Source organism: Sporosarcina ureae DSM 2281 (genome assembly GCF_000425545.1).
Taxonomy (GTDB): Bacteria; Bacillota; Bacilli; order Bacillales_A; family Planococcaceae; genus Sporosarcina; species Sporosarcina ureae.
The window spans coordinates 1-57,671 of the sequence record NZ_AUDQ01000016.1 but is presented as its reverse complement, the minus strand read 5'-3'; the positions used below and the strand labels follow the sequence as shown (position 1 = coordinate 57,671).

The 57,671-nt window shown below is 40.6% G+C and carries 53 protein-coding genes and 1 pseudogene (1 of these 54 running past the window's edge); 45 read left to right on the top strand and 9 right to left on the bottom strand.

Annotated elements, in window-relative coordinates; all coding sequences use genetic code 11:
- The 5 genes from H605_RS17990 to H605_RS0114145 form a co-directional block, all read left to right on the top strand.
- Positions 1 to 406, top strand: the end of a protein-coding gene (locus H605_RS17990) for an S-layer homology domain-containing protein (RefSeq protein ID WP_051210604.1). It extends 1,073 nt beyond the left edge of the window; 406 of the gene's 1,479 nt are visible here — the last part of the coding sequence; its start codon lies beyond the left edge, outside the window; its stop codon occupies positions 404 to 406.
- 137 nt (positions 407 to 543) lie between these two features.
- Complete coding sequence (locus H605_RS0114160) at positions 544 to 1,443, top strand: ABC transporter ATP-binding protein (RefSeq protein WP_029054826.1); 900 nt, start codon at positions 544 to 546, stop codon at positions 1,441 to 1,443.
- On the top strand, positions 1,443 to 3,023 hold the full coding sequence (locus tag H605_RS0114155; protein ID WP_029054825.1) for an ABC transporter permease: 1,581 nt from the start codon (positions 1,443 to 1,445) through the stop codon (positions 3,021 to 3,023). The genes H605_RS0114160 and H605_RS0114155 overlap by 1 nt, the downstream gene beginning before the upstream one ends.
- Positions 3,024 to 3,185: 162 nt before the next feature.
- Positions 3,186 to 3,872, top strand: coding sequence for an acetate uptake transporter (locus H605_RS17985; protein WP_081657955.1), 687 nt, complete (start codon positions 3,186 to 3,188; stop codon positions 3,870 to 3,872).
- 332 nt (positions 3,873 to 4,204) lie between these two features.
- Positions 4,205 to 5,440 carry an S-layer homology domain-containing protein gene (locus H605_RS0114145; RefSeq protein ID WP_029054824.1) on the top strand — a complete coding sequence of 412 codons (1,236 nt, stop codon included), beginning with the start codon at positions 4,205 to 4,207 and terminating at the stop codon, positions 5,438 to 5,440.
- A gap of 249 nt (positions 5,441 to 5,689) precedes the next feature.
- On the opposite strand, the gene H605_RS0114140 is transcribed toward H605_RS0114145, so the two are convergent.
- The 5 genes from H605_RS0114140 to tatA form a co-directional block, all read right to left on the bottom strand.
- Positions 5,690 to 6,940 (bottom strand): Nramp family divalent metal transporter, encoded by a 1,251-nt coding sequence (locus tag H605_RS0114140; RefSeq protein WP_029054823.1) that lies wholly within the window; start codon positions 6,938 to 6,940, stop codon positions 5,690 to 5,692.
- A gap of 51 nt (positions 6,941 to 6,991) precedes the next feature.
- Positions 6,992 to 7,627, bottom strand: a complete 636-nt coding sequence (locus H605_RS0114135; protein WP_029054822.1) for a helix-turn-helix transcriptional regulator — start codon at positions 7,625 to 7,627, stop codon at positions 6,992 to 6,994.
- A 107-nt stretch (positions 7,628 to 7,734) separates the two neighbouring features.
- The gene (locus H605_RS0114130) at positions 7,735 to 8,688 is read right to left on the bottom strand and encodes an agmatinase family protein (protein WP_029054821.1); all 954 of its coding nucleotides are present in this window, start codon (positions 8,686 to 8,688) and stop codon (positions 7,735 to 7,737) included.
- Positions 8,689 to 9,069: 381 nt separating this feature from the next.
- Positions 9,070 to 9,981, bottom strand: a complete 912-nt coding sequence (gene tatC / locus H605_RS0114125; protein WP_029054820.1) for a twin-arginine translocase subunit TatC — start codon at positions 9,979 to 9,981, stop codon at positions 9,070 to 9,072.
- A 12-nt stretch (positions 9,982 to 9,993) separates the two neighbouring features.
- Positions 9,994 to 10,221: a twin-arginine translocase TatA/TatE family subunit gene (gene tatA / locus H605_RS0114120; protein ID WP_029054819.1), complete on the bottom strand. Its 228-nt coding sequence runs from the start codon at positions 10,219 to 10,221 to the stop codon at positions 9,994 to 9,996.
- Between the two features lie 570 nt (positions 10,222 to 10,791).
- Between tatA and H605_RS18465 the strand changes: the two genes are divergently transcribed.
- The 7 genes from H605_RS18465 (at position 10,792) to H605_RS0114080 (ending at position 18,397) form a co-directional block, all read left to right on the top strand.
- Positions 10,792 to 12,036: an S-layer homology domain-containing protein gene (locus H605_RS18465; protein ID WP_051210603.1), complete on the top strand. Its 1,245-nt coding sequence runs from the start codon at positions 10,792 to 10,794 to the stop codon at positions 12,034 to 12,036.
- Between the two features lie 297 nt (positions 12,037 to 12,333).
- Entirely contained in the window at positions 12,334 to 13,494 is a 1,161-nt protein-coding gene (locus tag H605_RS0114105; RefSeq protein WP_029054818.1) for a M20 family metallopeptidase, read from the top strand.
- A 69-nt stretch (positions 13,495 to 13,563) separates the two neighbouring features.
- On the top strand, positions 13,564 to 15,063 hold the full coding sequence (locus H605_RS17975; RefSeq protein WP_051210602.1) for a sodium-dependent transporter: 1,500 nt from the start codon (positions 13,564 to 13,566) through the stop codon (positions 15,061 to 15,063).
- Positions 15,064 to 15,102: 39 nt separating this feature from the next.
- On the top strand, positions 15,103 to 15,228 hold the full coding sequence (locus tag H605_RS19595; RefSeq protein WP_257788265.1) for a hypothetical protein: 126 nt from the start codon (positions 15,103 to 15,105) through the stop codon (positions 15,226 to 15,228).
- A 23-nt stretch (positions 15,229 to 15,251) separates the two neighbouring features.
- Positions 15,252 to 16,409, top strand: coding sequence for a M24 family metallopeptidase (locus tag H605_RS17970; protein WP_037562128.1), 1,158 nt, complete (start codon positions 15,252 to 15,254; stop codon positions 16,407 to 16,409).
- Positions 16,410 to 16,479: 70 nt separating this feature from the next.
- Positions 16,480 to 17,694, top strand: a complete 1,215-nt coding sequence (locus H605_RS0114085) for a diaminopropionate ammonia-lyase (protein ID WP_037562126.1) — start codon at positions 16,480 to 16,482, stop codon at positions 17,692 to 17,694.
- A 43-nt stretch (positions 17,695 to 17,737) separates the two neighbouring features.
- Positions 17,738 to 18,397, top strand: coding sequence for a GntR family transcriptional regulator (locus H605_RS0114080; RefSeq protein WP_029054816.1), 660 nt, complete (start codon positions 17,738 to 17,740; stop codon positions 18,395 to 18,397).
- 356 nt (positions 18,398 to 18,753) lie between these two features.
- On the opposite strand, the gene rpoN is transcribed toward H605_RS0114080, so the two are convergent.
- Both rpoN and H605_RS0114065 read right to left on the bottom strand, forming a co-directional pair.
- The gene (gene rpoN, locus H605_RS0114070) at positions 18,754 to 20,028 is read right to left on the bottom strand and encodes an RNA polymerase factor sigma-54 (RefSeq protein ID WP_051210606.1); all 1,275 of its coding nucleotides are present in this window, start codon (positions 20,026 to 20,028) and stop codon (positions 18,754 to 18,756) included.
- A gap of 117 nt (positions 20,029 to 20,145) precedes the next feature.
- Entirely contained in the window at positions 20,146 to 20,571 is a 426-nt protein-coding gene (locus H605_RS0114065) for a DUF1284 domain-containing protein (RefSeq protein ID WP_029054814.1), read from the bottom strand.
- A 166-nt stretch (positions 20,572 to 20,737) separates the two neighbouring features.
- On the opposite strand from H605_RS0114065, the gene H605_RS0114060 reads away from it, so the two are divergent.
- From H605_RS0114060 to H605_RS0113915, 29 genes are all read left to right on the top strand, one after another.
- Positions 20,738 to 21,658 (top strand): DMT family transporter, encoded by a 921-nt coding sequence (locus tag H605_RS0114060; RefSeq protein ID WP_029054813.1) that lies wholly within the window; start codon positions 20,738 to 20,740, stop codon positions 21,656 to 21,658.
- Positions 21,659 to 22,315: 657 nt separating this feature from the next.
- Positions 22,316 to 23,230, top strand: a complete 915-nt coding sequence (gene gnd / locus H605_RS0114050; RefSeq protein ID WP_029054811.1) for a phosphogluconate dehydrogenase (NAD(+)-dependent, decarboxylating) — start codon at positions 22,316 to 22,318, stop codon at positions 23,228 to 23,230.
- A gap of 7 nt (positions 23,231 to 23,237) precedes the next feature.
- Positions 23,238 to 24,194 carry a sugar kinase gene (locus H605_RS0114045; protein WP_029054810.1) on the top strand — a complete coding sequence of 319 codons (957 nt, stop codon included), beginning with the start codon at positions 23,238 to 23,240 and terminating at the stop codon, positions 24,192 to 24,194.
- 9 nt (positions 24,195 to 24,203) lie between these two features.
- Positions 24,204 to 24,863: a bifunctional 4-hydroxy-2-oxoglutarate aldolase/2-dehydro-3-deoxy-phosphogluconate aldolase gene (locus H605_RS0114040; RefSeq protein WP_029054809.1), complete on the top strand. Its 660-nt coding sequence runs from the start codon at positions 24,204 to 24,206 to the stop codon at positions 24,861 to 24,863.
- The gene (gene dgoD, locus H605_RS0114035; protein WP_029054808.1) at positions 24,845 to 25,993 is read left to right on the top strand and encodes a galactonate dehydratase; all 1,149 of its coding nucleotides are present in this window, start codon (positions 24,845 to 24,847) and stop codon (positions 25,991 to 25,993) included. The genes H605_RS0114040 and dgoD overlap by 19 nt, the downstream gene beginning before the upstream one ends.
- The gene (gene rpiA, locus H605_RS0114030; RefSeq protein WP_081657953.1) at positions 25,987 to 26,655 is read left to right on the top strand and encodes a ribose 5-phosphate isomerase A; all 669 of its coding nucleotides are present in this window, start codon (positions 25,987 to 25,989) and stop codon (positions 26,653 to 26,655) included. Before dgoD ends, rpiA begins: the two co-directional genes overlap by 7 nt.
- 125 nt (positions 26,656 to 26,780) lie before the next feature.
- Positions 26,781 to 27,821: a TRAP transporter substrate-binding protein gene (locus H605_RS0114025; protein WP_029054806.1), complete on the top strand. Its 1,041-nt coding sequence runs from the start codon at positions 26,781 to 26,783 to the stop codon at positions 27,819 to 27,821.
- An 81-nt stretch (positions 27,822 to 27,902) separates the two neighbouring features.
- A complete protein-coding gene (locus tag H605_RS0114020) occupies positions 27,903 to 28,415 on the top strand; it encodes a TRAP transporter small permease (RefSeq protein WP_029054805.1) in 513 nt (170 codons plus the stop codon).
- A 13-nt stretch (positions 28,416 to 28,428) separates the two neighbouring features.
- Positions 28,429 to 29,697 (top strand): TRAP transporter large permease, encoded by a 1,269-nt coding sequence (locus H605_RS0114015; protein WP_029054804.1) that lies wholly within the window; start codon positions 28,429 to 28,431, stop codon positions 29,695 to 29,697.
- Positions 29,698 to 29,718: 21 nt separating this feature from the next.
- A complete protein-coding gene (locus H605_RS0114010) occupies positions 29,719 to 31,869 on the top strand; it encodes a dihydroxy-acid dehydratase domain-containing protein (RefSeq protein WP_037562124.1) in 2,151 nt (716 codons plus the stop codon).
- A gap of 33 nt (positions 31,870 to 31,902) precedes the next feature.
- Positions 31,903 to 32,676, top strand: coding sequence for an IclR family transcriptional regulator (locus H605_RS0114005; protein WP_029054802.1), 774 nt, complete (start codon positions 31,903 to 31,905; stop codon positions 32,674 to 32,676).
- Position 32,677: 1 nt separating this feature from the next.
- On the top strand, positions 32,678 to 33,571 hold the full coding sequence (locus H605_RS0114000) for a fumarylacetoacetate hydrolase family protein (protein ID WP_029054801.1): 894 nt from the start codon (positions 32,678 to 32,680) through the stop codon (positions 33,569 to 33,571).
- A 16-nt stretch (positions 33,572 to 33,587) separates the two neighbouring features.
- Positions 33,588 to 34,487 (top strand): dihydrodipicolinate synthase family protein, encoded by a 900-nt coding sequence (locus H605_RS0113995; RefSeq protein WP_029054800.1) that lies wholly within the window; start codon positions 33,588 to 33,590, stop codon positions 34,485 to 34,487.
- 79 nt (positions 34,488 to 34,566) lie between these two features.
- On the top strand, positions 34,567 to 35,526 hold the full coding sequence (locus H605_RS0113990; protein ID WP_029054799.1) for a C-terminal binding protein: 960 nt from the start codon (positions 34,567 to 34,569) through the stop codon (positions 35,524 to 35,526).
- A gap of 67 nt (positions 35,527 to 35,593) precedes the next feature.
- Positions 35,594 to 36,634 (top strand): ureidoglycolate dehydrogenase, encoded by a 1,041-nt coding sequence (allD, locus tag H605_RS0113985; protein WP_029054798.1) that lies wholly within the window; start codon positions 35,594 to 35,596, stop codon positions 36,632 to 36,634.
- Between the two features lie 198 nt (positions 36,635 to 36,832).
- A complete protein-coding gene (locus H605_RS0113980; protein ID WP_029054797.1) occupies positions 36,833 to 37,618 on the top strand; it encodes an IclR family transcriptional regulator in 786 nt (261 codons plus the stop codon).
- A gap of 19 nt (positions 37,619 to 37,637) precedes the next feature.
- Positions 37,638 to 39,110 (top strand): alpha-ketoglutaric semialdehyde dehydrogenase GucD, encoded by a 1,473-nt coding sequence (gene gucD, locus H605_RS0113975; RefSeq protein ID WP_029054796.1) that lies wholly within the window; start codon positions 37,638 to 37,640, stop codon positions 39,108 to 39,110.
- 45 nt (positions 39,111 to 39,155) lie between these two features.
- Positions 39,156 to 40,106: a U32 family peptidase gene (locus tag H605_RS0113970; protein ID WP_029054795.1), complete on the top strand. Its 951-nt coding sequence runs from the start codon at positions 39,156 to 39,158 to the stop codon at positions 40,104 to 40,106.
- A gap of 111 nt (positions 40,107 to 40,217) precedes the next feature.
- Positions 40,218 to 41,348: a UxaA family hydrolase gene (locus tag H605_RS0113965; RefSeq protein ID WP_155979544.1), complete on the top strand. Its 1,131-nt coding sequence runs from the start codon at positions 40,218 to 40,220 to the stop codon at positions 41,346 to 41,348.
- Between the two features lie 18 nt (positions 41,349 to 41,366).
- Positions 41,367 to 41,681, top strand: a complete 315-nt coding sequence (locus H605_RS0113960) for a UxaA family hydrolase (protein WP_029054793.1) — start codon at positions 41,367 to 41,369, stop codon at positions 41,679 to 41,681.
- 33 nt (positions 41,682 to 41,714) lie between these two features.
- The gene (locus H605_RS0113955; protein WP_029054792.1) at positions 41,715 to 42,872 is read left to right on the top strand and encodes a UxaA family hydrolase; all 1,158 of its coding nucleotides are present in this window, start codon (positions 41,715 to 41,717) and stop codon (positions 42,870 to 42,872) included.
- 56 nt (positions 42,873 to 42,928) lie between these two features.
- Positions 42,929 to 44,032 carry a 2-keto-3-deoxygluconate permease gene (locus H605_RS17965; protein WP_081657952.1) on the top strand — a complete coding sequence of 368 codons (1,104 nt, stop codon included), beginning with the start codon at positions 42,929 to 42,931 and terminating at the stop codon, positions 44,030 to 44,032.
- A gap of 637 nt (positions 44,033 to 44,669) precedes the next feature.
- Complete coding sequence (locus H605_RS0113945) at positions 44,670 to 46,043, top strand: alkaline phosphatase (protein WP_418346984.1); 1,374 nt, start codon at positions 44,670 to 44,672, stop codon at positions 46,041 to 46,043.
- A 237-nt stretch (positions 46,044 to 46,280) separates the two neighbouring features.
- Positions 46,281 to 47,087: a conserved phage C-terminal domain-containing protein gene (locus tag H605_RS17960; RefSeq protein WP_051210601.1), complete on the top strand. Its 807-nt coding sequence runs from the start codon at positions 46,281 to 46,283 to the stop codon at positions 47,085 to 47,087.
- Positions 47,068 to 48,348 (top strand): replicative DNA helicase, encoded by a 1,281-nt coding sequence (locus H605_RS17955; RefSeq protein ID WP_051210600.1) that lies wholly within the window; start codon positions 47,068 to 47,070, stop codon positions 48,346 to 48,348. Before H605_RS17960 ends, H605_RS17955 begins: the two co-directional genes overlap by 20 nt.
- Positions 48,345 to 48,815 carry a hypothetical protein gene (locus H605_RS0113930; protein ID WP_029054790.1) on the top strand — a complete coding sequence of 157 codons (471 nt, stop codon included), beginning with the start codon at positions 48,345 to 48,347 and terminating at the stop codon, positions 48,813 to 48,815. Before H605_RS17955 ends, H605_RS0113930 begins: the two co-directional genes overlap by 4 nt.
- A complete protein-coding gene (locus H605_RS19590; protein WP_257788264.1) occupies positions 48,812 to 48,943 on the top strand; it encodes a hypothetical protein in 132 nt (43 codons plus the stop codon). Before H605_RS0113930 ends, H605_RS19590 begins: the two co-directional genes overlap by 4 nt.
- A gap of 174 nt (positions 48,944 to 49,117) precedes the next feature.
- Positions 49,118 to 50,587, top strand: a complete 1,470-nt coding sequence (locus H605_RS0113920) for a methyl-accepting chemotaxis protein (RefSeq protein WP_029054789.1) — start codon at positions 49,118 to 49,120, stop codon at positions 50,585 to 50,587.
- 217 nt (positions 50,588 to 50,804) lie between these two features.
- Positions 50,805 to 51,701, top strand: a complete 897-nt coding sequence (locus tag H605_RS0113915; RefSeq protein WP_029054788.1) for an AEC family transporter — start codon at positions 50,805 to 50,807, stop codon at positions 51,699 to 51,701.
- A gap of 137 nt (positions 51,702 to 51,838) precedes the next feature.
- Here the strand turns inward: H605_RS0113915 and H605_RS18460 are convergent, their stop codons facing one another.
- The gene (locus tag H605_RS18460) at positions 51,839 to 53,098 is read right to left on the bottom strand and encodes an ATP-binding protein (protein WP_162141902.1); all 1,260 of its coding nucleotides are present in this window, start codon (positions 53,096 to 53,098) and stop codon (positions 51,839 to 51,841) included.
- Positions 53,099 to 53,476: 378 nt separating this feature from the next.
- Here H605_RS18460 and sda point away from each other — a divergent pair, with 378 nt between their 5' ends.
- On the top strand, positions 53,477 to 53,593 hold the full coding sequence (sda, locus tag H605_RS18725; protein WP_081657949.1) for a sporulation histidine kinase inhibitor Sda: 117 nt from the start codon (positions 53,477 to 53,479) through the stop codon (positions 53,591 to 53,593).
- Between the two features lie 131 nt (positions 53,594 to 53,724).
- On the opposite strand, the pseudogene H605_RS17945 reads toward sda, so the two are convergent.
- Positions 53,725 to 54,399 (bottom strand): annotated as a pseudogene (locus H605_RS17945) (isocitrate/isopropylmalate family dehydrogenase); the annotation flags it as partial.
- A gap of 689 nt (positions 54,400 to 55,088) precedes the next feature.
- On the opposite strand from H605_RS17945, the gene dndD reads away from it, so the two are divergent.
- From dndD to tnpA, 3 genes are all read left to right on the top strand, one after another.
- Positions 55,089 to 57,107 (top strand): DNA sulfur modification protein DndD, encoded by a 2,019-nt coding sequence (dndD, locus tag H605_RS0113890; RefSeq protein ID WP_029054785.1) that lies wholly within the window; start codon positions 55,089 to 55,091, stop codon positions 57,105 to 57,107.
- Positions 57,104 to 57,352, top strand: a complete 249-nt coding sequence (locus H605_RS0113885) for a hypothetical protein (RefSeq protein WP_029054784.1) — start codon at positions 57,104 to 57,106, stop codon at positions 57,350 to 57,352. Before dndD ends, H605_RS0113885 begins: the two co-directional genes overlap by 4 nt.
- 56 nt (positions 57,353 to 57,408) lie before the next feature.
- A partial coding sequence (gene tnpA / locus H605_RS0113880) for an IS66 family insertion sequence element accessory protein TnpA (RefSeq protein ID WP_029054783.1) occupies positions 57,409 to 57,671 on the top strand: 263 nt, incomplete at its 3' end.

Below are 57,671 nucleotides of genomic sequence, written 5' to 3'. Positions count from 1 at the left end.
TGATCAACCAGGGAAATTCATTGCGACGGTTAAGTATATGGACGGCAAGGAAATGCGTTATTACGTTACGTCTACTGAGCACAAAGATCAATTTTATTATTACACGCATATAACACCGATCAAGCCAAATGAAGTGTTACAAATTTGGGATGGCGCTCTACTCGGCAAGCATGTGCTACCTAAGGGAAGTGAAGAAATTGCCACCGTCACGCGAGATCCAGGGACGAATGTGTTCCGCATTACGCCGAAGAAAACAGGAGAATTCTTTGTGAACTTCCCAGATAGTAAGGTAGCACCGGGTAGCCACAGAATTTACTATGGTATTACGGTCCGAGTGAGTAAGTTGGGGGATTATCTACACGTCTATGCGGCTGTTAGTGAAGAAGACGATATGGTGTTTGATTAATTGGATAGGTAGGAGGAAAGCAGGCATGCATCGCGTGTCTGCTTTTTTGGTGCGAATGAAATGTCTCGGGCATGATGGTCATATGGTACACTACAATCAATAACAAGCTCTAACTTACACTAAGGGAGGGTATGCAGATGAACGTAATTGAGATGAATCAAGTGACGAAAACTTTTGGTAAGCATCAGGCGTTAGATGGACTGGATTTGACAGTGAGGAACGGCGAAGTGTTCGGCTTCATCGGGCCAAATGGGGCAGGAAAATCGACTGCGATTCGAGTTCTGCTCGGCATGCTTCGTGCTACGAACGGAACGGCGACGATTTTTGGCAAGGATGTATGGCGAGACGCGGTGGACATTCATCGACGTGTTGCGTATGTGCCGGGAGACGTGAATTTGTGGCCGCAGCTGACGTGCGGCGAAGTGATTGATTTATTCGCGAGTCTGCAAGGGAATGTCCATGAACAAAGGCGCGAAGAGTTACTTGCGCGATTTCAGCTAGATCCGACGAAGAAGTGCCGAACGTATTCGAAAGGAAATCGACAGAAAGTCGCTTTAGTGGCGGCGTTTGCTTCCGATGCGGAATTATTTCTGTTAGATGAACCGACGTCTGGACTCGATCCTTTAATGGAAAAAGTGTTTCAGCAATGTGTGGCAGAAGTGAAAGCGGAGGGGAAGACGGTGTTGCTGTCGAGCCATATTTTATCCGAAGTCGAGAAGCTATGCGATCGCGTGGGCATCATCCGGCAAGGGCGTCTGATCGAGTGCGGTACGTTGAATGAACTACGGCATTTGACACGAATGCAGCTGACAGTGGAGACAAGAACTCCGATTGAGTCGCTCGCTTCGTGGCAAGGTGTGCATGATGTAGTACCGACAGAAACCGGCTGGACGTTTCATGCGGATGCAGAGGAAATGGAAGCGATTATGCACAAGCTAAGCGTGCACGGTATACGGAAGATCGAAAGTGCTCCGCCTACGCTTGAGGATCTATTCATGCGGCATTATGAAGAAACCGCGGAAGGTAGGGATGTGTGATGAAGGGGGCCCCATTTGCAGGTGTTCTTCGTCTATCCCGATTCATGATTCGGCAAGATCGCATGCGTTATATGTGGTGGCTCGTCGGAATCACGGTCATGACGCTTGTTGTACCGCCTGCTTTTAATGAATTATATCCGACTGAGCAGGATCGTAATCTAATGGCGGAAACGATGAAAAATCCCGCGATGGAGGCAATGGTAGGTCCTGGGGATCTGGCGAATTACACGCTAGGCGCCATGGTTTCCCATCAGATGCTGTTGATGACCGCTATCGCAGTCGCCATTATGAATATATTATTGATGGTGCGCCATACGCGGGCAGAGGAAGAGGAGGGGCAGGCGGAATTACTGCGTTCGTTGCCGATTGCCCGGCATTCACAACTGACGGCTTCGATACTTACGCTGTTCGGTGTCAACTTGTTACTGGCGTTGCTAATCGGCGTGGGTCTGTATAGTCTTTCATTCGATAGCATGGGGTTGTCTGGATCAGTTATTTACGGTGCGTCGCTTGGTGTGGTCGGCTTATTTTTTGCAGGGGTGACAGCGGTTTGCTCGCAACTCTCGGAAAGTTCGCGGGGGGCAGTCGGTCTGTCGTTTACGGTGATGATCGGCTGTTATGTATTACGGTCAGTTACCGAGTGGATTCCACCGTTTGGATGGCTTACGCAAGTTCAGCCGTATAGCGACAATAACTGGTTGCCGGTAGTGGGATTAGTCATCACAAGTCTTGTATGGTTTGCGTTAGCTATCATTCTGCAGGGCAAACGCGATATTGGTTCAGGCTTTCTTCCGTCCAGAAGCGGTCGTGCACATGCTTCCATTCTGTTGCGTCATCCGATTGGACTCGCGTGGCGACTACAAAGAACCGCGTTCATTTCATGGTCGGTCGGCATGCTAGTACTCGGGTTGTCTTACGGTTCCGTTCTCGGAGATTTGGATTCGTTTTTTCAAGACAATGACATGCTCGCTGCGATGATTGTGGCGGATGAAAACAGTTCATTGACTACTCAGTTCCTGCCGATGCTAATGGCGGTACTTGCATTTATCAGTACGATTCCCGCATTGCTTTCCATTCATAAAGTAGTAGGCGAAGAGCGGAAATCACGCGTAGATCATTTGCTAGGTCGCGCGGTTTCAAGAAACAAGTTACTAGTTTCCTATTTAGTGTTGGCGTTGTGCACTGGATTTCTGATGCTGAGCTTCTCGGCACTCGGTTTATGGTTAGCCGGCACCACATCGATGGAAGATCCCTTCACGTTCTTCACCGTATGGCAAGCTAGTATCGTTCATTTTCCAGCGGTGGTCGTGATGATTGCGATTAGCACGTGTTTGATTGGGATCGCACAAAAGGCGACGGGCTTTATTTGGCTCTATTTATTTTACGGATTCCTTACGCTGTATTTAGGCGGCTTGTTCCAGTTTCCTGGATGGATGGAAAAGCTTTCGCCATTCGGCTTTGTTTCCAAGTTGCCAATTGAGGACATGAACTGGCTGCATGCGGGAGGATTGGTGGCAGTGGCTGTTGTTTTGCTTCTCTTCGGTATCCATCGATTTACTAATCGAGATATAGAAGGATAGGGATTTATCTACTAATCATGAAATTTACTTCCAATTTTGACTAATTCAGCACAAATCGATAAAAGTACTAGTATTATTAAAAGGAATATCGGGATATGATTTCCTAAAATAACTATTAGTGCTATTATGAGTGAAGTTTGGTTGGATTTTCAGGAGGTTGTCATGAGTATAAATCAAGAAACAAAAATAGTTAACGCAGACCCTTCTGCAATAGGACTATTCGGTTTAGCGATGGTAACACTCGTCGCGTCGTCACAAAAACTGGGCATCACTACAGAAGTTTCATTTGTTATCCCTTGGGCAATACTTCTCGGTGGTTTCGCTCAATTATTTGCTTGTGTGATAGATACGAAACGCAATAACACATTCGGTGCTACCGCATTCGGCGCATACGGACTTTTCTGGCTTGCGGTTGCTGCTTCTTGGATGATGCAGCGGGGGATCTTCGGGGAAACACTGGCGGCAGGGGTGGATCCGCATCAATTAGGTTTCGCATTCGTCGGCTATCTAATTCTCACTCTATTTTTGACAATCGGTGCGATGGAAACACATAAGGTCCTATTCTCTATATTTTTCTTCATCAACTTTCTGTTTATCGGCTTGGCGCTTGATAGCTTCGGCTTATTCGGTGCATTCCCTCAGCAATTGGCGGCCTACTCAGAAATGATTATTTCATTGCTATCGTTCTACGGAGCAGGGGCAGCGGTTCTAAACGAACATTTCGGCAGGGAATTCATACCGGTCGGAAAGCCATTTGGCATCTTTAAGAAGTCGGATGAAGCGAAGGCACCACCTGTACGTCCTGTGAAAACAGGTAAAAACTTTAAAGTGAAAAACACGTTTAGTTAATTTAAAACCAACCAGACACGAGAAAATCAGTATATGATCTATACAAAAAGCATCTACGTTTACGCAGATGCTTTTTGTGTGTATTTTATATATTAAACTGTTTCTTTACTATTATTTTGTTTAACTAGTAAACCGCCTTCGCCTTTTAGATAGTTAATCATACCTTCTGCAGCGCGGTAAGCAAATGCACCAATTGTTTCAGTTGGATTGGAGTAACTGATTTGATGCTTTTCCTTAATTAAATGAAAATGTCTATGTTTTCAGGAAATTTATTGGTAATATGATAGTAGAAAGATTTTTAAATCTACTAACTAACAAAGGAGTGGAAGAGTATGAGGAATACGTTACGAGTTCTACTATGGACAGCATTCGCGTTGGCTCTATCGCTTGTTTTTGCAGATTTCAATGAAGCTTCAGCAAAAGAGTTCAAGGATGTATCGAAAAAGCATCCGAACTACACCGCGATTCAAGAAATGCAGAAAGCGGGTTATATCAATGGTTATCCTGACGGAACATTCCGTCCAGGTGAACCGGTCAGTCGTCAGCACGTAGCGTCTTTACTCGATCAAGTGTTGAAGTTTCCGCAGCCGCCTACCGATAAATTGGTCTTTGCTGACGTGCCGAAGAACCATATGTATTATAAACCGATCATGAAGTTATACAACAAGGGGATCATCAGTGGAGGACTGGATAAGAAATTTAATCCGAATGCATCCATTACAAGAATCCAGATGGCGAAGATGCTGGATTTGGCGTTTGAGTTCCATATGAAGGAGCCAGCACAGTTTGAAGATCTGAGCTTCTTGCATTGGGGATACGTACACGCTAGTGCGTTGTATTCTAATGGTGTAACGAAAGGAGATCACGGAAAGTTTCTTCCGAATCAGTCCGTTACACGTGCACATTATGCAGAGTTTTTGTATCGTGCGATGAAAGTGGGTAAAACTCCTTCTGGCAGTGTGGTTAGCAAAGAAAAAGCGGTCGATTTGACTATGCGTTTACCTATTGTGATTGAAGGAATTCGTATTCAAGGAAAAATAGATAATCAATCATACAGTCAACTTCGCTCAAAGCAGTTGCCCTACGCTACACAAGCGTTTGTGGATGGGTTGCTGAAAGAAGATTATCCGAGCGTTTGCACACATTGTGATTCGTTTTTATTCCCTGGTTTAACAATCGAACCTTCCATGCGGTTCGACTATACACAACCAGATGCCAACACACTTCACGTCCATACCGTTTCATTTAGTAATCTTTTAATAGGTGGCGGCTTTGTTGATTATGTGTTTAAGAAAGAATCGGGTAGTTGGAAGATGGATAATTTTTCTGGTGCAGCAGTCGGGAAAAAGAATTTTGAGCTGACAAGACAAGAGGCAGAGCGTGTAGTGAAATTGAATTATCCTAACTCTACAAAAGTTCGAATCACCTACGTATCACAAACTAAAGAAACAGGAGAAGATCCTGTTACGAAAGAGAAGTATTCATTTACGCAATACAAATTTAGTGTAGACTCTGAAAATGGCCGTGAGACGGTTCGTGTAAATTCAGACGATGGTTATGCTTACTAGTAAGTTATCTTAATATGAACCACACTAGCGTTCTGCCGATTTGGCAGAGCGCTTTTATGAGCGGTTGAAGGAGTGGATAGAGCGGTTGTGGGGCGTGATAGAGCGGTAACACGTCTAGATAGAGCGGATACGCAGCACTATAGAGCGCTTCCCAGTGTTTAATGAGCGGATAATGAAATAGAATCTCTTACATACACGAAAAAAGCGTCCCACTTTAAAAGTGGAACGCTTTTTCTTATGCAACCATTCTTACAAGTACACTTGAACCGCATCCACTAAACTATAGCCACCTAGGAAAATCGCGATCAAGATGACGATAGCTCCAATGACATTGAGTAAAGTTGAGTTGCGCTGATCTCCGAGTAATTGTTTATTATTCATAATCATAAATAGATATATCGCTACAATTGGAAGCAGAATTCCATTCAGCGCCTGTGCTGCTAGCAATACATCAAGTGGACTGAAACCAATTGCCGATGTGATAATACCAATGATAATAACACCGGAGAATACCATTTTGAACTTTTTATTCTTCATTCCGCCTTCCCATTTTAACACACTGCTAATTGCGACTGCTGCGCCAAGGGGACTTGCGATAGCGGATGAGAAACCTGCGGCAAAGATACCGATTGCGATAAACACTTTCGCCCATGAACCGAATAATGGCTCTAATTGGATAGAAAGGTCGGCTACACTCGTTACTTCCATGCCCATCATAGTAGATGCAGCGGTGATTAAAACTGCAGCAGTTATTAACCCACCGATACAAATCGAGATGATTGTATCCCACCTTGCTTCCTTCAAGTCACTCACCTGCGTCCAGCGTTCCTGAACCATGGAGGAGTGGATGAAGAAATTATACGGAACGACCGTTGTTCCGACCAATGCGATAATCATAATGATCGAACCGGTCGGTATGCTTGGGATAAACGCTCCCGCAAATACCGCGCCAATATCAGGTTTTACGACAATCATTGTCGTAATGAACGTCACACTCATAACGATGACGAGGAAAATCATTAATTTTTCGATTAACTTATAACTGCCCGACAATCCCAAGAATAGAATCGCTACACCGATGAAAGGGCTTACAATATGTGCTGGAATATTCGTCAATGTAGAGATACCAAGGGACGTTCCCATCAAATCACCCGAAATATAGGCAGCACAGCCGACGCCAATAGATATAATGACGAGCCATATGGAAGCGAATTTTAGTAAGGGTTGTTTGAATTGGTCGTGTATCGCTTCGCCCAAGCCCTTTTTCGAAACCACACCGAGTCGTGCAGACATTTCCTGAAGAACGATTGTTGCGATAATAGAGAAGCCTACTGCCCATATAATGGCGTAACCAAATCCAGCACCTGCACGAGTGGCGGTAGTGACAGTACCCGGACCTATGAAAGAAGCAGTAATAATGGCTCCTGGTCCCATCGATTTTAACTTTGAAAGTAACCCATTTTTCTTAACTTGCTGTGTAGCGGGTACGTTAGCAACCATTTTCTTTTCCTCCCCTAGTTTTCCTCACCTACTAAGTGAGGAAAAGAAAGGTCACTTTTCCTCGAGTGAGTTATAAATTGTTTGTTTGGATACACCTAATAAATCCGCAATACGATCAGCCGATCCTTGAATTAGAAAGATCCCTTTACTTTCCAGCTGTCGCACAAAGGTAATACGGTCTTTACGTTTCAAGTTTTCGACATCGATCCCAAGCTCCACTATCGTGCTTTTCGTGATGTTGTCGAACACTTCATCAATATGGGTCGCATACGTTTCATTGAAATGCTGCCCATCATAGTTTGTATCAGGTCTGATCATTTCTTCGAGTACTTGGTGCAGACGATTGACTTCCGTGATATCCAAATTGATACCAAGGAAACCAATCACTTTGCCATCCATGTCTCTAATGAATACAATGGAAGTCTTAATAATCTTTCCACGCATCGTATTCGTGATGATGCCATTCAGATCTTTAATATTTTCATGCTTCTTCTTCAATTCCTTCAAAATAACTTCCGTAGTAGGGGCCCCAACAGATCGGCCCGTAACATCACCTTTTAAATAAATTAAAGAGGACTCTACTTTCGTCACATCATGAATGACCACTTCGCAATTCACATTGAACACACTGTAGATAGCGTCAGCCATTCGTATATAAGAATCGAAAATCAATTTATTGTGTTTCATAACCTTTAACACTCCTCAGATTAAATACTCTTCCTTATTTTCCTATACCAAGAAGGAAAAATCGACTGTTTTCGATCGAAGTGTCTAGTAATCTGGGAAGTAGTAGCTTATTTTTCTTCTCTTTGCTGATTGTAAAGGATATTTCCTGCTAGTGCATATAGGATCAAAGTAGAAGCAAAATGAGCGGAAAACTGATTAGGATCTTGTTGTGGATAAATTTCCACGAAGTCCATACCGATTACGCCAAGTTTACAAATCTCATGTACTAATGTTAGTAATTCATAAGAAGTTAAGCCGTTTCCATCTACTGGACCGCCTGGATTGAATGCGAAATCCAAAACATCACTACAAATCGTCAAGTAGACGCAATCTACGTCTTTTGAAGCTTGTGCATAGATTTCCTTAGCCATCTCTTTCAAATCTTTATGCCCACGGATTTCATTGATCGTAATGGTTACTGCGCCAGCGGCTTTCGCATTGCGACCGCTCTCGGGTTTATTACGAGGTCCGTGGATACCTGTATGAATGATGCTTTCGTTGCGCACACCTTCTTGTTCATACAAACGAGCAAATGGGCTGCAGCGGGCGAATTGGTCACCATTGTGAGATGGGAGGTTGTCATAGTGAGCATCCATATGAATGATTCCAACCTTTTTATCTTGCTCTGCAATCGCTTTCACGACAGGATATGTAATACCATGATCGCCGCCAAGACCAATGATGAACTTGCCTGATTTCCATAATTCTGAAGTGAAATCAGTGATTCGCTTCATCGTTTCGTCAACGTCAGCAGGCACGATGTCGATATCTCCCATGTCCCCCAGTGTGACGTGTTCGAAAATATCCATATCATTGATTTCAGGAAGGTAACCCGAGTAGCGTGAAGAACATAAGCGCATTACTTTTGGACCAAGTTCGCAGCCTGTATAATCGCCCCACGTAACTGCACCTTCCCAAGGAATTCCGTATACTATCACGTCTACATCTGAAAAATCTTTTGTTGCTGATATATTTTTAGCCCCTAACATACAAGGAGTATTGCCGTAGATCATCTCTGTCATATTAATTACCACCTTTAATTTTTTTAAAGAACTTTTACTAATAGTAAATCAACATTTACTAATTGTCAAACAGTTTTAAATAAATTAAATAAGATGTGTTTGGTATGTGTGATTTTGAAAAAAAGTTTGAAGTGGTATGAGCGGGTAACAAGGTATATAGAGCGGATACCGTGTTGAATAGAGCGATTAGCGGTCGGGATAGAGTGGATAGCGAGGTAGATAGAGCGGTTAGCCGTCGTCATAGAGCGGATACTGAGGTGGATAGAGCGATCAATATTCAACATAGAGCGAATGCTTGAATTTTTAGGCAACCGCGCCATTAAGTATATTTCATCACAAAAAAACGTCCCACTATAGAAGTGGAACGCTTTTTCTCATGCATTACGATGCATCTGCATCCGGTACTAGTCGTTTTTCTGTTTTCATGACAATGAAAATACTCGCTTCATATAAAGCAATCATTGGAATGAGGATGATCAACTGACTTAAGAAATCAGGAGGCGTGATCAGTGCGGACACTACGCCGAGCGTCACGTACGACCACTTTCTCACTTTTTTCATCGTTTCGGATGTCAGAATACCGATAGCAGACAGGAATAGTGCGACGATTGGAAGCTCAAACAGCAAACCTATCGGCATCGTTGTCATTAATAAGAAACGTGCATATTCTTTTGCTGTAATCATAACATCGAAATTCATCTTACCGAGCTTTACTAAGAAGTTATAGCTCAGTGGATTGACTACGTAATAACCGAACGCGAGACCTCCGACGAACAAGAGCAGAATCGCAGGGGAGTAAAGACTTAAGAAACGTCCTTCTTTCTGCGTCAGACCTGGTTTGACGAACTGCCAGAGGAAATGACAGACGAACGGAACAGATAAACCGAACGCCATTGCGGCTGATATCGTCGTATAGAATGAAATAACTTCAAGCGGACTCAGGACGATCAGTGTATAGCCCCGTGTAACGTACGGGAACCACAGATTGATCGTACTGAAGACAGCAATGAAGAAAATGAAGAACACGACGACGCTTTTAATAAGCTGTTTCCGAAGGTCCGTGAGATGTTCGATTAATGCAGGATCTGCATCAGCCTTTTCATCTTTTGGTTCTTCTGGCGGTGGCATTCTGGGTTCTTCCGGTTGTGGTTCGGGTTTCAATTTTTCAGGTACAGCTTGTTGTTCAGTGGAAGAAGTCTCCGCAGAGTGATCGGGTAGCGCAGCTTCTTCATCTTTTGCTTTTTTGTCTAAGGGGTTTGAGTTTTTCCGGTTTTGATCACTATACGGATCCATCTTGTCACCTACTTACTTAATATCTTTTTTGTCAGTTTCAATTGTCTTGGAAGGCGTAACAGTTGTCTTTTCTTTCTCTTCATCATCGCCCATGATATCTTTTGTCGCTTTTTTGAACTCTGCCAAAGTTTTACCGACTGCTGAGCCGACTTCAGGCAATTTACGAGGTCCGAAAAGAATCAAGATAATTACAAGGATAATAATGAGTCCAGGTACACCGATTGCTGCTATATTCATCATACATCCATCCTTTCCTACTTAGTTTAGACGAGTAATCTACCTCGTTTACAGTATTTCTGAATGCCTTCCGTAATACGGTAGGCACGTGCACCGACTGTTGCAGTAGGGTTGTATCCACTATTATGAGTGAATTTGTCCGCACTCACAACAAATAAGTTTTGCGCTTTAAATGAAGTTTAGACCACTATCGTCGAAATTATCCCCAGTGAAATCATTAATTGTTATACCGAGAGACTGGGCGGCCATGATGTATTCATTGTAGTATACTAAATCCTTCAACCTATCAATAAACATAATCGAAACTTGTCGAAAGGGTAACAATCTTTTCATGCTACCAAACTTCCTACGATAGGTCAAATGTCATTTCCATAAAAAGTATATTTGTGAAAAAATGGTGAATATAAAGCCTTTCATCACGACAAAAAACCTTATATAAGACATTACTAAAAATAACACTTGAGTATTTTCAATATTGCGAAAATAAATATATACGAATCATTTGAAACTTGGTAGAATATGAATAACAAGTAACCAACAGCCGACAAAATAATTCACTGAGGAGGAAAGATTATGAACAAGACTAGTCGGATTTTCGTTTGGACTGTATTGATCGTTCTGTTTTCATTTGTATCATTTGATTCCACGCAAGCAGCAACAAAAGAATTCAAGGATGTGTCGAAGAATCATCCGAACTATGAAGCAATCCACTATTTACAGGATAAAGGCTTCATAGCTGGCTATACAGACGGCACATTTCGACCACAGGAAATGATTTCACGTAAACACGTGGCCAAGTTACTAGATCAGGCGCTGAAGTTACCCCAAGCAAGCAGTACCGTCACGTACCACGATGTACCGAAGAGTCACCCTTACTATGCTTCCATCATGAAATTGACCGCAGCCGGTATTTTCAGTGGCGGGTCAGATGGCTATTTTAATCCAGAGGCACCGATCACACGCATTCAAATGGCGAAAGTTCTCGATATCGCATTCGATCTGCATATGACTAAGCACGACGCATTCTATGATGTCTACAATGATCATTGGGGCTACACACATGCGAATGCATTGTTCGCAAGTGGAATTGCGAAAGGGTATCAAGGTGAATTCTTCCCGAATGATGCCGTAACTCGCGCACACTATGCACAATTCCTGTACGGTGCGATTCTCGTGAAAAATGCTCGTCCTGCTACTGGTCAAGTGACGAAAGGCAAAGCGTGGGATCTCGTCAACCGCTTGCCTTTCCAACTGGAGAAGGTCATGAGGGAAGGCCAGATATACGGCCAATCTTATGCAGACATTGAGCCTTCTTTGCGCATGTATGCAACGAAATCATTTACGGGAAATGGCTTGTCGGCTTATTATGACAAGGCGTGCACAGAGTGTTATGCATCTGTCTTCCCGTTCATCCGTTTTGAGCCATACGTGCGGTTTGATTTCAATCAGCCGGATGCGAACACGCTCAACGTCAATACGATTGAATTCCAAAACGGCTTCTCTGTCGGAGGCTTTGTAGCTTATCAATTCAAAATGCAAGACGGCAAATGGAAAATGAATGCTCTCAACTTCACACCAGTCGGCACGAAAAACTTCCAGCTGACGGTCAAAGAAGCGGCGAAAGTCATTAAAGAAGAATATCTATCATATGGCAATAAAAACCCGGTTGTTAAACACGTCACAACAACCCAACAAGTCGAGCTGGATCCCGTGACGGATGCGAAGTACACATTCGATCAGTACACATTCAATGTAGAAACACAATACGGCCGTATGAAAGTGAGATTCAATTCGTCTGATGGGTATACCATTCAATAAAATAAATACAAGCGAAAAACACCTTTCTGTCAAAAGGTGTTTTTTTGCTTGTATAGAAAAGGCTAGTTAAGGTCCTTTATTCAAGACGTGGGATGGATCATTTGAATAAAGTAGATCTACATCATACATATAAATACTTCAGCAAGTATTGAGAATAAAAAACCGCCAAATTAATCTAAAAATATTTAATTGTCAAATAACTATTCCCCGAAACAGTGAAGTGTGATATATTACTAGTGAAGTGTGGTATATCACACTTCACTGCAGATTGAATTCTATTGGGGAGGAGTAATATAGATGAGAGCGCTTACAAATTCAGATTCATTAGAGTTACTACGTGATTTAATAAGAATACCTTCGGTTAACCCCGTTCTTGCACCACATGAAGGCCACAATGAGGTTAAAATAGCGGAATTCGCAGTAGAGTGGCTTCGAAAACATCATATACACGCAGAAATAGAGTTTGTGGAACCGGGGCGGCCTAATGTATATGCAGAACTGGGTGATGGAGACGGACCTACTCTATGTTTCTGTGCGCATCTAGATACAGTAGGAACAGAGGGAATGACCATTGAACCTTTTGAGCCGACAGTAGAAGGAAATCGTGTGTACGGCCGTGGAAGCTGTGATATGAAAGCAGGAGTTGCTTCTATAATGAGTGCAGCTGCCATACTTGCCGCAGAAGGAACAATCAAAGGTAAAGTGATTTTGGCACTAATATGTGATGAGGAGTATGCAAGTATTGGTGCTGATCATTACGTATTGCATCACAAAGCGGATGCTTGTATCTTAACTGAACCAAGTGACTTGAAAATGGTTGTAGCCCACAGAGGATTTTTATGGGCAAAAATTACAACTACTGGCCGCAGTGCACATGGAGCAAGATGGGATTTAGGAGAAAGTGCAATTACTAAAATGGGTTCCATCTTGGTGGGCTTAGATCAATTCGATAAAAAAGTTCTGAGGGAAAGAAAGGATCCGCTAGTTGGACCGGCTTCTATGCATGTGAGCTTGGTAAATGGGGGAGTCGGAGTCTCGACATACGCACCGGAATGCCAAATTCATGTAGAGAGAAGAACGCTCCCAAATGAAGATGCTGATGCGGTAAAAGCTGAAATTGAACAAGTTGTAAAAGAAGCTGTTGAAGGAGCGGAAGTGGAATGGTACTTCAAAAGAGACCCTTTACTTTGTGATGAAAATGCAGAAATAATTCAACACGCTACTAAAGCCTATGAGACGGTAATGGGCCATGAAGTTGAAAAAATTGGTTGGGAAGTATGGACAGATGCGGCCGTTTTCCATCAAGCCGGAATACCTACCATAAATATCGGTGCCTCTGGTTTTGGACTTCATGAGCCTGTCGAATGGGTTGATTTTGAATCCGTTATGAAAAACACAGATATACTCGTAGAATCCGCCAAGTCATTTTTAAAAGCTGGTAGTAGTATCTCTAATTAATAGATAGAGTATGTGAATTCATAGGTGATAAATAATGCAAGAACAATAGGATTCGGGGAGGGTACATATTTGAAAAAATCCACGGCAGGTTATTCAACACAATTAGGTTTAGTTGTTACACTCATTGCTGGATCAGTGGGTCTTGGTAACATCTGGAGGTTTCCAAGAATTGCAGCAGAGAATGGCGGTGGTACATTTATCGTAGCATGGGCTATTATGATGATCCTCGTATGTCTACCTATTATGTTAGGTGAACACTCTATGGGACGAGCAACAAGACATGGGCTTCCTGGCGCATTTAAAGACTTTATCGGAAAAAAGTATACGTGGATGGGCGTAGTCGTTGTTATCACCATGTTTGCTTTAAATGCTTATTACGGTGTATTAACAGGTTGGGTGTTCTACTATTTAGGTTTGTCCATCACCAATGGTTATGCGGGTGCGGATAAGGCTGAGCTTTTCGATAAGATTTCCAATGGCAATTTCACTATGGTAGTTATTTATGTGTCGTTAATAACTATAGCTTGTTATATAGCATATAAAGGAATCAAAGGTGTCGAGAAAGTGTCAAAAGTTTTCCTGCCTATACTCATTATTAGTCTGGCAATCGTCTCTATTTACTCCATCACATTGCCAGGGGCTGGAGCAGGATTAAATTACTTATTTAGTTTTGATCCTTCACTCTTATTAGGTTCGAAAATTTGGTTGGAAGCTTTAACGCAAGCAGTATGGTCGGCAGGCGCAGGTTGGGGATTGGTGATTACGCTTGCTGTGTTTACCCGACCAAAGTCTGATTTGTCCTTAACAACCAGTATTCAGGTAGCAGGTGACGGGTTAGTGGCACTCATTGCTGGTATGGCTGTGGTACCTGCCGTTTTCGCAATAACGCCATCTATAGAAGCAGCGCAAAATATACTTACACAAGATAATTTCGGATTGACATTTATTTCATTAACGAATCTATTTGAACAAATGCCTGGTGGTTATATTATAGGCGTTCTATTTTTCTTAAGTCTTGGTTTGGCTGCTTTTTCTTCCGTCATCGCAAGTGTAATGATCGTAGTGTTGCCAATGGCTGATTCGGGGATACCGAAGAAAAAAGCGATTATCTGGACATATTTGATCCTCATCGTATGGGGACTTCCGTCAGTATGGAACCCTAGTTTCTTGGCTAACCAAGATTGGGTAGTCGGTCAAATGATGGTATTCGGCGCATTTTTATCTTGTTTCGCATTATACAAATTTGGTGTCTCCAAAGTGAGGAAAGAGTTTATTAACAATCCATACACTGGCATGCCTATAGGTACCTGGTGGGAGTATTCCATTAAATTCATAGCGCCAATCATCATCTTGATCATGTTTGTTTGGTGGTCAATCCAGTCTATCGGTTGGAATGAACAATGGTGGAATCCATTTGCTCCGCTTAGTTTGGGTACGCTAATCATGCAAGGTGGTTTAATGTTGTTGATCAGTATTATCTTTAATAATCGAGTAAGTGATTCTATTAAAGAAAAGTATTATACAGGAGAAGGTTTCCCTGCAATTCCTAAAAACGATTACTCTGACTAATACTGAAGGCAATACTTAAAAAGAAAGGGAGGCGCTTACATGACGCTTAATGCAATTATCATGATGATTATTCTATTAGGTATCTTTATTGGTGGTTTCGTCGTAATGCTTGCACGATTGTTGAAGCAGTCAAAAGCTCAAGAAGTGGAACAAGAAATGGAATAATAGATTTTTGGGGAGGCCATCACATGTCATACATTACATTTACAGAAGAAGATATAAATACAAGAGTGGTGGATTGTCAAAGGAAAATGGGAGAACAAGGCTTTGATGCACTTCTTGTCTCTGCCGAAAGCAACCTAACCTACTACTGTAACTTCCATACACATGCACCGTGGACTACATTTACTAGATCGTCGTTTTTGTTTATTCCACGTACAGGTAAGCCGTTATTATACGTCCATGTCTTTCAAGTGCCTGATGCGCAGCAAATTACTAAAGGTTGTGATGTCAGAGGTTATGAAAGTTTAACAGGACCTACAGCCTTACAGCTAAAAGAGTTAATGGAAGAGTTAGGTATAGCAAATGGTTCGATCGGAATGGAAAAAGGAAACGAACAAGTAATCGGATTCCAGTTGAATTTATATGAGGAACTGAAGAGCGAGCTTCCGAACGTTCATTTCACGGATGCATCTTCCTTGATTTGGAGCCAAAGGTTGATTAAATCATCCAAGGAGATTGCGTGCATTCGAAAAGCGTGTGAAGCGACAAGTTATGCTCATGATAAAGTGTTTGCGAATATTAAAGAAGGAATGACGGAGCGAGAAATCTCAAGACTCGTACAAGCGTACATGCTAGAAGGTGGAGCTGACTCACCTGGATTTGTCATCTTGACGTCAGGCGTAGAAAATTACGATAGAATCAGTAAGACAGCTACTGATCGAATATTGGTCGACGGTGACTATATATTTTTAGACGTGGGTGCAAGATACAATGGCTATTGGTCCGATTTTTGCCGTACAGGTGTAATTGGAGCTGCTAGTGAGGAAAGACAGGCCTACCAACAAAAAATACATGAAGTGACATTACGTGCGTCTGAAGTGATGCGACCAGGAGTTCCGGTAGCGGAAGTAGCAAGAGCATGTGCTAGAGAGATGGAACGTGTGGGAATTGACGCGAACTTCGAGTGCGGTAGATTTGGACATGGCATGGGATTGATGAGTACGGAACCTCCGTCCATTACAATCTATGATGATGCGGTATTGGAAGAGGGAATGATTATCAATCTGGAGCCGGGACTAGTTAACGAATTCGGAATTTTCAATCTGGAAGAAAACTTCGTTATTACAAAAGACGGTTCCGATATTCTTTCTGGAGGAAACAGAGAGCTTCATTCCACTATATAAAATAAACATCACATCAATAGGCTACTATATTACGCAATTTCACTAACTATCTATAAGGGAGATATGGACAATGACTATTATTGAACTCAAAGAGTGTAAGATGATTAATGGAACAGGTGACGGCAGCAACCAAAATGATTTCCTAACAGTGCAAACTGCGGAAGAGGTCAGCAGGTTTTTCCGTACAGTGGAAGAATATCTACCTTCCTCTTTAGTATCACTGGATAATTTGGCAGAACATCTTGGAATCAAAAAAGTATATGTTAAAGACGAGTCGAATCGAATGGGACTGAACGCGTTTAAAGTGATTGGCGGATTATATGGCATTTCAAAGATCCTATGCGATGAATTAAAAGTCGATATCAATGAAATAGACTTCGACTATCTACTATCAAGTGATGTACATGACAAAATTAAAGACTTTGTTTTTATCTCGGCTACGGATGGCAATCATGGGAAAGGTATTGCGTGGATGGCGAAGAAATTAGGGTGCGAATGCGTAATCTATATGCCGAAAAACACAGTAACTTCACGTGTAGAAGCTATTGAATCACTCGGTGGAACCGTTCATGTCACAGACGTGAATTACGATGATACCCTACGGAAAGTGGAGAAAATATCCAATGAAAATAATTGGTATCACGTACAGGACCAAGCATGGGATGACTACATTGAAATTCCAAATTGGATTTCAGAAGGATATATGCTAATTGCACATGAAGCAAGAGAGCAGATGCTTGAAGACGGTACTTCTGCACCAACGCACATCATGACACAAGCAGGAGCGGGGTCTTTTGCCTTTGGTATTGCAGGCTACTTCGCAGATGCCTATAAAGAAAACAAACCACATATGACGATCTTAGAGCCGGAAAATGCTGCGTGTTATTTTGAATCTGTACGTAAAGGCAGTTATACTACAGTAAGCGGGGATCTCGAAACCATTATGGCAGGATTATCAGTAGGAGAACCAAATACAGAGGCGTGGAAAACGTTACAATCTGTTACAGATGCTTACATCACGTTACCGGATTATGTATCGGCTAGAGGGATGCGTGTGCTGTCAAGTCCACTTGGCGATGATCAAAGAATCATATCTGGTGAGTCAGGTGCAGCCAATGCTGTCGGATTATTATCCCTATTGGATTGCACCGACGGTAAAAAGATGAGAGATGAGCTGCAGTTGAACGAGGATTCTGTTGTCCTAGTTTTCAATACGGAAGGGAACACAGATCCAGAAGGCTATGAAAATATCGTTTGGGGTGGTCACTACCCTACGCCAAGTTGACCATAAGGGTATAATGGATCGTTGCAGGGAGGAATGACACGATATGGATAGTAATGTAAGGATAAAACGAATATTCATGAGGGATGAGGCGTATGAGATTCTTCAGAATTGGATTATCATAGGCAAACTTGCTCCTGGGGCAATATTGAGGGATCAAGAATTGTCCGACTTACTGGGGATTAGTCGGACGCCTATACGCGAGGCACTTCTAAGACTGGAACGAGACGGGCTAGTCGTGACGAAGGCCAACAGATCCACTTCGGTTTCACAAGTCGATTACCAAGAGGCTGCGAATGTTTATCCAATCGTTGCTACACTGGAATGCCTTGCGGCTGAACAGGCATTTCATCATATTTCCAATGAAGTCATTCAGGAAATGGAAGAACTGAATCACCACTTTATAGACAAGTTGCAGTCAGGTAATAAAGTGGCGGCATTCCAAATCGATAATGAATTTCATCAAAAACTTGTAAGTATGTCCAATAATCCAGAGTTAATCAACTTACTGATCAACTTGAAAATTAAAGTGCAACGTTTAGAAGTTCATTATTTTGGCCAAGTATCTAATGGCGAGAAATCTATTGATGAACACAAGGCAATCATCGAAGCACTGAAAAACAAGGATCAAAAGAAAATCCTAGACGCAATTGAGGCTAACTGGAAAAATAGCCTAGCGAGAATCATTGAAATCAACACAGTTTGACGATTTGAATCCGTTAATCTTATGCATAACTAAAACTTGTTCACATGTAGTTCAATTGGAGAAGCCGCTCAACTAGTCAATAGAAGACTAGTTGAGCGGCTTTTTCATTGGCGGTAATTACTTCTGGGAAAATTGCTTTATGGTGTATTCATATCAACCTTTTAGGGAAATAAAAGGCGATTTAGATGAATATAAACAACACGATTATAGCGCTTCATATCCTGTAGATGAAAAAAGGTTTATGAAGATCGTTCCCAAATCGGGAAGGGTTGGAGGAGACACAGAGACGGTATAAGCGTGTGATATAGGTCATAGAGCGCATACCTGAAAAATGACATGCACATAGAGTTCACAATCTACAAAATCGATTTCCGCTTACTAGACGACAGGATGTGAAGTTCTTCCCGGTACTTACTAACCGTCCTGCGCGAAATAGTGATCCCTTGTTCTTTCAAGAGTAAATCCACAATCTTCTGATCAGATAAGGGCTTACGTTTATCCTCTTTCGCAATCAGTGACTGGATCGATGCTTTTACAGCGGATTGCGACACACTGTCGCCATCCTGTGCGGCCAGTTTGGATGTGAATAACGAGCGCATGTCGAACGTGCCGGCAGGTGTTTGGATTACTTTATTGGAAACGGTACGGCTAATGGTCGACTCATGCATCTCAATACTGTCCGCCACTTCTTTCATCGTCATCGGCTGCAAAGCGTTTCTTCCCTCGCGAAAAAACGCGTCCTGTTTTTCGAGAAGGTCCGTCACAATACGAATAATCGTCTGGCGTCGCTGTTCAATACTCGTTAGCAACCATTGCGCTTGTTTATGATAGTCGCGCAAATAGGAAGACAGTTCGGATGTACCTTTGAGAGAAGATACATACTCCTTACGCAGTCCGATTTTCGGAAGATCTCGGTCATTTAAATGAAACGACAACTTCCCGTGCTTTTCCTCTACGATCACGTCAGGCATCATGAATTCCGTTTCGCTGTGACCGAGCTCTGGACAAGGTCTCGGATGCAGCGTCAGCAGGAATTCATGCAGTTCGTTTACGTGCGCCATCGTAATATTCATACCTTTCGCGATCTGTTGCCATTTACGTTCGGCCACATAAGGCAAATACTCTGATATGAACGTTTCCATTAATTCGGGACACGCTTCGCAACTTCTAACTTGCAGCAACAAACACTCCTTTAGTGTCCGAGAACCTATGCCAGGCGGACCGATGTGTTGCAGCAATTCGATACCGATCTCTACATTTTCTACAGATTGCATATCTGTACATAAATAGCCGTTATCATCTAAACTATGAATCAACGTCATTAGTAATTGTTTCGTCTTAGGATCTTTGAAATCGACCTCGACTTGTCGAAGCATTTGATCACGCATACTGACGTCTTGCTGTTTCACCCATTCTGTTGAATTCGGTTCCTGACTTGAGTAGTTTGGGGACTGCCGTTCTTGGAATGAATCCGTTCTTTCAGCTTCCTGTATTTCAATCACTGGGTTTTCTAACTCTTTTTCTCGTATATATAGCTCCAAATCATAAGTCGATAATTGTAATAGCTCGATCGCTTGCCGGAGTTCAGTCGTCATCCGCAAACTGAGTTCTTGTTTTTGCTGGAGAGACATATTCAACGAAATCTCCTCCTTATAATAAAGTACATGATGAAAGTATATGAATGCGCTTTCATTTCTATGTGCTTATCATATCATGCTCTATCGACTTGGACTATTGTTTGAAATAGTTTATTTTTCCTGAAGAACTTGCCGTAACCCTCTTGACTCCACTATCTCCTCGACACCTTCTTGGCAAAACCCGTACGAACGCCAAGAGCACGTCTCGCACACTACGACGATATCATCCGGCACGACATGTAGTCGAATCCTTCTCTCAACCTCGCGCCAAGGCAACACATCACTGACCTTCAATCCGAGCTTACGTAAAATTACCGTATCACGCTCATAAATCCCATCATCCTGACAATGATACGGTTGGCCTTCAGGAAACTTTGCGCATAAATAATCGGGGCCTTTCATGATCTGTATCATCGTATCCGGCCGCTCCCGTAACACATCATGGATCTTCGTCATATTTTCCGTGTACTCTTCTGAATAGCCCATCCCTCGGTATCCAAGCAAACAAAAGATATGGTGCCCGCGTAATTTAATCATAGAAACCCACCTTTTCTAAATCGTAGATTAGTTAACTAATTTTATTATTCAGTATACACATAATGGGGTGCGGGAGGGAAGTGCGAATTGTGGGACATTGACTTTAGGGGCATACCTTCTATAATTAGCCAATAAGAAAATATTTTGAAAAGAGGGCTAGTGGACTATGAAAGATCTAAAAGTAATTATCACATTGGTACTTGTCATGTTCACATGGGGAATTAACGTTTCTGCTCTCAAGTATCTCGTGACTTATTTCGATCCGATTACTATTACTTCATTGCGGATCATGGTCGCCGCATCATCAGTATTCATCATCTTGTTCGTGCTGAAGAAAATCCGTTTGCCGAGAAATAAGGAATGGCTCTATATCCTTGGGGGCGCGACAACCAATGTTGTATTACACCATTTTTTTCTAGCTGAAGGATTGTCGAAGACCAGCGCGGCCAACGGAGGATTGATATTAGGCCTCGGACCGTTGCTTACAGCTACGTTATCCGTCCTGATTCTGAGGGAACGTGTTACATTCGTGCGTTCACTCGGTTTCCTGTTTGGCGGTATCGGAGTAGGAGTCATCGTCCTGGCGGGTAGTGGGACAATTGGCAAAATATCGTTTGGCGATATTGAAATATTTCTGTCGATTGCGTCGCAGGCACTCAGCTTCATCCTGATAAAAAAAGCGTCCCAAACGATGGACGCGAAGTTACTCACGGGCTATATGTTTCTGTTCGGTTCAATGATTCTTTTCATCGTGTCGCTCGTAAAGGAACCAGGCGGCTTGGATCGCCTGAATAGCGGAACACCATCCATCTGGGCAATTTTCTTCTTCTCAGCGCTACTAGCTACAGCTGTCGGTCACATGATGTACAACTCCGCTATCGAAAAAATTGGTGCTGCACGCTCATCGATTTTCTTAAACTTGAATACGTTCTTCTCGTTAATCGCAGCCAGTCTATTTCTTGGAGAAACAATCTACCTGGCCCACTATATAGGTCTAGCATTGATTGTGGCGGGTGTGCTATTCGGCTCTGGTTCTTTGGAGGCGATTATTAGGAATCGGAATAAACACTTCCCGCCTGTTGGGTAGCTATAGAATATTAGTCAAGTACACGAACACTAATAGTCTGATATCTTGCATAACAAGCTCCATAAACAGCGTTTTGGTTATGGAGCTTGTCTCTACATATTTATCATTGATGGGAGCGAATTTGTTCTTAAGGGAAGCAATTATCCAGCACATTTTATTGGATTGATACTTATTGTAGTTGTAGTACATGGTTCTGGATTCTTTGTAGTGTTATTAAGAAAATGCAATAAAATAACAGGTAGAAAAATCTTGTAATTCATCATGTGATGAAAAGTATGAATGTCTTAAAAGGTCAACTTTGAAGCAGTTCGTTTAGAAAAATTGAAAGACACTGGAGTTAATATTTAAGAGTCAAAGTTTTAAAAAGCATATCTTTATATTAGCCAAAAGAAAATATGGAAAAATAAACCTTGATTTATCAGATAAGATTGAATATACTTTTAATAAATGTGAGGAGATGGAAATATTAAAGCTCTCAATGCTAAATAAAAACTTGAGTTATTTAACTACTAGAAAAGACAATATACTTACTTCAAGTTTTATTAATAGTATAATTTTAGCTATTTATCAAAACGACGTTCATTAATGCTGAACGATAGATTAGTTTAAGAACGTTGTTCAGTAATAATGAAGATAACATAATGGGGAGTGAGAGCCTTGAAGATCGCTTTAATAGGTTTAGGAAAGATGGGAAGAAATCTGGCAGTTAATATTTTACGAAAAGGCTATTCTGTAATCGGTTATGATATTCTTCCGCAAGTAAAGGATGAATTGTTGCGTGAAGAAATATTTCAGACTGAAAGATTCAAGTTTATTAGTGAATGGGATTCATTAATACAGGAAATCAATCCTGAAGACATAATCTTTATACTCATTCCGCATGGTGAAGAAACAGAATTAATGTTAGAACAACTTTTGAAAGCCCTTCCAAAAGGTTCTACAGTACTGGAATGCGGGAATTCTCATTATAAAGAAATTGAGAAATGGAATGAGGCATATCTAAAAGCTGGTCTGAATCTACTTGACGTTGGTACAAGTGGCGGGGTAGATGGTGCTAGAGAAGGACTTTGCGCAATGATAGGCGGAAACCATGACAGCTATAAACGAATAGAACCATTTTTAATCAAGATTTGCTGTGAAGGTGGACTTTTGTATACCGGTAAGACAGGTAGTGGACATTATTTAAAAATGATCCATAACGGAATTGAATACGGAATGATGCAAGCAATTGCCGAAGGGTTTGAAGTACTGAATGAAAGTCCATATCCATTTGATTATAAGGAAGTAGCGCGACTTTGGAATAATGGCTCAGTCATTAGAAGTTGGCTTATGGAGCTTGTAGAGGAATCATTCAGGAAGGAACCCAGATTAGAATCCATTGTCGGAAAGATGAATGCGTCGGGAGAAGCACAGTGGATGGTAGAAGAAGCAATGGATTTGAAGGTGCCGGTTCCAGTTACAGCCTTATCGTTAATGGTACGGAACCGATCAATGCAGGAAGATACTTTCAGTGGAAAGGTCGTTGCTGCATTACGAAAAGAATTCGGTGGTCATGAGGTAGAGGGGAAGTGAAGTTATAGTGACGGATGTATTTACAATTGGTGAAACGATGGTGATATTTCAATCTCAAGCAATAGGTAACTTGGAAGATCTTCCACAGATATATCAGAAGATCGGAGGTGCAGAGTCCAACTTTGCTACTGGTCTAGCACGTCTAGGTCATCAAGTATCGTATATGAGCAAATTGGGCAATGATCCTTTTGGTCGTCGTATCTTAAAAAGTATTAAATCAGAAGGAATTGATACTACTCATCTCAAGATGACGGAAAGTGCTCAAACAGGTCTTTTATTTAAAGAACAAAAATTCAGCGATGTCATGAACGTATACTATTACCGAAAAGATTCTGCGGCAAGCCACATGCAAAAGGAAGAACTTCCTGAAGACATCTTTGAAGGACTGAAATATCTACATGTTACAGGAGTAACTCCAGCTCTTAGCAGCTCTTGTAAAGAGCTTGTATTTAAAGCGATAGAATTAGCACGCAAACATGAAGTTAAAATAGTTTTTGATCCCAATATTCGATTTAAGCTTTGGGAAAAGGAAGAGGCATTTGAAGTCTTAAATGCGATAGCCGTAAGAGCAGATTATATTTTGGCAGGTATCGAAGAAGCGGCTTTTCTGACAAATCAAACCGAAGTCCGCGAGATTTGCCAAACGTTACAAAAAAATGCACAGCAAATCATAGTCATTAAGCGTGGAAAAGAGAGTACAGTGCTGTATGAACATGGACATTATAAAGAGATTCCTGTCGTGAATGTTGCTAATATAGTCGATCCGGTAGGTGCAGGTGATGCATTTGCGGCAGGATTCGTGCACGGCCTTTTATTAAACTGTCGTCATGAAGAAAGTGTACGATACGGAAATAGCCTTGGCGCAAGAGTGATCCAGCAGTATGGTGATATAGACGGTTTACCTACACTGGAAGAATTCAATGAAGGACTTAAAGGCGACTTCACATCAGACGTAAGGAGGTAGTTCGTTATATTGAGAAAATGGGATAAACTAAAAATTATCGAAGAAAACGGTGTGGCGGTGGTGTTGAGGAAAATTCATCCTGAACGGATTAACAAAGTGATCGAAACGTTGGTTAACAGTGGAATCAAGGTATTGGAAATCACAGCAGATAGTGAAAACAGTTACGATACTATACGTGACATGAAAAAGAAATATGGAGATCAAGTGCTAATCGGTGCTGGTACTGTGTTAGACAAAGAAACAGCGAAATTGGCGGCCGATGCACAAGCAGATTTCATTTTTTCTCCAAATTTAGACGTAGAAGTGATTCAGACAGCGAATCGATATGGCTGTATTTCCATCCCGGGTGTATATACCCCTACGGAAATCGTATCGGCATATACCGCAGGGGCAGATTTAGTTAAAGTTTTCCCTGCTACGACACTAGGGCCGAGCTACTTTAAAGATTTACAAGGTCCACTAGCTCATATTCCTATGATGCCAACAGGTGGAATAGGGCTGGAGAATATGGGTGAATTCCTAGCGAATGGAGCTATAGCTATTGGGGTAGGAAGCTCACTTTTGAACAAAAAGCTTATTGACACGGGGAACTACGAGGAGCTTGGTGAGAAAGCAAGAAGCTTTGTAAACCGATTTAATGAGGTGAAAGCATGCGAATCAAAGAAATAGAAACGTTTCGAGTCCCCCCAAGATGGCTTTTCTTGAAGATTACAACTGATGAAGGCTTAGTTGGTTGGGGTGAACCAATAGTAGAAGGACGCGCTTCAACCGTAGAGGCATGCGTTCATGAACTAAGTGAATATTTGATAGGAAATGACCCAATGCGAATTGAAGACATTTGGAACACGCTATATCGTTCGGGATTTTATCGTGGTGGTCCTATCCTGATGAGTGCGATAGCGGGAATCGATCAGGCGCTTTGGGATATTAAAGGGAAGTTCTATAATGCTCCTATATACGAACTTATGGGAGGTGCTTGTAGAGACAAGGTGAAAGTATATTCTTGGATCGGTGGAGATCGTCCTGCAGATGTACTGGAACAAGCAAATAAAGCGAAAGAAAATGGTTTCCAGGCAATCAAGATGAATGCGACAGAAGAGCTACAAATTATAGATAGTTATTCGAAAATTGACAATGTGCTGGAAAGAGTAGCCATGATTAGGGAAGGGTTAGGTGCAGACTTTGGAATCGGAATTGATTTCCATGGCCGTGTGCATAAACCAATGGCAAAGATTTTGGCGAAGGAACTTGAACAATTTCGTCCAATGTTCATAGAAGAACCTGTCTTGGCTGAAAATAATGAAGCGCTCAAGGAAGTTGCTAGACATAGTAACATCCCTATTGCAACAGGTGAGAGAATGTACTCTAGATGGGATTTTAAGAAAATATTGCAGGAAGGTTATGTAGATATTATCCAGCCAGATTTGTCACATGCGGGTGGAATTACCGAATGTAAAAAGATATTTTCGATGGCGGAAGCCTATGACGTAGCAGTAGCTCCTCATTGTCCTTTAGGTCCAATCGCTCTTGCAGCATGTTTACAGGTTGATACCACTAGCTATAATGTTTTTATTCAGGAACAAAGCCTGGGCATTCACTATAATAAGGGGAATGACGTGTTGGATTATCTGAATGATCAATCTGTCTTCAAATTCGAGAATGGATATGCCAAGAATCTTACAGCACCAGGACTAGGAATTAGTGTTAATGAGTCCTACGTAAGGGAGAAGCAAAAGGAAGGGCATAACTGGAAAAATCCGATTTGGCGGCATGAAGATGGGACGGTCGCGGAATGGTAAGCCCTTACGAAAAGAATATAAATAATGAAGAAAAAAATGCGCTGGCAAATTTGGCGGTTTCATTAGTTAAGAATAAAACTATTATAGGTTTAGGATCTGGCTCAACAATCGGTTTTTTTCTAGAGCATTTAGCAGTGCGAATGAAAGAAGAAAAGTTGCAACTGAAATTCATTGCTTCTTCTAATAAGATTGCAGAGCAAGCGGATAAACTGAACCTTCAACTTATTGGGATTGAGGATGTACCTTTTATTGATCAGGCATTTGATGGTGCAGATAGAGTAGATCTGAATAACAATCTAATTAAAGGAGGTGGAGGATCACTTTTTCGCGAACGACAAGTATTGCTGAAAGCTGAGCAACGGTATATTTTAGCAGATTCCTCAAAATTCACAAAAAGTCTTTTGGGTCAAATCATCCCTCTAGAGATTGTACCGTTTAATGCATCATTTACAATTAAAAGAATTGAAAGTTTGGGGTACAATATTGCATTAAGAAAAGATGGGGATAACAATTTTATTACCGACAATGGAAACTGGATTGCAGATGTATCGACTCAAAAAAGTGTATCACCAGCAGATATTTATGAGCAGTTAAAACTAATGTCGGGTGTAGTGGAAATAGGTTTATTCCTAAATGTAGACTATTATATACTGCAAACCTAACCAATCAAGTGAGTAATAACGCAATAACCGAACCTAATAACAGACATTACGAATCGAATGAAAGCGTTTACTTTAAGCGGTAGATCGGAATGCCATTCATGATTACTAAATGAGGAGGAGTTATATTGAAGAAGAATCTAATGATAATATTTACTTTATTGTTAATAAGCGTATTAGTAGCAGCTTGTGGAAATGGTGAGAGCGACAGTGTTGAAGGGGTTACAGAAGCATCAGCAGACACTGGAGAAACAAAGAAATTAAGAATAAGCCTTGGTCTAAATGATAAAACACCTCTATATAAAAGTTCTGAAAAGTTTAAGGAACTGGTAGAGGAAAAAACAGATTCACTGAACGTAGAAATTTATCATTCTGGTCAGCTTGCAGACGACCGTTCTGCGATTGAGATGTTGCAATTTGGTACGTTGGATATCACAATTCCTTCTACGGCTCCATTTACTTCGTTCGTTCCTGAATATGGTGTGTTCGACTTGCCGTTTACACTGAAGAACACAGATGTAGTAGATAAAGTATTACAAGGTAAAATTGGTGATGAACTTGCAGAAAAAGCTAGTGAACAAGGCGTTAAGCAACTGGCTTGGTGGGAAAATGGATTCCGTCAATTAACGAACAGTAAAAAATCGATTAAGAAATTGGATGATTTGAATGGGTTAAAGGTTCGTACTATGGAAAATGATATCCATCTAGGTGCTTGGAAAGCAATGGGTGCAAACCCGACTCCAATGGCATTTACAGAGTTGTTTACGGCAATGCAACAGAAAACAGTAGATGGTCAGGAAAACCCATATCCGACAATTTTATTAGAGAAATATCCTGAAGTCCAAAAGTATGTAACGGAAACTAATCATATTTATTCGCCATTTATTTTCTTGATCAGCCAAAAGACTTGGGATGGCTTGACGGAAGAACAGCAAGAAATTGTAGAAAGCGCAGCGTTGGAAGCCGGAGAGCACAACCGAAAACTTTCTCGTGAAACAGCAGCATCCGCACTAGAAGAACTAAAAGGGCAAATGGAATATAGCAAAGTCAGTGATGCTGAATTGGAAAAGTTCCGTGGCGCTGTAAAGCCTGTCATAGAAAAGTATAAAGAAAGTATTGGCCAAGATTTCGTAGAGAAGTATTTGAATGAAGTCAATAACGCCGAATAAATGACAAGTCCACAAAAGAAAAAAGCAAGTTAATCACTATTAGCTTGCTTTTTTTCAAAAGCAGGTGGGAGGAGCTATGATATGCCAGTCTTAAGATGGATCGATCATAACGTTGAACGAGTGATATTGTTCTTGTTGCTGTCAGTCATGACAATTGTAATTATACTGCAAGTCTTTATGAGATACGTTGTTGAAAGCTCTTTGACATGGTCTGAAGAGTTAGCACGATTTTGCTTCGTCTGGCTCATTTACATAGGAATTAGTTATGGGGTAAAACGAGCAAGACACATTCGTGTGGAAGCGCTATTGTCTGTATTTAAAAGGCGAGGTAAATATGTCATTAACATGATAGCGCATCTTATGTTCCTATTCTTTGCATTAATTGCAGTCTACTATGGCTTTACTATTTACCAAGCCATTAAAGATACAGGGCAGGTAGCACCATCAATCAGAATCTCCATGTCGATCATGTATTTAGGGATGCCTATAGGAATGCTTTTAACTTCAGTTCGTTTGATTCAAAGAATATATATAGAAACCAAGCTATATCGATCCAATGAAGAAATAATTGATAACGATATACCGAGATTATAAGGAGGGTGATAGAATGGGTGTCTTAATATTTGTATCTTTTGCAATCCTACTGATACTTACCGTACCTATTGGAATTGCCCTGGGTCTGTCTGCAGTAATTGCCCTTCTCATTGACGGATCTATTCCGGTAGAATTCATCATAAAAGAATTGACAACATCTACAAACTCTTTTCCTCTATTAGCCATCCCTTTCTTTATTTTAGCGGGTGAAATTATGGGGAAGGGCGGTATTTCTATCCGTCTGATTGCTGTAGCGGAATCCTTAGTAGGATCTGTTACAGGTGGTTTAGCTATGACGGCTATTGTCACGTCCATGTTCTTCGCGGCAATTTCAGGTTCGGGACCTGCGACTGTAGCTGCTGTTGGTGGACTGATGATACCGGCTATGGTTAAAAAGGGGTACGATATTAAATTCTCGACGGCCGTTATTGCATCAGCGGGTTCGATAGGTGTCATAATACCGCCTTCGATCCCAATGGTCATGTATGGCGTTTCCGGAAGCGTATCTATAGGCGACATGTTCATGGCGGGTATCGTACCGGGCATCATGGTTGGTCTAGGATTAATGGTTTACGCATACTACTATTCGAAAAAAGCAGGTTATAAAGGTAGTACGGATAAAATCTCCTTCAGCCGTATCTTGAAACAAGTCTGGCTGGCCAAATGGTCATTGTTGATTCCTGTTATTATTTTGGGCGGAATCTATGGGGGGATCTTTACGCCCACAGAAGCTGCTGCGATAGCGGTGTTTATTGGATTCATAATTGGCGCGTTCGTCTATAGAGAATTGAAGTTCAAGGACATCTCAGATATCTTCATCGATTCTGCGCTAATGACTGCTACCATCTTAGTTATTGTGGGTAGTGCAACAGGATTTGGGAAACTGTTAGCAATGGAGCAAATTCCAATAAAAATAGCGGATTATATGCTATCACTTTCTTCAGAACCATTTATCATTATATTACTTATTATTGTACTTTTGCTTATCGTAGGATGTTTTATGGACACGATTGCAGCAATTATAATTCTGACGCCGATCTTGTTACCTATAGCAACGCTCGTCGGCTTCGAACCGGTTCACTTTGGTATCATCATGATTGTTTCATTGGCAATCGGCTTCATTACGCCTCCTGTGGGAGTAAACTTATTCGTCGGTTCCAGTATTTCAGGAGTTAGTATGGAATCATTATCAAAAGCAATCGTTCCTTTTATCATCTCAATGATATTCATTTTATTGGTCATATCATTTATCCCAGGCTTATCGTTACTATTTCTAGACTAATATTAAATAGGAGTGAATAATATGTTATTTCCTCAAATGCGTAGCAGAATAAATCCCTACAAAGAAAACGTACAAGGAAAAGCGAATGAACCCATAACAGTCGCAGGTCTTTTGGACAACGCCAAGAAAATCCTAGGTCCTCTTTATGAAGGAGGTACACCGGATTGGTCGTTAGAGAATGTCGTACTAAGATTGGAACAAGATGCTCCTCGAATCGCAATTATAGGGGGTTCTGCTGATCATCCAGCTCATATTATGGACTATATGACCTCCTCACGCGCGGCTATCAGGATCTGGCAAAACGGTGGTGTTCCATTTTACTTTTCAACCCCGGTCATGTGCGATGGTACTGCTCAATCCAATCAAGGTATGAGTTACTCATTGCAAAGTAGAAATGCTGTTGCTCAGATGATTGTTAATCAGCTCGAAGCGCATAGTTATCATGCAGCATTCGTCATCCAAGGATGCGATAAACAGCCTCTTGGCGTTGTTAGTGGCCTAGCCCATCTAGATCGACTTAGACAATTTAGAGGTGATGCGCCATTTTTTGCAACATTTGCACCTGCACACGTTCTACAAGGTGGTACTATTCCTGAAGATGTTCTTAAAAAGCTGAATGCTGTATATGACAAGGCAATTGAAATGAATCATGAGGAGATTGCCGAAGACTTACGGGACACCATGAACTATATTCTCCAATGCTCTTCCAACACTTCTTTCCAAGGAGTATTCGAGAGGGCGGTTGAAAGAGGAATCATTACAGAAAATGAGCATAAATATCTCGAAATTCGTTTAGCCGCTGCCACTTGCGATACAAAAGGTGGAGTTTGTGCATTCAATGGTACAGGAAACAGTTCGCGCCACCTGGTTGCTGGTATGGGGCTTGTACATCCGGCATTGGAGCTATTGACACAACCGCCGAATCAGCAACAGGTCAATGAAGCAATCGATGCGATGGCTATCATGATCAATAAACCTGAATTTGGTGTGTCACGACTGGTGAAATCCAATATTAGAAATGCTGTACGCATTCATAGTGCATCCGGTGGTTCTACAAACTTAATGATGCATATGGTAGCTGCCATGATTTATGCAGGTTATGAGTTTACACTTTTTGATATCGAAAAGATCCTCAAGGAACAACCTATACCTGACCTCTTTAATTATTCATTAACAGAGGGAAGAGATATTTTCTCATTAGCGATGCAGTGCTGTGACGATACGAGCCGTGGCATGGAAACATTATTTTATGAGTTATTGAATAACGGTGTGGATATGGATCAGGATACGTTGACTGTAACGGGTACATCGTGGAGAGACCGACTAGAATACAGTGAAAGTTTGCCAGCTGATAATATTAAAGAAAATGCTGTCATTGTTAGTAATCCTAAAAGACTATTCAGTGGGGTAGATGTACTCCGTGGGAATTTCTTCGAGAGCGCAGTTGTAAAAATTAGTGGAATGCCAACTCCTCAACTCAATCAGTTTGACGATAAGATGGCTTTCGTATTGTTCTTCGATAATGAAGATCATGCAAATCAAAGTCTCTTAGATTCCAAATTGATTGATAATATGAGAGATAATAAACTGTTCAGCTATGAAAAGTTATTGTCTGTAATTAAATACAATGCTTCAGACGAATATGAAGAGCTGAAAGAGCTTGATTATAATGCGCTATTCGAAGAGATGACAAAAAGAAGCATATTAAAGATTGCACTCGTCATTGCGGGACAAGGACCTCTCGCATTTGGTATGCCTGAAATGTTTACACCGATGCAATATATTAATGCAAGTCGCACGTTAAAGAGAATCTGTACTGTTATCAGTGATGGACGTTATTCAGGGGTCACGTACGGTGCTGCCATTGGACATATGACACCTGAAGCGATGGACGGCGGTGGAATTGGTTATCTACAAACTGGTGATATCTTGCATCTTCAATTGCGAAAACACTATATTGACTTAGTGAAAGAACTCGATTCTCAAGTTGTATATGAAGAGAATATCAAAGATAATGAGACTCGAAAGCAACTATTCGAAGAACGATTAACCAATATGAAACGACGTCAGAAGTTAGTGGCAGCGGTAAATCGAATGGTAGGACATACAGATGCTTCTAAAGGTGTAGTTCCAATCCAGGTCTATGAAGAAGCAGATGAAACCTACGTGTAATAGTTGCTAATAAGCAATGAAAAGGTGAGATAGATGAGTCTTGTTCAATCTGTAGTAAGGGCAATTAAAATTTTGGAAGTCTTTGATGAAGTGAATAAAGAACTTAGTATAAAGGAAATTAGCGCGAAACTGGAACTGAATAAAAGTACAGTACATGCTTTATTGAAGACCTTAAAGGAACATGGGTATATCACACAAAATGAACAAACTGCAGATTATTCGTTAGGGTGGAAACTATATGAGCGTGGAAACCTATTACTTAGTCAACTAAGTCTAAAGGAAGTTTCATCCCGTCATTTAGATGCGTTAAATAGAGCTACAAATGAAACAGTCCACTTGGTGAAGCGATTAGATCAAGAAGCTATCTATATCGATAAAATTAACGGTAACAATACGTTGGTCATTTATTCAAGAATCGGAAAGAAAGTTCCGCTACACTGTAGTGCGGTAGGCAAGGTATTGGTTGCGTATTTGCCGAAAGACAGCCTTACAGAGCTATTAGAAGGTTATGAATTCATTCAAGCAACTGAAAATTCCATACAAAGCCACACAGATTATATGACAGAGCTAGCCAAGGTTAAGAAGCAAGGATATGCGGTGGATGATGAAGAAAATGAGTATGGAATCATTTGTTTCGCTATGCCGATTTATGATCATAAGTATGATGTAGTAGCAGCAGTAAGCGTATCTTCACCAAAAAGTAACTTTACAAAAGAAAAAGAAAATGAATATTTAAAGTTATTAAAAGTATGTGCGGATAGCATTTCAGAAGAATTAGGTGCAAATTTATCTACTAAGGAGAGCTAATATGAGATACATTAAATTTCGTCAAAATGGAGAGATTCATACAGCATTAGTTACATCACAAGAAGAGGTATATATAATCCAAGAAGAAAACTATACGGACTTCTATTATAATTTGCAAGAGTCGAATCGAACGGCGAATCAATATCTAAAGGATGAGAATATTCAAAAAACTGACTTGTCATTCGACGATTTAGAACTGACATTGCCTACTATACCCGACGAAGTATGGGCGGCAGGTGTAACTTATCAAAAGAGCAGAGAAGCAAGAAACTTTGAAACAAAGAAAGAAGATGAGAAGGATCTGACGTTCTATGATCTAGTGTACGACGCCAAACGTCCCGAAATCTTTTTTAAGTCCACAGCGCGCAGAATCATTGGACCGAATAGTGATGTCTATATCAGAAGTGATTCGAATTGGCAGATCCCTGAGCCTGAACTGACTCTGATTGTAGGCAAGAAAGAGGATATTATCGGTTATACATTGGGTAATGATATGAGTTGCAGAGATATTGAAGGGGAAAATCCTCTCTATTTACCCCAAGCTAAAGTGTGGAAGAATTCGGGTTCAATAGGTCCCGCGATTTTAATGCCTGAAGGAATCGAAGATCCTTATTCGATAGATATCACGTGTAAAATTTACAGGAATAATGAATTGAAATTCGAGGGTACTGCCTATGTCAATCAATTAAAGCGGAAGCTTGATGAACTGGTTCACTATTTAGTCTATGACAACGATATCTTGGAAGGAACAGCGTTGATGACAGGTACTTGTATTGTACCGCCAAACGATTTTACTTTACAGGATGGAGACACGATTGAAATCTCAAGTGAAAAGATTGGTATCTTACGGAACAGTGTCAAAGCTCAAGAGCAAATGGTTTTGATTCATTACTAGGAGAGGTGGTAAGCCTATGAGGGGAATCATTCCTCCCGTTGTGACGTTACTGGACGAATTAGGTCAAATTGATATTGAGAAGAATAAAACAGCGATAGATAAATTAATTAGCCACGGAGTGCATGGTGTAGTGTTATTAGGAAGCTCTGGGGAATTTCCTCACTTTTCACTGGAGGAAAAGCAGCGTTATCTGAAGGAGATTATTCCATATATCGACAATCGTATTACTGTTTTAGTGGGGACAGGCGGAACAGTAATGGAAGAAACAATTGAATTGTCAAAACTCGTTCAAGAGTTAGGTGCTGACGGAGTGCTTGTTGTGAATCCATACTATTGGAATATGTCGGATGAGCAAATGTACACGTACTTTTATGAAGTTGCAGGCTCATTGTCCATAGACCTGTACTTATACAACATTCCACAACTGACAGGCCAAGAGATTCCGGTGGAAGTCGTAAAACAACTTGCGGAAAGTGTACAGAATATTCGAGGTATAAAGGAAACCGTAGCAAGCATGACTCGTATTCGGACTGTAATTGACGAAGTAGCCAAAAAAGTGAACAATTTCCATGTGTACAGTGCTTTTGATGAGCATCTATTAGATGCCCAACTGTATGGAGCCTCAGGAAGTATTAATGGATCTTCAGTCTTTCTGCCCGAAGTTTCATTGAATTTATATGAAGCTATACAAAAAGAAGACTTCTCTGAAGTAAAGAAACATCAAATACTAATCTGCAAGTTGATGGAAATTTATAGCTTGCACCCTTCCTTCTACCTAACGATGAAATTGGCTGTACATGAACGTTGGTTTGTGAATCAGCCAATTGGTTATCGAAAACCATTTATAAATAGTGAAGCTTATTTATCTGATACTATCAAGTCTATTATTTCAGAGTATGTTCGAAATGAGAATTAATATCGACTGGAACGATTTTCAATCTGATAGATATTCACTATATGTTATGAAAGATATCCAATAAGGAGTGAAGATTATTATGGCTTTTAAAGTAGTAATAACTGATTATGAATTTGACAAATTGAATTATGAAGAAAAAGTATTTAAGGAAAGCGGTCTTGATATCAATTTTGTCAAAGCTCAGTGCCGCACAGAACAAGAGGTGATTGAAGCAGCTAAAGATGCAGATGCTATCATAAACCAATACGCTCCACTAAACGCTAAGGTTCTGAATGAGTTAACGAATTGTAAAGTCATATCGAGATACGGAGTGGGTGTGGATACGATTGATCTTGAGGTAGCTAAACAGAAGGGTATCGCAGTTTGCAATGTTCCGGACTATGGAATCGAAGAGGTTTCAAATCATGCGTTGGCACTTTTGATGTCTTGGTCAAGAAAGATCGTGGAATTAAATAATGCGGTAAAGAACGGGAATTGGGATTTCAGTATTAGTCCGCCTGTTTATCGATTCAAAAATCGCATATTTGCAGTGATCGGTTTCGGCAAGATTCCTAGGCGTGTAATTGAGAAAGTCCAACCTTTAGGCTTCACATTGGTAGGATATGATCCGTTTGTTTCAGCAGAGGAAATGGCGAAATATAATGTAAAGAAAGTAGAGCTTGATGAAGCGTTAACACAATCTGATGTTATTTCACTTCATGTTCCGCTTGTAAAAGACACACATCACTTGATTAATCTCGGTAATGTTAATGATTTAAAAGATGGTGTCTTCATACTAAATACAGCCAGAGGTCCGATTATTGAGACAGAGGCATTAATCCAAGGTTTGCGTAGCGGTAAAATTGCGGGAGCAGCACTTGACGTTGTAGAGATTGAACCTGTACCAGAGGGGCATGAATTATTGGGATTTTCCAATGTCTATATTACGCCGCATAGTGCTTTTTACTCAGTTGAGGCAGTGGAGGAGTTGCGTACTAAGACTGCTAGGAACATTGTCGAAGCCTTGGAAGGATCAGTACCCACATATCAAGTGGTGTGAAAAATATAAAAAGAGATATTTATTTTATCATAGATATCTCTTTTAATTTTGAAGAGGGGAGCTTTTTATGGCAACTTTAAAAATTAAGTCGGAACAATTGGAACAACTTATAGCTGAATGTTTAGTTGAGAGTGGCATATCACTTGAGCATGCAAGTATTGTTGCAGATGTGTTGGCTTTTGCTGATACACGTGGTGTGAAATCCCATGGAATAATGAGGTTACAGCATTATATTGACAGAATACAAAAAGGCGGCATTAATAAGGATGCCCGAATTACTATAGAAGCAGTGAATGATGTAATCGTTAAAGTGGACGGTGATAATGGGTTAGGACATGCCGTCGCAAAAATAGCTATGAATGAAGCGATATCTATTTCTAAAGAAAAGGGCATTGGTGTATCTATAGCTTCTAATTCAAGTCATTCCGGAGCGCTCGGCTACTATGCAGATCAGGCAGCTAGGGAAGGAGTGATTGGTATCACTTTCGCACAGGCGGATGCTCTCGTAGCACCATATGGAGCTAGATCTGCATTTCTTGGGGCTAACCCGCTGGCGGTAGGTATCCCACATGAAGGCCATCCGATTGTACTAGATATGTCTACGAGTCACGTGGCATTCGGAAAAGTCATGATTGAAAAGGAACGAGGAAATAAGATTCCTATGGATTGGGGACTTGATGAACACGGTGTTCCAACAGATGATCCAGCCAAAGTTAAAGCTTTGCAGCCCATGGGCGGAGCAAAAGGCTACGGTCTTGCTATCCTTGTAGACGTTCTCTCTGGTATTTTATCAGGAGGGCAATTCGGTAAGCATATTAAGCCAATGTACGGGGATTTAAAGGAAAATAGAGGGTTAGGTCAGTTTTTCCTAGCAATCAATCCGGAATTCTTTGTTGGCCAAGAATACTTCCTCGGTATGATGAAGCAGTTTGTAGAAGAACTGCATGCATGTGAGCCAGCCCCTGGGCACACTAAAGTATACGTTCCTGGAGAAAGATCGATTGAGAATCAGATGAAGGCAAAAGTAGAAGGCATTGAAATTGAAGAAGATATGTATGAGTTTTTGACTGGAAAGAAAAGAGTGAATAACAATACTGCGTGTAAATAAATTCGATTCGCGTGGATTTATGAGGTATCTCGCTTCCCAAGATCATCCGTTATAACAACAATATAGTTGAATGAGTTAAATGTTCTGAATTTATAAAAAGTAATCATTGTAACTTTAGTTCGTTTATGATAAGGTTGTTTTAGGGTTTTATATAAAGAACTAGGTTCTCTATGAAAAACCAGAAAGGCGGTTATCAAATTGAGCAAGAAATACTGGGTACCTGCTATCGAAAGAGCAGATTTGATACTAAGAGAAATCAGTAAGCATCCAAACGAATTACGATTGATAGATTTATCGAAAAGGCTAGAGATAAATAAAAGTTCTCTTTATTCCTTACTGAACACGTTAGAAACGTTAGGCTGGATCATCAAGACTACTAAAGACAGTTATAATCTAGGTCCAACCCTTGGTACTTTTAATTCAATGTATTTGAGTCAGTTCAATTTGATACAGAGCTTCTATAAAGAAGCACAAGAGGCTGTGTCCAATATTCAAGAACATATTCAATTGGGTACGCTTGAAGGTAATGATGTTGTGTACTTAGGAAAGGTAGAGGCGAAGACAAGGGTTCAGCTTGTTACGGAGCCAGGTATGCGTTTCCCAGCTTATGCATCTGCCGTAGGAAAAGTTCAATTAATTAATCATACGGTAGAAGAAATAGAAGATCTTTTCCCTGTTAAAACGTGGGATAAAAAGACTGAATTTACAACGTCTAATATTGAAGAACTTTGTAGCAAGGTATCGTTAGCAAAAACGAAAGGCTATGCGGTTGAGAATCAAGAGTCTGCTTTAGGCTTTCACTGTGTTGCTGCGCCTATCTATAATTTTGAAAAACAAATTATTGCAGGTATTAGCTTTACGATGCCCACAAATAGCTGGGAAGATAAATTTGAGGCAGCAAAAGAAGAGATTATCAAACTTGCGGCCAATTTATCGAAACTAGCCGGATATCAAGAAGTATCAAAGGAAGCTGCAATACTATAACTATACAACTACTGGAGGAATAGAAATGGTTACTAAAAATAATAGTGCAACGTTCAAGAACTTTATCAACAATGAATGGGTTTCATCACAGTCGAATGAAGTACTAGAGAGTATTAGCCCTATGAATAAGAACGAGGTAGTAGGCTATGTACAGAAATCTACTCAAGAAGATTTGGACAAGGCATTCAAAGCTGCCGAGGATGCTAAGAGTGCATGGAGAAAAATTGGTCAACATGCAAGAGGGCAGTTTTTGTTTAAAGTAGCAGATATCATCGAGCAGAATATCGACGATATCGCAGAAACTGCTACTAGGGAGATGGGGAAAACACTTCCAGAAGCAAAAGGTGAAACAGCTCGTGGTGTTGCAATCCTAAGATACTATGCAGGAGAAGGTATGAGAAAGAATGGGGATGTCATTCCTGCTTCTGACAAAGATGCGTTAATGTTCACAAGGCGCGTACCAGCTGGCGTAGTAGGGATCATTACTCCTTGGAATTTCCCAGTAGCTATTCCGATTTGGAAATTGGCACCTGCTCTTGTTTATGGAAATACTGTTGTGTTCAAACCAGCGACAGAAGCTTCAGTTACTGCTGCCAAGATTATCGAATGTTTTGCAAAAGCAGGACTACCTAAAGGTGTCTTAAACTTCATCGTAGGTTCTGGATCAGTTATTGGACAAGGGATGATTGAGCATTCATCTTTGAACGCGATTACTTTCACAGGATCAGAAAATATAGGGAAATCAGTAGCTAAATGGGCTGCAGAAAGTGGCGTGAAATACCAAATTGAAATGGGTGGAAAAAACCCTGTTATAGTTGCCAAAGATGCGGATCTTGATAATGCGGTAGAAGCAGTAATTAGCGGGGCTTTCCGTTCGACGGGGCAAAAATGCACTGCCACTAGTAAGGTCGTTGTAGAAAGCGCTATCTATGACGTATTCAAAAAGAAATTGCTAGCTGAAACAGAAAAAATTACAGTGGGAAATGGATTAAATGACGAAATCTGGATGGGACCATGTGCTAGTCAGGGCCAATTCGATACAGTAAAAGACTATATTGAAATCGGTAAGTCGGAAGGTGCGACATTGATTGCTGGCGGAGAAGTTCTAAGCGGTGATGAATTCGATAACGGATTCTATCTAACACCTGCAATTTTTGACAATGTCAAGGCAGATATGCGAATTGCACAAGAAGAAATTTTTGGTCCAGTTATCGCATTGATTGAGGCGAGCGACGTGGAGGAGGCAATCAAGATTGCAAATGATACGAAATTTGGGCTGAGCGCTTCCATCTTCACGTCCAATATAGGTTCACTCATGGAGTTCATCGATGAAATTGAAGTCGGTCTGGTTCGAATCAATGCTGAAAGTGCAGGCGTGGAACTACAAGCACCATTTGGTGGGATGAAAGGCTCGGGCTATGGGTCACGCGAACAAGGAGAAGCAGCACAAGAGTTTTACACGGAGATCAAGACAGTATTTATTAAGGCATAAAAGTAAAAGAACCTAAATTATCCATAAAGGAAGGTATATACTATGATGAATGAATCCCGGAAGTTATTAGAAAGTCTAGGTTATCCGTCCACTGACTCAAAGGAATTACCGACATCCACGAAGCGCTTCCCAGATGGGGCGCAGTATAGAATCGAACTACCAAGTACTGAAGGTCCTGTTGCCTTAAAAGAGACTTTAAAAGAACTCGACCGTCTTGGGATTACAGTTCATAGAATATCTCAAGGAAGCGGTATAATGCTTCAAACAGATGAAGAAATCAAAGAGATGTGCGAACTTACTGCTGAGCGTGGAATTGAACTTAGCTTGTTTGTAGGTCCACGTGGCACATGGGATATCAGTGCGCAACCTTTCACTTCGGGGGGGAAATCGATAGGTAATCGCCATGAAGGTGCAGATCAGCTTGTTTATGCGATGGAAGATCTTAAGCGCGGTGCAGATTTAGGATTGCGCGGTGCACTTGTAGCAGATGAAGGACTAGTGCTTTTGACGAAGGAAATGAAAAAGGCAGGACAATTGCCAGAGGACTTCGTTGTAAAAGCTTCTGTTCAAATCGGCTCGGCAAATCCTGTATCCATAAAATTAATGCAAGATATTGGAGCTGATACGTATAATGTACCAACGGCTTTGACTTTATCAAAGCTGGCGTCTATTCGTCAGGCAATTGATATTCCAATTGATCTGTACATCGAAGCACCGGATAATTTGGGAGGATTCCTTCGTTATTATGAGATTCCAGAAATCATTCGCGTTCTTGCACCTGTATATATTAAGTTTGGTCTACGTAATCATCCAGATGTGTATCCTTCTGGTCAGCAGTTTGAGGCTCTGAATAATTCATTGGTCAAAGAGCGTGTTAGAAGAGCCTCTATTGGTATTCAAATGATTAAGCGCTACTGCCCTGAAGCGAAGACTTCAGAATTAGGTGCTGAGGGACTTGGTATTGCCAAAGTGAATACTTCAAATGTTTCTAATTAACATCCAAAATAATCGATGCGGATGAAACAGTAAATACGGTAGATGATCCTGGTAACTATTTTCACCAGGATCATTTACTAATTCCTTCTATCTATTATAGCAGGAAGAAAGGTGAAGGTGGCTATGGGATATTCTTTTAAAGGTTATATGAGAAGCGATGGTTCAGCGGGAACTAGAAATAATATAGGGATTATCAGCTCCGTTATTTGCTCAAGTACTGTGACAAATGAAATTGCGAGTAAGGTTGATTGCGCGGTACCGATTGTTCACTCTAATGGTTGTGCACAATTAGGCGATGATTTCAACGTCACAAAAAGTATGTTATCAGGTGTTGCAGAAAATCCAAACTTCCACAGTAATCTATTAATAGGCTTAGGTTGTGAAACCAATCAAGTGACTGGTTTATTAGCAGCTATACCTAAAGTTAAGCCCATTGATGGATTTAGCATTCAGCAAATGGCGGGTGGGACTAATACAGTTGCTAAAGGTGTTGCAATTGCCAGCGAATGGTCTAAAGACATCACTAACCAGCAAAGAACGGAACTGCCAATTTCTAAGCTGAAAGTTGGGATCATTACAGCGGATATGGACGAACAGACATTAGCAATAACTACTCCTGTTGTAAGCGCTTTAATCGATAAGCTATTAGAAAACGATTCGACGGTTATTTGCAGTCTGACCAGAACACTTGAACCGAGTGGAAATCTTCTTGCTGCAAAAACCAAAGATATGCGTACAGCGGAAATGCTGAAAACACTGAGTGAAGGTCTTAATCGCCGTCGATGGGAAAAAGACGAAAGTTATGCGCTTTCAGTATTTACTGATGAAGAGAAGAGCCTTGCTGCGCATGAAGCGAAACTATTTGAATCAAATAATTTGGTAGAACTTTTAGATATCAACGAAAAACCGTCCGATAGAGGATTATATCTCTTGAAATCATCTGACAATATCGTTGAAACTATTTCCAACTTCGTTTCGGTGGGATGCAATGTGGCGCTGATTATTTCAAAAGAAGGAATCCTAGCAACTTCCAACGTTATCCCTTGCATCAGCCTAGCACCCTGTAATGTGAGTCAGACTCATCGTGATCATGTGGACTTTTATATAACACAAGGCAATGAAGAGAAGCAAACAGTTACCCTCTTAGAAAAATTACTTCAAGTAAGCTCTGGGGAACTAACGGCACTAGAAGAATATGAATTAGGGGAATTTGCAATCCCACATATTGGCACAACGTTCTGATGAAGGGGAGAGATCAGCATGGAAGTTAGTTACAACGCTTTAAAATTGGACCCAAAAGATAATGTGGCCGTCGCGTTACAACGGATTAGGGAAGGTGAGGTGGTGTTAATTAGTAATTTCGAAAGTAATCTGGTTGCCTTGGAGGAAATTCCCTACGGGCATAAAATATCGTTACATGTTATAAACGAAAATGAGGAAATTAAAAAATATGGAGAGTGTATTGGTAAGGCAACAAATGAGATTCCTACAGCTTCTCATGTCCATGTACATAACGTTCGTGGTCTAAATGAAAACGAAAGATTGGAAATCATTAATCATGTAATGGGAGACTAGAATCATATTTTTTTGCATACGGGGGGATCAAACATGAAGACATTCGGCGGATATCGCAGACCTGACGGCAGTATTGGCGTCAGAAACCATGTGATCGTAATCAATACAGTAGGAGAATTGAGTGCACTTACCAGGAAAATAGCCAATTTGACTCCGGGTGTTATTCCAGTTATTCATCACGGAGGGGTAGCTCAATTCCCGGAAGATCATACACAGACATTACGAACGCTAGTAGGTACTGCTGGTCATTCTAATGTAAGCGCTACACTGGTAGTAGGCACAGAAAATGATCCAATAGCGCAAGAAATTTATAAGGTTTTAAGGAAAAAAGGGAAGCCGGTCCATACAGTTTGTTTAAATAAGAACCAGAAAATACCGGAAATCCTGCAGGAAGGAAGATCCTGGTTGTTGACGGCTTTAGAAAATAGTAAAAAAGAAGTTCGTGAGCAATGTGATATTACTGAACTAATTGTTGGATTAGAGTGCGGTGGATCAGATGCATGGTCCGGAATCACAGCTAATCCTTCTATAGGGGCATTTTCCGATATGATTGTCCGCGAGGGTGGTACGAGCGTCTTAGCAGAAACTACTGAAGCGATTGGAGCGGAGCACATTTTAGCAAGCAATGCGATAAATCGTGAAGTGGGAAGAGAGTTCTTGGATATTGTTCGAACTTACGAGCACCGAATAAAGCAGACCGGGGAAGATATCCGTTCCGCGAATCCAACACCAGGAAATATGGCAGGCGGGCTAACTACACTTGAAGAAAAGTCGCTTGGCTGTATAAAGAAAGGGGGCGGCACGCCTCTAAAAGAAGTCATTTCATATGCAGGAAAACCGACTGAGAAAGGTTTTGTGTTTATGGACACACCTGGATATGACGTCGAGTCTGTATGTGGATTAGCAGCAGGTGGTGCACAGGTAGTGCTGTTCTCTACTGGTAAAGGATCCCCGACAGGCTCGCCAATCGTTCCGGTTATTAAAATCGGTACCAATCCTAAAGTCTATGAGATCATGTCCGAACATATCGATATTAATGCAGGTAAAATCATAGACCAAAACAATAGCATAAATGATATTGGTAAAGAAATTTTTGAAAAAGTCATAACTGTATCAAATGGGGAAAAGACTGCAGCCGAGAATGAACTAAATCAAGAATTCGCCATTTGGAGACTTGCTGAAAGTATATAAGTAACCTTATTGCAGCTAAAAAAATTAAAGTTAGATATTAGAAGGTGGCGAAACTTATGATTAAAAAGAACTTGGAGAGAATTCCTGGAGGTATGATGGTCGTACCTCTTCTTCTGGCAGCAGTTATTAACACATTCTTCCCTAATCTTCTGCGTATTGGCGGCTTTACTCAAGCGTTGTTCGTAGATTCTGTCCCAGTATTAGCAGCGCTCTACCTATTGACGGCGGGGGCCCAATTAAACGTTAAAAGTTTTGGCGTGAGTGTTGCAAAAGGTGCTACACTTCTAGGAATAAAGTGGTTTGTTGCCGGGGTCTTTACATTCCTAGCATATTTCCTGGCTGGTCCAAACGGTTTGTGGCTCGGTTTAGCTCCACTTGCGATTATGGCAGCCATGTCTAATAGTAATGGAATTGTCTACATGGCAGTAGCTTCACAATATGGTAATAAAGAAGATAAAGCTGCTTATTCTGTACTTGTATTGAATGATGGACCTCTTCTAACTATGGTTGCTTTATCAATATTCGGAGCCATGGGATTCGTTGAAGGAATGTTTTCTGCGACTGCTTTCATTACAGTATTGCTACCGTTAGTTATTGGAATCATCATCGGTAATACAGATATGGAATTGCGGGATATGTTGGTGAAAGGATCAGATATCATTATCCCTTTCCTATCATTCGCATTGGGTATGGGCATCAACTTAACAGATGTTGTAAAAGGTGGCGCGAGCGGCATTCTTCTTGGCGTTGTTACAGTCGTATTCACTGGAGGAGCAGCTTACCTGGTATTTAAAGCGTTGGGGTGGAATCCCATCGTAGGAGCCGCTGAAGGAACTACTGCCGGAAACGCGGTCATGGTACCCGGTGTCATTGCCGCTGCCAATGCATCGTTTTTGAGCGTTGCACCACTGGCTACTGTTCAAGTTGCAGCTTCGGCTGTTACAACGGCAATTCTGATTCCGATTGTACTTGCATTATTAGTGAAATACACAAAGTTTGAAGATAAATCTATTGCTTCAGAAGATCAAGAAACTGTACATCAAATAAATAGTGCAGTAAGTGAGAGTCAGGAATTTGCATTTGCAGGGAAGGTTGCCGGTATTGATGTTAGTAAGGTTAAGACAGAGTCGTATGATACACGACCGCCTCTGCGAAAATAGAGATGGGCATTCTAATAATAACTTTTTGCATATTTTTTTGATGTGGAACAATTTTGGCAGTTTATAATTATTCAAAAGGTGGCTCACAAAGAAACAAAGGTATTAACCTTGAAAACTCATTGTGAACCGTCTTTTTTTATGAAAAATAATATGACTAACGATTGAAATACAAACAAGAGAGAGACGAGTGGATTTAATAATTCAAAGCCTTGGTCTTAAATCTTCTCAAAGCATTAAAATGAAGTACCTCCACAAAACCTGTATAGTCATAGTCGATTAAACCATCTGTAATCGGCGTTAGATGTAAATTTATCACAATTTTGAACAAATTGATAAATACAAAAGAATACACGCTCGCAGCGGTGAACGGGGGGCATATACCGACTAGATTAAATCATACAGGAACTGATGTACAGTCATAAGAATTACGCTAGGACGCGACACAAAACGGCTCTTTAATAGAAGAATTATTCACATTGTTACAAAAGTGACTCCGACCTACCTTATAATCTAATAGATTAGCGACAAAACAATTTATAAAAAACTCTTTCCTTACAAACCATTTACACAGCCTTCCCCATATATTAATAATCTTCTAGTAGAGTGGAAGTTGATTACAAATACAGGAGGTTGTTTATTGTTGAAGAAGATGAGAAAGACCATCGTGCCCGTAGTAGCGCTTTCCGCTGCATTAATTGGTGGAGCCATTTGGACTAGTAATTATTCAGCGAGTTCAGCTGACGAAGTGGAACAGGACGACGCTCCGGAGATCAAGAACGTCATATTCTTGATTGGGGATGGGATGGGAAGTTCCTATACATCCGCTTATCGTTACTTCAAAGATGACCCGACTACCCCTGAGATCGAGTTAACAGCGTTCGATCAACATCTAGTGGGTCAACAAATGACGTATCCTGATGATGACGAGGAATCGATTACAGATTCAGCGTCCGCAGCAACGGCTATGTCATCAGGTGTCAAAACATACAATAACGCAATTGCAGTAGATAAACAGAAAGAGCGCGTGGAAACCGTTCTCGAAGCGGCAAAAAAGGCAGGGAAATCGACTGGGCTCGTCGCGACTTCTGAAATCACACATGCTACTCCTGCAGCATACGGTGCCCATAATGAAAGTAGAAAGAATATGGATGAGATCGCCGACGATTATTACAATGAACGCATCAATGGCGAGCATACAATTGATGTCCTTCTCGGTGGCGGGAAAAAACATTTTGTGAGGGAAGACTTGAGCCATGCGCATTCATTCGAACTGGATGGATACGGATATGTCACGACGAAAGAAGAATTATTGGACAATAAGAACGATAAAATACTTGGGTTGTTCGCGGATGGCGGCATGTCCAAAATGATCGACCGTCCGGCAGAAACGCCTTCGTTGGAAGAAATGACTGAAGCGGCAATTGAGCGATTGAAGAAAAACGAAGACGGATTTTTCCTCATGGTAGAAGGAAGCCAAATCGACTGGGCAGGACATGACAATGATATTGTTGGTGCAATGAGTGAAATGGAAGACTTCGAGAAAGCATTCAAGGCAGCCATCGAATTTGCGGAACAAGATGAGCACACATTAGTAGTTGCTACTGCGGATCATTCAACTGGAGGATTTTCTATAGGCGCGGATGGCGTATATGATTGGTCCGCTGACGCAATCAAAGCAGTGAAACGTACTCCCGCCTTCATTTCTCAAGAAATAGCAAACGGGAACAATGTAGAAGAGACATTGGTACGCTACATCGACCAAGAAAGTTTACCGTTAGAACAGAAAGAAATAGAAGCAGTCGAAGCGGCAGGTACAGAGGCGAGTGATGTTGAAACGGCTATTAAGCAGATTGTTGACACACGCTCCTATACGGGTTGGACAACCGGTGGACATACTGGTGAAGATGTACCTATTTATGCATATGGGCCATCCAAAGAGCGCTTTACAGGATTGTTAGATAATACCGATCATGCGAATATACTCTTTGAAATTATTGGAGGTAAGAAGTAATTCTTACAAACGGAACCAGGAAAAAATATGTGTGAAAAGTGTTTTCATAGTTCTATTTTTAAAAAAGTCCCTACGAAAAGAAGTTACAGCTCAAAACGAGCCGTAACTTCTTTTTTTGTACGCGAATTTAAACAAATAATAAATAAATTTTTAAAACCAGTATCCTTTTTGAATAATTCTTCTATATGACTAATGAAAGAACAAATCATCAAGCAACTAAACAGGAGGCACAGAATAATGAAACGAAAAATCCAAGATATCAAAATACCATTCTCCCCACAGTTTGCGGCAATAGTTGGCACGAATGAAGCGCTGTTTCTACAGCAACTGCATTATCGATTGCAAATATCTAAAAATATCAACGATGGTCATCGATGGGTGTATAACACGTATGAAGAGTGGACGCATGAATTCCCGTGCTGGAAGGCTCATGTGATGAAAAGGCTAGTGAAAAAACTGGAGACAGACGAACTGATCATTACTTCTGAATACAATAAAATGCCAATGGATCGCACGAAATGGTATCGGATTAACTACGAAAAGCTGTCACAGACGTGCGGCGAATTTGTACCATTCGAGCGGACAGAAATGGTCGATAGAGTCGAACAAAAACGTCTGTCTGAGGAGAACGTTTTGCTCCCAGCAATAACCAAAGAACTTAAACACACTACAAAGAAAAAAAGATATAGCGAGAAGGATCTCGCCACTATTTCTTCTGTCATTGAGTATTTAAACCAAAAAGCTTTCAAACGATTCAAGGACAATACGAATACGACGAGGGATCTTCTCCATGAGCGTATCGAAGAAGGCTACACACTGGACGATTTCAAACTAGTGATCGATACGAAGGTGGCGCAATGGCTCCATCACCCACAATTTCGTCACTACTTACAACCATCGACATTATTTAAAGCAGAGAAATTTGAAAATTATTTGAATGAAGCCCCAGTTGATATGGTTCGATCAATCGTATTGAAAGCCTATGTTTCACCCACATTAGATTTTGAAAAAGGAGAGAATGCATATGAGTTACGAACTTGCTGAAAAAAGCTTACTAGGTGCGATGTTTGAAGAAAATTATTTAATTCTCGATAGTCACATGCAAGCGAGATTCTTCCAGGGGCATGTTCATCAAATGATCTACATGGTCATGCGGGAATTGGCGCAGGAAGGAAAACCGGTAGATTATATTACCGTTTTGGCTGGAAGAGAACCGAGCGATCTAGGAGGAGTCAATTACGTATATGGGCTCAAACGATTTGCGAATGTCGTACGTTTTGATGAATACGAAGAGATGATCATCGACCAATGGAAAAAGCAAGAACTGGCACGGATATTGCAACAAGCGATTGAGCATGATTGGAGTGCGGATGATGTACTGCATACCTTAGGGGAACTGGAAGAACTCCGTAGCGGTAGAGAAGCGACTACTTTAACGGAACATCTACTCACACAATATGAAAGACCGTTCAGACCCGATGAAACAAAGCCTGGCATTTCAACAGGACTTAGCGATTTGGATAAAATCCTGAACGGCTTCCAAAGCTGCGAATACATCATCGTCGCGGCTCGGCCATCCATGGGAAAGACGGACGTGCTTAACCATTTCGCACTACAAGCCAGCAAAGATGGACATATGCCGATCATCTTCTCACTTGAAATGAGTCGTAAATCGATGATTGACCGAATGATCGCTGCGACAGGTGAATACAATCGCTTACGAATGCGCAATCCGTATAAATATTTCACCGAACCACAAAAAGAACGGTGGACACCCACGCTGAATCACTTGAACGGTGGGGGGATTCATATTGACGATCAAAGCACGTTAACCGTTAGAAAAATTAAAGCAAAAGCACGGAATATCATCAAAACGAATCCAACCAAACGACCGATTATATTCATTGATTACTTACAAATCATTCGACCTGAAGGCCAAGTAATCAATCAGACGGTAGCAATCGGACAGATCAGCAATGAATTAAAAGCGATGGCAAAAGAGTTCAACTGTCCTGTCGTCGTCTTATCGCAACTATCAAGAGCGTCTGAAACGAGGCACGACAAGCATCCCATCATGAGTGACTTGCGTGACTCAGGAAATATAGAGCAAGACGCTGATGTCATCGCGCTTCTCCATCGTGAAGATTATTACGACAGAGAGAAAGCACCGACAAATGTAATGGAAATTGAAATTGCTAAACACCGCAATGGACCGACCGGCACGATCACGACCATCTACAGCAAAGAAACTGGCAAGCTATATGACTTCGATAAAGACTATTACAAAAGGGGAGAAAACAGATGATCACTGTTCAAGACATGTTTGACTACGCACTAGAAATGGATTTAGCACACTTAGCCAACAGCATCTACTGGGCCTTACTAAAAGACGAAGTTACATTTCAGGATGACAGTAAAAAACTCCAAGCAATTGAATTTGACGAAATGGAAATTAAGCGATTGATGGAGAAAAACGACTTGAATATCGGCAAAGTAAATCTATTTGTCATGGACGGCCCTGATGACTGGTACGCCTTTTATCTAGCAGAACATTCACTGGATGCCTACCGACTACATGAAGAATTATTTCGCGAACAACAACGCAACATCACACGAGCTGATCGACTGATGATCCACTACATGACCTTTGCGGAAACCGGTGCCGAAGAATGTTTGTATGAACATAAGAAAGAGATTATTACGTACCCAGCGTATGTGGGGCACGCGAAAGCAGGAGAGCGTGTGTTGTATCGGGTGGAGGTGGGTGCATGACCGAAGAAGAACGCGGCGTGCTAATCTTGGTGATTTGCTTACGCTCGAATTATTCGATGCATTATGTAGAGCAGATGGGAGACGACGAGTTGGGGGCGTTGTACGAAAGATTGATAACCGAATGGTGAATGAAATCTACTGCATCATAGGATTAAAAAACCTCTGCTTATTCTTCTGCTAAAACATTATATAAATATAATTGAATCGAATTGCCCATATATTTAGATAATTTAAAATGATACCTTATACATAAGGGTATTCCATAACCCTCCTAGGCTATCGCCTCCAAAGGAGAATGAAAGATGAAAATAGAAGAACTCAAACACACCGATTGGATGAACAAAAACAAAATTATGGCGCTTAGCTTTGGACTGGCTGCGGGACTTGGACTCCTTGCTCAAATCCTTCTTCAGTCGTCGGCGATTATTATTACATCGGTTACCATTCCGTTCGTCGTCGCCATCCTTTTTTACTTAGTAATGAATAGATCCACTTTCATTGCGAAACAATTTCCATACATCTTAGTCTTTTTAACTTTCAGCATTTCCATGAGTCTTATTCTATTCTCAAATGCGAACCTAGGGACGATTGGCGTAATCTATCTAATCCTAGTGTTAGGTGCCGTACATGGAAAAATGCGCATTATTGGATTTGCCTACGCACTGAGTTTACTTGCACTGCTCGTGAACAATACATATTTCATATCGCCTGAAATTATTGTTGGAAGCGGTTCTAATTTACTTCTACTGCACTTTCTCACAGCCCTTTGCTTGTTTTTGTTGGTCAGACAGAATGATCGTGTCTTTCAACATGTGGAAGAGCTACTCGCACTGACGTCGCAGAAAGCCGAAGAAGAACAAGTGCTGTTTGAGGAGCTGGATACGGCGGTGACGAAAATCACGTCTAATCTAGCATTTATTCAAACGAATGCGGCCAGATCCACTACTTCTCAGCGTGAAATGTTAGAGGCGGTCAATGAAGTGAGTTCAGGCAGCCAACATCAGGCGGATCATATTGCGGAGATTGCGGAAAATGCGGAACAAACACATGAAGCGATTCAAGAGATTTCGGCAGGGCTTGGTGAACTAGGGGACAAAACAAACGACGCAGGGAGTAAGGCGGAGACAGGAACTACACAAATGGCTCGATTGAAAGAGAGTCTCGATACATTTGCCAAATTCTTTACAGATTTGAATGATACGTTCGGTATTCTTTCGAGCAAAATTGACGAGACGAATGCGTTTGCTAGTTCGATTAAACAAATTACAGAGCAAACGAATTTATTGGCGTTAAATGCATCGATTGAAGCAGCGCGTGCAGGCGAACATGGTAAAGGCTTTGCGGTAGTGGCGGATGAGATTCGTAAATTGGCCAGATTGACGGATGAGACACTTCAGAAAATCGACACGAACTTAGTGGAGTTAAATAGTACGAATACGATTGCCGTTGGAAAATTAGAAGAAGGCTTGAAGCAACTGACGATGCAAAACAGTGTGGCGGATGAATCCAGTGCATCATTCGGCATGTTGCATCAAGTCATGTCTGCATTGCAAAACGAGTTAGCTACATTTATCCATGAATTTGAGATCATTACAGGACGCACATTGACAATTCGTGAACGCACAGTAGAGTTTGCCGCGGTAGTGGAGCAGAGTACAGCGGCAGTAGAAGAATTAAATGCGACGCTGACTGAATTGGCAGGAGAGCAAGAAGAAATTGCAAAGTATATCAATGAAACACATGATGAAGCCATTTCGATTCGTAGAACGTAATATACGGTAGCTTACCAGTTGCAAATGAACCGAAAACGCAAAAGAAGTTACCCATACAAAAACGGTAACTTCTTTTATTTGTAGTTTTGCACATGGAAATACAATTGAAATCCCATATATAGAGACAATCTACAGGATTACGATTAGTATTGAATCTATAAGAGGGCTTTGTAGTTCATAAAAGCCACGTAATGATAGAATCGTTAGAGGTGTATAAATGGGGTTATTTTTCACGGTTATTTTACCGATTATTTCAGTATTCATAGTGGGGTTCATTTTACAAAGAGTCAAAGGCTTACACATAAAATCAATTTCTTCTCTTTCGATTTACATACTATCGCCGGCTCTTGTCTTTACTTCCTTATATAAGGCAGACTTTAATGCCAGCTATATGACGATCCTGATTTATATGTTTGCTCTTTTTTACGCAATGGTTTTGCTCAACAAAATCATTGCGAAAATCTTTAAATGGGATAAGAAAGTAGAGAGTGCTTCGATTTTGGCTACAGGTTTCATGAATTCTGGAAACTACGGTTTGCCGGTCGTGTTATTTAGTTTAGGAGAAAAAGCGCTACCTTATGCCATATTCATCATGGTCATACAATCACTGCAAAATAACTTCTTCGGTGTGTATTATGCATCACGCAGTACGAGTGGCATCGGTCGTTCGATAAAAATGGTCTTCAAAATGCCGACAACGTATGCCGCGATTTTCGCTTTCGTTTTCCAGTATTTCAGCATTACAGTGCCGGAATCCATTATGTCGACTACGTCCATGGTGGGGGATGCAGCGATTCCTGTGATGATGATCATGCTAGGGATGCAACTTGGATCGGTTGTTCGTAAGAAACCCAATTGGCAAGTAGTCATTTCAGGCGTAGTATTGAAAATGGTCATTGCACCTATACTTGCGTTTGTTTTCGTGCTGTTCGTTGGAATGGATCCTCTAGTAGGTACAGTCCTCATCATCATTTCAGCAATGCCTACAGCGGCCACGACGACTATGTATGCGATTGAATTTGATACCGAGCCGGAACTCGTTTCCATGATTACGTTAATTTCTACATTGCTTAGTATTATCTCGTTAAGTATTTTGTTGAATGTCATTATTTGAACGAACTAGCTGTATACAGGTGTTAAAAAACCCAAAATAAAAAGAAGTTGGAGCCCGAAATGGCTTCAGCTTCTTTTCGTTCCAATCATCTAAGTGAAAGTATTAAAACAGGGGAGTATGCAACGGTTTACACCCAGTTATAATTTCGGCAAACTAACTGTAAAGGTCGTCCCTTTACCAACCTCCGTATTTAGTAATAAGTTTCCATTATGGTCTCGAATGATTTTTTCACAGATCAACAATCCTAACCCTGTTCCATCCACTTTTGATGACATAAATGGATCACCTATTTGACGTAGGATTTCATCAGGGATACCTGGACCATTATCGGAAACATCAATCGTCACGTCATCCTGATCGTCTTTCACATGAAGCGTGATCGTTCCAGTTTCCATACCCTCCATCGCATTTTTGATTAAATTAATAAATACTTGTCTTATTTTTAATTCATCCCCAAAAATGGACATCTGGGTATTATCCAATTTTACATGCATGTCGATGGCTTTCTTGCCCAACTCCGATTCCATCTGCACCGTAACCACTTCGATTAAATCCGAAATATTGATCACTTTTTGATTGACTACATGGGTTTCAGCTAAGGATAAAAATTTAGATGCGGTTTGTTCTATCTCTGTTAATCCTTTTTTGATCCCATCAAATTGTGCTTGAGTAGCTTCACTACGATTACTAGCGGTGAGATCCAACAATTGTAAACGCCCTTGAACGACCGTAAGAGAGTTGCGAAGTTCGTGGGCAATGATAGAAGCTAATTTTCCAGTGATGTCTAATTTATCTCGACGCGTATCATGGTTTCGTAGTTCATTTTCAAACTGCAGTTGTTTTGCAATCCCTGTATAATGAACAGGGCCTTTTTTATATAAATGCGAAGGTGAGAAATCCGTATCCGTCATATGGTATTCATGGGTTTGCAAAAGTTCAATTAAGAGTGAACCGGATATAGATAAACCTTCATATGCACACACAATAATGTAATTCTTTGCGATGTTCGCTACTCTAGAGAAAAAATCGTCAAAGTTCTGTTCGTGTAATGCTATAGAAGGAATTAACGTTTTTTTACTCTGAAGCCGCCATGTCGCCAATCCCCACACGCGAAGTACGCATCCTTCTGTCACATGAGAATCAAAAAAAACATTTAAATTCTTTAAAACATGCTCAGCATTAAAATTTTCGTGCGTTTCGTATGCCGTGTCGGTATTAATAAAATAAATGGCCTCCACTTGCTCTTCCGTATAACCGGCATTCCTAAGATTTTCTTTAACGTAAGCAAAAAATTGTGGCTGATCTACATACAAAATAGTGTGGTCTTTATCCAGCCCTTCCGCTACATAGGAGGTAGCATGTTCTATATACTTGTTACTATCTGTGTACGTATACACCACATGACCTACTAGTAAGGATTCCATGCCTTTAATAGGTTCCGTTCTCCTATTTGTATCGCTTACATATGTGATTTTAAACACCTCCTCTGAATACAATGAATAATAAGTTATATTATACCATTATCTTTATCAAAAGCGACGCCAATTATGTCATATTTTAATATATTCATGGTATTCTGGGAGAGTGTTAGTTAAAGCGAGAGTCTTTAGAAAACATGGATCAGCGTGCCAGCCATACATGTTCGGGTAGGTGGGGCGGTGAGCAACAACTCCACTGCAAAAAACGTACACCACAAGTTCAGCAAAAGGTTTAAATGCTTTATGTAAGGGGTATGGTAAGCAAGCGAAGTTCATAAACAAGAAAGAAGGTGCCTTATGCTAAAATTATCAAACGCTGCATTGCTCGAAGCCTATGAAAGCACAGAAGAAATACGTGTAGAACCAGAATTTATTCAACTACTTGAAGAAGAAATAAAACGCCGTGGTTTATAGATGCCATGGCGTTTTTTGTTCGATATAGATAATCAAGAAGAAATCCGACGTTACACATATTTTGATTCAATTAACTCCACAATCGCATCTCCCACTTCAATAGTAGAAGAAGTACCGCCTACATCAGGAGTCAGTGCAGCCGCATCGACCAAATAGCTTGCCGTCTCCACATGTGGATACTCTCGACTCACTTCTTCAAACACTTGATTCCAGAAGACCATAGAGTAGTTCAATGCATTGGCTTTACTAATACTAGTTAACGTCTTCCCAAGATCTGAAGCCGTCTCACATGCATAGCGAATAATCCGCTCCGTCCCTTTACGAGAGAACACCCCCGTCTGCAAGACCACTTCTTCCGGCTTATCCGTAAACAACCAATCACCAGCACCCGAATATTCACCACCACTATTCTCCCGACTAAACAACATATCAATCGTCTCTTTTGTCCCATTCTCTATCGGACAAGGCGTACCGTTCAACATCTGAATCGGTCAGATATTGACATATTGATCAAACTGCTTTCGAATGATCAACAGTAAATCCCATAACGAAATATAATCAGGCACTCCAAGGGAAACCAACCGCGCCTAAATAGATCGCATCAAACGTCGACAGCGCTCCATCCCGTCACTTGCCATCATCTTTCCGTGCTCCAAGTAATACTCGCAGCCTCATGGAAAGTAGGTGAATTCGAATGATAGTCGTCCGTCCAGCTCGGCTACGCGTTTCATTAGTTTTATGCCTTCGTCGATTACTTCTGGGTCGGTCCCGTCTCCGGAGATTACGGCTATTTTGAATGGTTTCATTTTGTAGCTCTTTTCTATTTAGGAATCAGCTTATGTAAATAGATTATCATTTTGAGAAGGGGATACATAATCGGAATATTTTGATGATATTTGCGTGTGAATGATACAGCTGTCTAGCGGTAAACTAATCTTCTCATTGTATATAGCATTGGGAATCATACCGTTACCAGTAAGTAACATTGTAAATGTATTCGTGAAGATTATACTTAACTAGAAGTGCTTTTGAGATACTATGCCCCCGAGAGATGTGCAGAGTTGAGCGAAGTGCTTATCTTTTTTATTTGCCTTTAATAATGAATTACAATTAGCTGAGGGTTAAAGATCAGATAGTTGAGACGTCGAATATGGATTCCTTTTATTGAACGCAATTGTTGCGAATTCAGACATAAAAATGTTTGAATTACCTCACTACTCGTATAATATATAAGTATACGTGTTATTTTAAGATTAAATCTAAAATGGTTATAAAAAAGTATTAAGAGAAAGTGTGGGACTTACTATGCCGAACTTGAATTCAACAGAATTATTCATTATAAAAAGAATTTGCCATACTCACAATGTGCCAAACATTTTAGCTAGAGAACTCTTAAAAGAATCTAAAAGAAATACATATGAGAATAAGATTGAAAAAGAAAGAGTTAGAAATTATCGTGATTTGATGAATTATCATTTTTCAAAGGAGAACTAAAATGCTGTTTAAAAAGATTATCTTTAATAATTATAAAACATTCTATGGTATTCAAGAAATGAACTTTTATATTCCAAAAGAAGAACGTGAAGCGGAATTAAAAAAGAATATTATTTTAATCGGCGGTCTTAATGGAGCGGGGAAAACAACTATAATAAAGGCGATTCAAGAAGTACTATATGGGAATAGAAACTATACCCCGGAAGAATATAAAAAGCAGTTTTCTAATGTACTAAATAATACATATTATAGCGAGGGCGGAAACAACTGCTCTGTTACGTTAATACTAGAAACAGATTCTGGTGAGGAATGGCAAATACAAGTTAAATGGTATTTCAATAAAGATAAGGTTATGAGCCATTTTGAAAGAGAGCTACATATTAAAGCAGCGGGATCGACACATATGAAAAAAAGAAAAATAGATAATCCCGATGCTTACAATCGGCTCATCGATCTTATTATGCCATTTCATGCCTCTCCATTCTTCATTTTTGATGGTGAAGAAGTTAAAGATATAATTCTTCGTCAAAGTAGTAAAGAAATGCGAGATTCCATACATAAAATTACTGGTATGCAGTCGTATGAAAGGCTAATAGCAGATTTAAAAGTGGCTTACGCAGAAGTAGAAAGAGAGTCATTGAGATCATTTAGAAATAAAGAAGTTGGCCATCTTAATGACGAAATGGAAGAGTTAGAAAAGTTAGTACAAGAAAACCAAGAAAAAGTAGATACTTCTAGAAAAAAACTATTAGTGTTGTCTAATAAGAAAAAAGAATTAATTGATGAGCGCAATAAAGCATTCATTAACAATTCTAAATCCAGAGAAGAGATTGTTAAAAAACAAACCACTATTCAAAATAGTATATCCGCTAAAGAGGAACTACTAAAGAAAGAATACAATGATTCTATTGCTCAAATTATATTAAGCAAAAAGATAGAAGAATTACAGAAAGTATTAAAAAAAGAAAAAAGTATTAGAGATCAAAAAGTTGCGAGAGAGTTATCATTAAGTCCTTATAGAGAGTTTATGAATGCTCTTTTGCAACAAGAAATATCGCCTTCGTTAACGGAAGATCAAATCAAACAGATTAATGTTATAGGTGAAAGAGTGTGGTTAGGTAATTCAAATTCGGATATCGAGCATCAAGAGCTACATGATTTATCTAAAAGTGATTACAACACACTAATGAATATTAAGACAGATGGTTTGTCCAGTATTAAGAGAATTCAAATTCAATTGTCCGAACTTAAAAATGAGAATGAAAGAATTAATATAGAGTTGAGAAGTGCACCAGAGATGGTAGATACCTCTGAAATAGACGAAAAAATTAGTAGTTACTCAAAGCAAGAAGGTGTAGTAAGTGCTAATTCTAGAGTACATAATCGAAGGCAGTCAGAACTTGATGAGAAGAAAAGAAGCTTAAGAAACCAACTTAGTAGATTGTCTCCAGAAGCTGTGGGAGATTATGAAGCTTTAGAATTAGAAAAGACTCGTATACGCTCAGTGATTAATGCCTTGGAAGAGTTTATACAACAGGATACAAAATTAAAAGCTAAAATGATACAAAATGAATTTGTTAATATGTTAAATAAGTTATTTAGAAAACAAGGAGAGTTTAGTGAAATTACATTTGATATAGAAACTTACACTATAAGGTTGTTTAATGATAGAGGTCAGGAAGTTAATATTCAAGATAGGTCAGCTGGCGAGATGCAGATGATATCATCCGCGCTGATATGGGCACTTATTAAAGTTTCGGATTTAGACTTACCCGTCGTGATCGATACACCACTAGGGCGATTGGATAGTTACCATAGAACTCAATTAATAGAGCAGTATTATAATGAGTTAAGCCAACAGGTAATTATATTATCTACAGACACAGAAGTTTCCACTAATTATGTGGAAACAATGAATGAATATACTTACCGTCAATATATGTTGGATTATGATCAAGATAAAAAGTATACAATCATAAGAGATGGATACTTTGATTTGGTTAAGGGGGGGAGTATATGATTGCAGGAATTGGAAGAATTAGCGAGCAACATAAAGAAATTCTTGACGAACTAAGAGATGCATTGGATTTTGAAAGACCAAAGATACTTAAAATTGCATTAGCAAAAGGCATTGAAAGTAATGAAGTTACTGATATGGAAAAAGGATCCAACAAGCAAGGGACCTGGGAGTTTCAATGGACTATAATTAGTAACGCTGACTTATTGCTATTTAAACGTAAGCGTCAAAACGTGAACACATATTAATAGAAGAAGATTCGTGAGATACTCCTCCCATAGAACATGTTTTGGGAGGGATTTCTTTGAAAAGAAAAGAGAAAGAAGCATACTGGTCTGCGAAGATCGATGAATATCAAAGCAGTGGACTAGCACTTTCTGAATGGTGTGATACGGCAGAGGTCGCTGTCCATAATATGAAGTATTGGCTACGCAAGCAGTCGCCAGTTAATCCTGCCACACATCAGGAGACCAGTTGGGTCTCCTGTGTGGTGGAAGAGTCGATAGAAGATTCGATTTCGTTGAAGGTTAATCATGTGGATATCGAGGTGACGAGTGGCTATGATGA

Excerpts from the sequence above, each read along its gene's own strand:
- dndD (WP_029054785.1), top strand. The coding sequence starts at position 55,089 with ATGCTGTTTAAAAAGATTATCTTTAATAATTATAAAACATTCTATGGT.
- H605_RS0114065 (WP_029054814.1), bottom strand. The coding sequence starts at position 20,571 with ATGATTAAATTACGCGGGCACCATATCTTTTGTTTGCTTGGATACCGA.
- H605_RS17965 (WP_081657952.1), top strand. The coding sequence starts at position 42,929 with ATGATTAAAAAGAACTTGGAGAGAATTCCTGGAGGTATGATGGTCGTA.
- H605_RS18465 (WP_051210603.1), top strand. The coding sequence starts at position 10,792 with ATGAACAAGACTAGTCGGATTTTCGTTTGGACTGTATTGATCGTTCTG.
- H605_RS0113990 (WP_029054799.1), top strand. The coding sequence starts at position 34,567 with ATGGCTTTTAAAGTAGTAATAACTGATTATGAATTTGACAAATTGAAT.
- tatA (WP_029054819.1), bottom strand. The coding sequence starts at position 10,221 with ATGATGAATATAGCAGCAATCGGTGTACCTGGACTCATTATTATCCTT.
- H605_RS0114145 (WP_029054824.1), top strand. The coding sequence starts at position 4,205 with ATGAGGAATACGTTACGAGTTCTACTATGGACAGCATTCGCGTTGGCT.
- H605_RS0114140 (WP_029054823.1), bottom strand. The coding sequence starts at position 6,940 with ATGGTTGCTAACGTACCCGCTACACAGCAAGTTAAGAAAAATGGGTTA.
- H605_RS0114130 (WP_029054821.1), bottom strand. The coding sequence starts at position 8,688 with ATGACAGAGATGATCTACGGCAATACTCCTTGTATGTTAGGGGCTAAA.
- rpiA (WP_081657953.1), top strand. The coding sequence starts at position 25,987 with ATGGTAAGCCCTTACGAAAAGAATATAAATAATGAAGAAAAAAATGCG.
- allD (WP_029054798.1), top strand. The coding sequence starts at position 35,594 with ATGGCAACTTTAAAAATTAAGTCGGAACAATTGGAACAACTTATAGCT.
- sda (WP_081657949.1), top strand. The coding sequence starts at position 53,477 with ATGCTAAAATTATCAAACGCTGCATTGCTCGAAGCCTATGAAAGCACA.
- H605_RS17960 (WP_051210601.1), top strand. The coding sequence starts at position 46,281 with ATGAAACGAAAAATCCAAGATATCAAAATACCATTCTCCCCACAGTTT.
- H605_RS0114155 (WP_029054825.1), top strand. The coding sequence starts at position 1,443 with ATGAAGGGGGCCCCATTTGCAGGTGTTCTTCGTCTATCCCGATTCATG.
- H605_RS0114080 (WP_029054816.1), top strand. The coding sequence starts at position 17,738 with ATGGATAGTAATGTAAGGATAAAACGAATATTCATGAGGGATGAGGCG.
- H605_RS0114085 (WP_037562126.1), top strand. The coding sequence starts at position 16,480 with ATGACTATTATTGAACTCAAAGAGTGTAAGATGATTAATGGAACAGGT.
- H605_RS0114105 (WP_029054818.1), top strand. The coding sequence starts at position 12,334 with ATGAGAGCGCTTACAAATTCAGATTCATTAGAGTTACTACGTGATTTA.
- H605_RS17955 (WP_051210600.1), top strand. The coding sequence starts at position 47,068 with ATGAGTTACGAACTTGCTGAAAAAAGCTTACTAGGTGCGATGTTTGAA.
- H605_RS0113970 (WP_029054795.1), top strand. The coding sequence starts at position 39,156 with ATGAATGAATCCCGGAAGTTATTAGAAAGTCTAGGTTATCCGTCCACT.
- H605_RS0113930 (WP_029054790.1), top strand. The coding sequence starts at position 48,345 with ATGATCACTGTTCAAGACATGTTTGACTACGCACTAGAAATGGATTTA.
- H605_RS17970 (WP_037562128.1), top strand. The coding sequence starts at position 15,252 with ATGTCATACATTACATTTACAGAAGAAGATATAAATACAAGAGTGGTG.
- H605_RS19590 (WP_257788264.1), top strand. The coding sequence starts at position 48,812 with ATGACCGAAGAAGAACGCGGCGTGCTAATCTTGGTGATTTGCTTACGC.
- H605_RS0113960 (WP_029054793.1), top strand. The coding sequence starts at position 41,367 with ATGGAAGTTAGTTACAACGCTTTAAAATTGGACCCAAAAGATAATGTG.
- dgoD (WP_029054808.1), top strand. The coding sequence starts at position 24,845 with ATGCGAATCAAAGAAATAGAAACGTTTCGAGTCCCCCCAAGATGGCTT.
- H605_RS0113915 (WP_029054788.1), top strand. The coding sequence starts at position 50,805 with ATGGGGTTATTTTTCACGGTTATTTTACCGATTATTTCAGTATTCATA.
- H605_RS0113885 (WP_029054784.1), top strand. The coding sequence starts at position 57,104 with ATGATTGCAGGAATTGGAAGAATTAGCGAGCAACATAAAGAAATTCTT.
- H605_RS0114005 (WP_029054802.1), top strand. The coding sequence starts at position 31,903 with ATGAGTCTTGTTCAATCTGTAGTAAGGGCAATTAAAATTTTGGAAGTC.
- H605_RS0113995 (WP_029054800.1), top strand. The coding sequence starts at position 33,588 with ATGAGGGGAATCATTCCTCCCGTTGTGACGTTACTGGACGAATTAGGT.
- H605_RS0114060 (WP_029054813.1), top strand. The coding sequence starts at position 20,738 with ATGAAAGATCTAAAAGTAATTATCACATTGGTACTTGTCATGTTCACA.
- rpoN (WP_051210606.1), bottom strand. The coding sequence starts at position 20,028 with ATGTCTCTCCAGCAAAAACAAGAACTCAGTTTGCGGATGACGACTGAA.
- H605_RS0114160 (WP_029054826.1), top strand. The coding sequence starts at position 544 with ATGAACGTAATTGAGATGAATCAAGTGACGAAAACTTTTGGTAAGCAT.
- H605_RS0114010 (WP_037562124.1), top strand. The coding sequence starts at position 29,719 with ATGTTATTTCCTCAAATGCGTAGCAGAATAAATCCCTACAAAGAAAAC.
- H605_RS19595 (WP_257788265.1), top strand. The coding sequence starts at position 15,103 with ATGACGCTTAATGCAATTATCATGATGATTATTCTATTAGGTATCTTT.
- H605_RS0114015 (WP_029054804.1), top strand. The coding sequence starts at position 28,429 with ATGGGTGTCTTAATATTTGTATCTTTTGCAATCCTACTGATACTTACC.
- H605_RS0113920 (WP_029054789.1), top strand. The coding sequence starts at position 49,118 with ATGAAAATAGAAGAACTCAAACACACCGATTGGATGAACAAAAACAAA.
- H605_RS0114020 (WP_029054805.1), top strand. The coding sequence starts at position 27,903 with ATGCCAGTCTTAAGATGGATCGATCATAACGTTGAACGAGTGATATTG.
- H605_RS0114000 (WP_029054801.1), top strand. The coding sequence starts at position 32,678 with ATGAGATACATTAAATTTCGTCAAAATGGAGAGATTCATACAGCATTA.
- tatC (WP_029054820.1), bottom strand. The coding sequence starts at position 9,981 with ATGGATCCGTATAGTGATCAAAACCGGAAAAACTCAAACCCCTTAGAC.
- H605_RS0113955 (WP_029054792.1), top strand. The coding sequence starts at position 41,715 with ATGAAGACATTCGGCGGATATCGCAGACCTGACGGCAGTATTGGCGTC.
- H605_RS17985 (WP_081657955.1), top strand. The coding sequence starts at position 3,186 with ATGAGTATAAATCAAGAAACAAAAATAGTTAACGCAGACCCTTCTGCA.
- H605_RS0114135 (WP_029054822.1), bottom strand. The coding sequence starts at position 7,627 with ATGAAACACAATAAATTGATTTTCGATTCTTATATACGAATGGCTGAC.